Below are 57,671 nucleotides of genomic sequence, written 5' to 3' on the forward strand. Positions count from 1 at the left end.
CGACATCTTGGCTGTGGTAGTTGTCAAAGGGGTGCTGGTAATCGGTGATCCGGAAGACGTTCGGATAGCCGTATTTTTCCATGACGGAACGGGTTTTACCGGAGCCGGTCTTTCCGTAGATGTAGGTAACGTCCAGTTCCCGGAAGGTGTTTTTGTATTTTTCACTGGTGATGATCTGCCTTGCTTTTTCGATCTTGTCAATGTTCATAAGGAAAGCGGGGCTTTCTTCCATGATCTCAAAATCGCTGTAACCCTGTTTGATCATGTCATAGAGATCGGCCATATCGTTACGCTGGCCCTGTCTTTCCATGGGCATTTCACCCCACTCTTCGTGACTTTCCTTGATGTTGGTTTCTTCTTTTGAGGTATGGGCCCATTTGCCTTCCTTGTAAACATAATCCCGGTTTTGTTGGCTGGTGCCCTTAGCCATCTCAAAATGGGCTCCCTCAAAACGGTTCTTAACCGTGGAGAAGCGAACCGCGTTGGAACAGGCCATGTAAACATGGGTGTGAAAGGTTTCCTGTTCGCCGACTTCGTCACTCATGCACCAATAGACGCAGGACTTGAACTTTTCAAGCTGAGCCTTGATGAAATCATGGGTAAAACCCTTTTCCAGTGGGTTGTTGATGGTAATCTGCCATTTGCGTGTACGTGTATCTTTCATAATTTCCCCCTTTTGTCACATGCTTTTGGCACATGTCACACTTGTCACAAAGGTTGCGACTTTTTAAAAACGGCTAAAATTGGCCGTTTGATGGTTGTTTGTCACAGGTCACAGAAGTGTGCTAAGGGTAATACTAACCTTAGCACACCTCAATTTTTAAATATATTCAATGGCGCTGCGAAAATCCGGTAGCCAGATAAAAAGCAAAGCCAACAAAAATGCAAGACACATCATCAAAACAAAAGCAATTCTCATCACCTTTTCTGGGACAGAATTATTCTCACGGCCCAGGGCCAATGGGAACATAAACATAAAAGTCAAAAAGCCGGTCATGAAACAAGATACAAGCAACCGCATTAATAACACATAGTTCATTTTTAAATCTCGCTTTCTTTTGGTAATTAGGGCGCGCAGTCCGGTTCGGATTTTGGGCGCAAAAATAACAGCCCGCAGACATCAAAGGTTGCCCTTGTCCGGTTTTTCCGCGAACAGTGGTTACGCCTGGCGGCGTTTAGATTGGCAGGAATACCCCTGTTTTTAGATTGTATTAATGTTGCGTTTTTTGCGTTTTATTGATGCGTTCTGAAAGGTGTTGGGATAAGGCGAAGCGTAAAAACGCGGATACGGGGCATTTCGTGCATATTTTGACATATTGTACTTTTAATAAAACGAATAATTTTATTAATTATTGAATTTATATTTACTCAAAAATGAGTGTTTCTGCTGAATTTCGTCGTCTTCGTCCTCCTCAAAAAGTTCATGGACACGACTGGAAAAGTCGGGGTCTGCGGGCGGCTCAGCCGCGGCGGGTCCCCCTAAAGATTCCCCACCGCTAGCAGAACCCCCATCGCAGACCGCGACCATTTCCGTGTTGACTTGAACGGGCGGTAGAAGGTCTGAATCTATTGGACACAATGCGTCTGGTTCTTCCAGTCTAATTTCAGAAGCTAAAACGGCTTGTTTGACGGCTTCTTTTACCGTATCGTCTTCTCGATGGGTGAAGTCATAGAAAGTATCATAGAGCAGACCAATTTTGCGATTGTATAAGAACATCTCACTGCCGTTCTTCTGCTTGACGGTAATGTTCCGCTCAATGGCCACGAACAGCGGGAACGGCAGGAGCCGCCACAGGGAATAGTTATTCAATTTACGGTGAACGACTTCAATTTCACAGAGGTCTCTTATCTGCCGGTCGACTTGCTTGAGGGTCTGGGAAATGATCACGACCTCATAACCGTATTTGCGGTGCTGGGCGAAGAAGCCGCAGAACTCTAAACGGTCGGCCGCGTTAAAGGTGCGGGCGTTAAATTTCACAGAAGCTTCATCGACAATTAAAAGGGTCTGGTCTTCCATTTCTTCCTCATGAAACATGCGGGCAAAGGTGCGCAGATAGGCCACGGTCAAATCATCGTTCGGAATGTAGAAATACCGGCCTTTCATGTCGGGTACGTCTTTTACTTTTAACGGGAAGTTGGCAATCACGTTTTTTCCGGCCTGCAGATAGTGCACGATTAACTTGATGGAGTGCAGGGACTTTCCGGAACCGGGGGTACCGGTGTAGAATTTAATCATCGTCAAAACCTCGACTTTCTAGGAAGGAATGTTAAAACCAGAACCACCGTCAGCAGTATCAAACCACAGACTACAAAGTATGGGAAAATAGCAAACGCAGAATCAAAGGCCGATTCAAGTTGTGCAAGACGGGAAGCGGTGTCCGCGCTTACATTGGGATCCATTGGAACATAGTGAGCTTGGGGAATATGGAACATTTTTTCACCTCTCTAATCAACAATTTTAAAAACACGCAGGATAATGGACAACAGGAAGTAACCGATAATGGCGGCAATCCAGATATTAATGGTGGTCAGGATTAAACCAAAGGGAAAGATCCAGTTCATATATTCAATAAACTCTAGTGGCAGGGATAAGTCAATGGCTTCGGCGGCAATGGGGTCTTCGGGTAAAATGGCGATGATGCCGCCAAAAACGGAGCCGATCAGCCAGATTAGAAAGTTAATCACCATGATAAAAAGGTCTGCAATCAAGGGAACTCACCTACTTTACAAAAAGTTTTTTGGTCATCAGAATCAGGCCGAGCAGGAAAATAATATACAGAGACGTTTTGGCGATCTCGGCGCCAGTGTCCCACTCATGTAAGTCAATATGCCAGACAATGGGGGCTTCAAAGCCGAGCTTGGTCATGTCAAAGGTCATATCAAAGACCGGAGTTTTTCCCGGGGCGTTGACGGTCATTAAAAGGGTTTTAAAGGTATTCGGCAGGCTGAACGGGAACTTGTTGGCCATGTCAAAGTTGGCATCAGTCAGCGGGCTGGTATCAATGCTCATGGTGGGGATAAAAGCGGACTTTAAAAATTCCAAAAGGCCGGCAATAAACTCACCGATAGGATTGACCCAATGGGAGCCATCGTATTCGGGAGCCGTTGGCGTGGGGGTCGGTTCGGGTGTGGGCTCTGGGGTCGGTGTTGGTGTGGGTTCCTGATCGGGGGTGACGTCTTCGTAACCGGGGAGATCGGGCGGGTCATCGGTGACAGGGTTGTAGTTCTCCGGGAGGGTGGGGAGCTCATCGGCGGTGGGAGCGATGATTAAGTTCTCGGTCGAATTGTCGATGTAATTATTTATGTTGTTGATGACCGTTTGGGGCAGGCGGGTGGGAAGTTTTACTTTGTTGGCGGTTTTGGCGGTCATATTGGGAACTTTCATAGCACCTTTAGTCAAAGTAGAATCTTTAATAAAAAAGTTAATCGATGGCCCGATAAAAGAAAGCATTGCAGCATATTCAGACATGGAAGGTTGCCCGTAGTATATCCAGTTTTTACGATCTTCACCAACTTTAGTATAGTTATAAATAGGTACATCCGCCGAAGAACCTGCAGAGCCAACAGAAAGAATCATTCCACGACCACCATAAGAACGATCACAGGGTACAGCAGATATAGTAATGTTTTCATTTCCCGAATACTCACTTTTAATATAAACAGCATAGCTCGAATATGAGTAAGGATAAAAGTCGGAAGGTGTATTTTCTGATGTTGAAAAAACATCAAAGCCAAAAGCCGTACCAAGATAATATTGTCCGTCATATTCTGAACTTCCTTTATAAGGCCATACCACATCTTTCACCGCATTCAAAAACGAATACCACAGCTTACCGCTGTAATTGCCGGGGACAAAAATTTGACCGGAGGCAATGTCAAGGCCGAGCTGATCGACCTGGCGGAGGGCTTCGGCGTATTCCAGTTCAGTGCCAAAGTTTTCGTGTAGGTATTCGTCAGCTTTGTTGTAGATATTGGTTAGGTTTTCGGGGGTTAGGGTGGTGTCGGAGATGAAGCCGACCGCCTGAAGCCCCATCAATATTTCTACAGTAGCATAGGTAAAGGCTTTAACTTTATCAAAGGTGCTTGCTTTAACTGTTTTATATTGAAAGATAGGCATAATAGCAAGGTTAAGACATAAAAGAAAGACTAATGCTTTCAATATTATATTCTGATTAATTTTCATCATTGATTACCTCTCAAAAACGTGATAATATAAACAAAAAGGAGTTTATATTATGAATAATCTTACAAAATTTTGGATATGTATAATAATCATGGTTTTAGATGGTATCTTTTATTTTTATTCAAAACGAAAAGATAAACAAAACAAAAATAATAAATTGTCAAATATATGCTTTGCTTTAAATATTCTTCTCATTATTGGAATAATTATTTTATAATAAAAACCAATTGGCTAAATTAAACGGAAAGGGCCGGATTCGAACCGACAATCCCTGTATTCATTGTTGTTATACGCGCGTCAGACTTTACCACTTAAGCTACCTTTCCACGTGTAATAAGAAAGCCCGTCCACCAACCTAAACAGGAAGGCCGACAGGCTTAAATAAGGGGGAGCCTAACAGGGCAAAAGATGATCAGCAAAGATGATAAAGGCTATACCCTGTCGGGCTTGTGTCTAGTTGACAGAGGTGCTCAGTAAGCGCTTGCCCACGTTAAAGGCAAGAATCCCGATTGCAATTACAACACCAGCCGTCATGATGGGAATAAGCATATCCCCGATCTGTAGGGCCGCGTCTGTAAAGATTTTGATGATCGCAGTAGATGTCTCAGCAGCCATAATGCTCTCCTTTCTGTCCTTATTTTATTGAAGTCCGCAGCGCAACCCAGAGGGAACGCAAAGCGAAGCTTAATAACCATACACCAGTCCCAAAAGCGAGACCGATAAACATGCCTTGAATAAAGTAGATAAATAATTCGGGGTTCAATGTATCCGACTCCATTCGATCGCCACAATCATGGCGAGAATTCCACCAAAGATCAAACCAGCGATCACAAGTTCATACTGGATAATGATATCTCCGGTCATGATGGTTAGATGGCGGCGTTCTGGGACGCTTGAATTGAAACCAGATTGCCGCGTTCATCAAAGAATAACTGAACGGCTTTATCCACCAGATCGGTGATATTGAAGTCTAACTCATCAAGAAATTTCTGGGATAACCATTTATCAAGGGTCGCAAACCCGACCACATCTTTTTGTTTCTTCATAAAGTAGGCGTTCGCGCCTTTTACCGTCTTTCCGGTTTTCTTGCTTTCATATTCGACTTGTCGAATACCCACTAATACATAATCATTCATAATGTTTTCTCCTTTTTCGTTTTTTATTTATCTTTTGTATTATAATGATAGTGAATTTTCTGTCCGAGATAGACAGGCGGTTGACAGATAATGATACAATCTCCATCTGTACTGATATGAATCCAGGGAAGCATATCATTATATTCTTCCTGAAAGACCGCATCGTTATAGAGCTTTTTCAGTTCCTCGAGAGTTAAGGTCAAACAAGGCGGCGATTTTTCCTTTTTAAGTCGTCTCATGGGGGTCACCTTCATAAATCAAATTAACAAAGCTCAATAACTGGTCTAAATCATGTCGGTACAATTTATCATGATCAATTTGGGAAAATTTATCGGCACCACACTCAAAACCATAAAAGAAAGATGAAACGCTTAAAGAGCTGATATAATACAATAATTGGTCTTTTTGTTGTTCTGTCATTTTTTATTCTCCTCCTCAGCATCAAACGCATTATACAGAAAGTTAATAAAATCAAATTCCGGGTCAGACTGGCTGTAAAGAGATAGATCATTATCCAGAGCCGAAGCACGTCCCAGATCGTAGTTATAATGAAAAGCTTTTGTTGCAAGCTCCATCAGTTCGGAGCGTTGCGCATGTGTCATGCAAAAACCCCCTTAAAAAGTTCATTTGTTCTATGCGTTTTATTTTACAACTCAAGTTTTCTTCAGGTTTTAAAGAATTGACTTGATTTTCTTCAGAAAATTAGGTAAAATAGACTTCATGTATGAATATGAAAGGCAATGACGAGGACGCTGTGATCCCGTCGTTTTCCAGAGAGATAATCCGCGGGCTGAAAGATTATTAAAACAACGATCATGGAAATCACCTTTGAGCTGGGTTTCTGAGCCGTCGGGTTAGGAAACCACGGGAAACCGTTATCTTAAATAAAGTGGGCAGACCCCGCCAGAGGCGCAGTCTGTCAATTTGGGTGGTACCGCGGAGTTTTACAGCTTCGTCCCTGCGCGGCAGGGACGGGGCTTTTTTTAATGGGCCAGAGAGCGCGGCTGTTTCGGGCTTCAGGCTCCATTTATGCAATAAAGACAGACCTTTGAAATATAAATTCAGGAGGAGAAAATGGCAGTATTTAAAAACCTATCCAACACAAGTGTCAGTGAGACTGAAAATAAAATTGCCAGTCACTGGGAGGAGATGGACATCTTAGACAGAACCATCAAAAACCGTGACGACGCGGAAAACTTTGTATTCTATGAGGGGCCGCCGACCGCCAATGGTAAGCCCGGGATCCACCATGTGATCGCCCGTACCCTTAAAGACTCGGTCTGTAAGTACCAGACCATGAAGGGGTACCGCGTACTGCGTAAGGCCGGCTGGGATACCCACGGCCTACCGGTTGAGATCGAGGTTGAAAAACAGCTGGGCATCAGCAGCAAGCCGGAGATCGAAGCCTACGGCATCGCCGAGTTCAATAAAAAATGCAAGGATTCCGTTTTCAGCTATGAAAAGCAATGGCGTGAAATGAGCAAGCGCATGGGCTACTTCATCGACATGGAAAACCCCTACATCACGCTGGACAACAACTACATCGAATCCGTCTGGTGGATTTTAAATAAGTTCTTTAACGAGGGCTTTATTTACGAGGGACATAAAATTCTGCCCTACTGCCCGCGCTGCGGTACCGGCCTGGCGTCCCACGAGGTCGCCCAGGGCTACCAGGAAATCAAGACCAATACCGTTGTCGCGGCTTTCAAACGCGCCGACGCCGACGAGTACTTTCTGGTCTGGACCACCACCCCGTGGACTCTGGCCGCCAATGTGGCCCTGGCTGTCAATCCGGAGGCGGATTACATCCGGGCCAGGAGCAAGGGCGAGGTCTACATCTGCGCCAAGGTGCTGGCGCCCAAGCTGCTCGGCGATGACTATGAGGTCCTCGAGGAAATGAAGGGGAAAGCGCTGGAAAACATTCCCTACGAACGCCTTATGGACTTTGTGCCCGTGCCGCCGAATAAAAAGGCCTTTTTTGTTACCTGTGCCGACTATGTCACCACCGAGGACGGTACCGGCGTGGTTCATATCGCCCCGGCTTTTGGGGAGGATGATTATCAGGTTGGCCGCAAGTACAACCTGCCCGTGCTTCAGCCTGTGGGTGAGGACGGGAAATATACCGAAACCCCGTGGAAGGGCCGCTTTGTCATGGAAGAAGGCCTGGACATTGAGATCATCACCTGGCTCAAGGAAAACGGCAAGCTGTTTAAAAAGGAAAAGGTGCTTCACAACTATCCACACTGCTGGCGCTGTAAGACACCGCTTCTGTACTACGCAAAACCGAGCTGGTACATCGAGATGACCAAGATCAAGGACCGCCTCATCGAAAACAATAACGGGGTGGACTGGTATCCCGAATTTGTGGGCGAAAAACGTTTTGGCAACTGGCTCGAAAACCTCAATGACTGGGCCATCTCCAGAAGCCGCTACTGGGGGACACCGCTGCCCATCTGGCGCTGTGACGACGAAAACTGCGGCGAGCTGGCCTCTGTGGGCTCAAGGGTAGAGCTGGCGGAAAAAGCCATTGAGGACATCAGCGAGGACATTGAGCTTCACCGCCCCTATGTGGACGACGTTCACCTGCGCTGTCCAAAATGCGGCAAGCCCATGACCCGTGTCAAGGATGTGATCGACTGTTGGTTTGACTCTGGTTCCATGCCCTTTGCCCAGTATCACTACCCCTTTGAAAACAAGGAGCTGTGGGAAAGCCAGTTCCCGGCTGATTTCATCTGTGAGGGCATCGACCAGACCCGCGGCTGGTTCTACTCGCTGCTGGCCATTTCGTCCTTTGTCACCGGGAAATCCCCCTACAAAAAGGTGCTGGTCAACGACCTGATCCTCGACGCTGAGGGCCAGAAAATGTCCAAATCCAGAGGGAATACGGTCAACCCCTTTGAGTTGTTTGACCAGTACGGCGCCGACGCCCTGCGCTGGTACCTGCTCTACGTATCCCCGGCCTGGACGCCCACCCGTTTCGACGTCGAGGGCCTGAAGGAAGTACAGAGCAAATTCTTCAACACCCTGAAGAACACCTACAACTTTTTTACCCTGTATGCCAACACCGACGACGTGGACCCGAGAACCTTCTTTGTGGATTACGATAAGCGTCCGGAAATCGACCGCTGGATCCTGTCTAAATACAACCGCCTAGTGCAGGAGGTCCGCGGCGAGATGGAAATCTACGATCTCACCAAGGCGGTCCGCAAGATCCAGAACTTTGTCAATGAGGATTTATCCAACTGGTACATTCGCCGTAACCGCCGCCGTTTCTGGAGCAGTGAGCTGACCGAGGACAAGAAAGCCGTCTACAATACGACCTTCGAGGTACTGGAGGGACTGGCCCGCCTGGTGGCACCCTTCGCGCCCTACATCAGTGAGGAAATCTACACCAAGCTGACCGGTGCTGAATCCGTTCATCTGGCTGATTATCCGGCGGTCAACGAAGCCCTGATCGACGATGCCGTGGAAGAACCCATGGACCTGGTCCGCGACCTGGTAAGCCTGGGCCGCAGCGCCCGTGAGGAGGCGCAGATCAAGGTGCGCCAGCCGCTTTCCGAGATCATCATCGACGGCAAGTACAAAGATACTCTGGGTGACCTGACCAAGCTGATGGAGGAAGAACTGAACATCAAAAAGGTTGATTTTGAGGATAACCTGGGCGATTTCATGAACTATACCTTAAAGCCGAACTTTAAGGTGGCCGGCCCCATCCTGGGCAAAAATGTCAAGCTGCTGGGGAAAGCCCTGGCCGGCGTTAACCCGGCTGAGGTCGTCGCGAAGCTGGATGCCGGCGAGGTCTATCCGGTAGAAATTGAAGGCGAAACCATCGAGCTGACCAAGGATTTTGTGGATGTCCGCATCTCCGCCAAGGAAGGCTTTAACGTGCAGACCGCCAACAATAAGTTCATCATCCTGGATACCACGCTCAACGAGGACCTCATCAACGAGGGGTACGCCCGCGAATGTGTGTCCCGTATCCAGCAGCTGCGTAAAAACAGCGGCTTCGAGGTCAACGACCACATCGACATCACCTACCAGGCCGACGCAGAAGTCTGCGCCGCCATCGAGGCCTACGCGGATTTCATCAAAAAAGAAACCCTGGCCGAGTCCATCAAAAAGGGCGAGGGCAATCTGGAAGGCTGTACCCTCAACGGGCACGACGCCGCCTTTGGGGTTGAAAAAGTTCAATAAGCGTTTGGAGCCAGCGCGCCGTAGCACAACGGCACGCTGGCTTTTTATTTTGGCAAGAAAGCCTTTTCTTAAATGGACCGTGTTTTACATTTTTGATAAAAGCCATAAAAACCGGTGAATTGCCGAAAAGGAAAGCCGGAAAAGGGTGCTGTGTCGTTTAAAATTGAGCGCTGTCGAAAATGATAACCTTTACTTTTCGTAAACAGCATGCTATAATATTAAATTAGGATCAAACGGATGAGGAGGTGGAAATGTGTTGAATGATAAGAAAAAAGGGATCGAAAACTCCGGATGGAGCTGGTTTTTTAAAACCTCTGTGATCTGGATTCTGTCCATTCTGTTTTTTACCTTTCTGATTTACCGGTACGCCGGAGGGATGCTGCCGCCCGAGGGTCAGGCCGCCTTTAACGAAATCCTGCTTAAAATATCGGTGCTCACCATCATCATCGGCCTTTTTCTCAATTTCTTTATTCTGCAGAATTATTATATCGCCATCTCACGCATTGTGGGCATTCTGGATGAAAACACCAGCGCCCCCGTGGACGACTACTATGCAACCCAAAATCCCGCGGGCCATATTTTTCAGCTGTTTGACCAGTTTCATCAGGAATACGACACCTATAAGAGCATGGTCGAGCAGCAGCAGGACATTTTGTTTGAAAACTTCCTGGTCCGCCTGCTGAAGGGACACATTCAGAATGAAGCCGTCCACTACCAGCTGATGGAGGACTATGACTTTGATATCCGCAACAATGAGTTTGTTCTGGTGCTCTTTGATATCGTGACAGAAGATGACCAGATCGAGGACGATAAGCTGCGGTATATTTATGCCTTTATCAAGGAGAACTTCTCCTCCTACATGAAACGCATTTACCAGAGCTACGGCACCGAGGTGGACGGCCGGATAGCGTTCTTTATCCTGTCGGATGTGGCGTCGCTGGACACCACCGTGTCCGCTGTCGAGATTGAACGGATGGTCAAGCTCATGCGTGAAAACATCTGGAGCCGCTTCAGTTATGACCTGTGGGTCTGTGTGAGCAGTGTGAACCGCGGCATACCCGGCTGCAAGACCGCCTATTTCCAAACCGTTGAGACCTTGCAGAAGGCCCGCCTTACCGGCAGCGCGGATCATGTGCTTTTCTATTCGGACTATGCGACGGATAAGCCCTACAGGGGGAATGAGCAGCTGTGGTTTAAATACGAGCACCATTTTATCAATGCCATCAATGCCGGGGACTACGAGGAGGCCTCAAAGATTTTTAATAAGCTTCTGAAAAATGACTATATCACCAGCGCCTCGTCGCTGAACCTGGCCCGGTTTCGGCTGTTCGGCCTGCTGAATTCCATGATCAACGCCCTGGGAGAGGTTCGTCTCTCCATGAATGTTGAATTTTTTGACGAGCTGGACGCCCAGCGGCTCCTGCTGGAATGTAAATCCCTGCCTGAGCTGGAGGCTGTGTCCCAGAGCATTTTTGAAAAGATTAACCAGTATTCAGCCGTCGGCCAGGTGTCCGCATCAGACAGTAAAATGCAGCGGGTCAGCGAGTACCTGAAAGACCACTACAGCGACTGTAACCTCAACGCTGTGGCCGTGGCCGAAGAATTTAACATGAACCCCTCCTATTTCTCCAGAAGCTTTAAAAAGGCAGTGGGAACCGGGTTCAGCGATTACCTGTCGCGCCTCAGGATTCAGGAGGCCTGCCGGCTTTTAAAGGAAAGCGACAGGACCATTTCCGACATTGCCGAGGAGATCGGGTACAACAATGCCCTGACGCTGTCCCGCGCCTTTAAAAAGATTGAGGGCACCACCCCGGGCCAGTACCGGCAGAGCCGTCACAGGTAAGAAGGAGGACGATTATGAAAAAAGATCACCTCATTGGCTATAAACAGAATATTATAAGGTGCAATCTGGGTTTCCGGTACGCGCTCATTTGCGGCGTATGCTGGGGGATGGCCTATATCCTGATCACCTCGGTGATGAAAGCCCATCAGGGAGACAGCTATTCCATGACCATGCTGCCCGTGGTGCTGGCCACCTCCACCACCTTTATCGTGACCCTCATCAGCGGCGGCTGGCTGGTGCTGCGGCGAAAGTTCCGGGAATTTGTCCGGACGCTTCACGCGCCGGCGGTGGTGGGAAAGCTGGTTCTGGCCGCGGTTATGGGGGGCATCGCGGCTTTCTGCACCTATATCCTGGCGCTTTCCGACACGATCTTTTCCACCATCGCGGTTTTGTTTTATCCGGTGCTTACAGCCGTCATTGCCCGCAAATGGTATAAGGAGATCATCAGCTGGCAGTGTGCCCTGGGCATTGGCGTTATTCTGGTATGCTCGGGCCTGGTCTACCTGCCGAACCTTTTTGCCGAAAGCGGCGGCTCGCTGCTGCTGTCCCTGTTTGGTCTGGCGGCCGGCATCGGCTGGGGCGTGGAGGCCGCCATTGTGGGTAAGGTCTGTGAGACGGCGGACTCCGACGTCTGCCTGTGTATCCGCTTCTGTTTTGAGAGCCTGCTGTGGCTTTTGATCTGTCTGGCGCTGGTTTTTACGGGCAGCCCGCTCCTGTCCTCCTTTCAGCAGTATTTCCAGGGCCAGACCATGTGGATGATCCCCGCGATCGCTGTTTTTCTGGCGGTCAATTACAACAACTGGTACCGCAGCATTGTCTTTATTGGCGCGTGCAGGGGACCGGCGGTCAGCAACCTGTCCGGTTTTATCCTGTTGGTGCTCAGTATGGTTTTCTATCGGAACAATCCGGACTGGTTTACCATCCTGTCGGCCTCCGGGTCCCTGATCGGCGTTGTCATCATCTATATGGACTGCGCGAATTCGGACGGCCTGCCCCTGCTGCGGCAGAAAGGGGCCGTGAGCGTCAGATGGAAAAGAACCCGGCCCGGACGGCGCAGGCCGGTGGAGCCGCCCGCCAAGGCGGCGATCCTGGAGCGTTTGGAGGACACTCAGAAGCTCTGGGATTATGAGATTGCAGACTATATCGAGGCCTGTGAAAAGGACTATACCACCGAGTTCAGAGAGCTGGTGCGCGAATGGACGGTTGAGATGCGGGTTATGGGCCTGATCGAAATCGTTCAGGAGACCATTGACAGCGGCGAGCATTTTCAGCGGGGAAAACGCCTCTGCCAGTATCGGCTGGCGAAAACAGAAGGTTAAATAAAAAAAGGACGGCCACACCACGTGCGGCTATCCTTTTATTTTTTTGCTTTCAGCCGAGGGTCTTCCGGAAGGCGTCCTCGTTGTCCTCCAGCCATTTCAGGCAGGCGACAAAGTGCTGGGTGTAGAACAGGTACTCGTAGGGGTCCAGAGTGCTGTCGTAGACACAGGCGGAGCTGCACCAGCCTAGGTCGTAGAGCGCGCCCTGTACGGTCACCTCGTACAGATATTTCTTTTCGGTATCGGTCAGCGGCTCGATGCCGCCGGCTTTACGCAGCTCCTCATCGTAGGTTTTAACAAACAGGGCGGCGCGTTCCAGATTGATGATGCCGTTAGTGTCAGACAGCCAGGAGGAGAAGCAGTAGTGGATGGCCAGCCCCAGCTCAAACAAACGGGAGTCGATTTTGGCCATATCGTAGTCAAAGCTGCCGCAGACTTCACCGTTGTCCAGGTATTTAAAGTTGCCTGGGTGGAAGTCGCAGTGGCACACATTGGACACCATGGTCTGGTAGTCGGCGTCCGGGATCACGGAGCATTCGCACATTTTGGCAAAGTAGTCATAGTTGGCGTCGTAGTATTCTGTAAAGACATTTTCAAAGCCGGACTCCGCGTAGCTTTTGCGGTATTCCTTCAGGGTTTTCGGGAATTTGCGGATAATTTCGTTGACGGTGATGTCCTCATTGTCCATGATATTATCCCCGTGCCGCCCCTCAGGGTCGAAGCCGCGGGTCGAGTTGTGGAACTCGGCCAGGGATTTTGCCGCCGAGGTCACAGTAAGGTCGGCCACACCCGCGTTGGCCCAGTTGGGAATCCAGTCGTAATGGGCCTTACCGCCCACAAAGTTGAAAACGGCAAAATAGCTTTTGGTTTCGCCCTCGGTGGTGATTTCCGTGACCTCGTGATAGGTTTTTCCGTCCTTTGCCGGAATCGGAATCGCGCCGTAGGTAAAGCCGTTTTCCTTGGCGTGCTTTAGCATGCTGTGTTCAAAGAGCAGGGATTCCAGTTCCTTGCCGTTTTTGTACTTTCTGACAAACCAGGTCTGCTTCTCACCGTTCTTTTCGGTATAGATACCAAACGAGGTGTTGATGTATCCGCCGAAGATCTGATACACCTCCACCAGCTTTCCGATGTCATAGGCGTTTTCCACCAGGTCCCGCAGCTGTGTGTATAGATAGGACTCCCGCGTCTTTGCCAGGACGTCGTCCAGGTACGCCTGCATGCCGGAGGCCGCGTTAAAGATGTTTAACAGCGCCTGTGCGTTTGCCGGTGGATAATTCTTCATAATTTCGGTCTGCATTTCAATAAATTTTCCGTCTACCATTTTTGTATTCCCCTTTTTATTTATTGGGCCGCGCCATTTACCGGGCGGTCCTGATCTGTTTTCAGGATAGCACAGTTTTTTTGAAAACGAAATCAGCAGTTTTTGTGATGACAATCGCCCGGTGCAGAATGTCAAAATTTGATTGATCTGGAAATTTTTGAAGCTATTGGGAGGGTTTGCCCTCGTTTTTTGCCCCGGAACCATAAAAAATTGAAGGGTATATCAAAATTTGATTTTGACGGAAAGTGCATGCCAATGTCAGAACCTGCGCGTTGTCAGCAGAGAAAAAACAGGCTATGATAGAGCCATGAAAACGAACGGGCCGTTCAGAAAGCAAAAAATTCAGGAGGAGTAATAAACATGATGAATTCAAAAATTGAAGTGTTGAGTCCGGCAGCAATGGACCGCATACACGAAGCCAGTATGGAGATCCTGGCGAAAAAAGGGGTCATTTTTGAAAGTGAAAAGGCGCGCAGCCTGTTAAAAAAGGCCGGCTGCAAGGTAGAAGGCGAGATTGTGTTTTTCCCGAGAGCGCTGGTTGAGGCTTCTGTTAAACAATGCCCCTCAACCTTTAAGCTCCAGGCAATGGACGACGCCAAAAGCGTTAACTGCGGCGCGCAGCTGTCGGTTCATCCGGCAGGGGGCGAGGTTTTTGTTTCCGATTTAAAGCAGGGACGGCGCGCTCCTCTGTTAAAGGATTTTGCCAATATGCAGAAGGTATACCAGGCCTGTGAAAATATTCCCATTGCCGGTTATCAGCCCATGAGCCCCAGCGACGTCCCCCAGCGTTATAAAGGAATGTACATGACGTACGAATCCTTTAAACACAGCGACAAGCCGCTTCTGGCACCCATGGAGCTGGATTCCATCGCCGAAAAGGAAGAAAACCTGCGGCTGTACGAGGTGGCCTTTGGGAAAGAGGGCTACTGTCAGGACCACTATGTAACCTGGCATGCGGTCTGCCCGAACTCACCGCTGTACTATTCCGAGTTTGCCTGCGAGGGCATTGAGGTCTACGCGGCCTGGAACCAGCCGGTATCCATTGTGTCTGCGCCCATGTCTGGCATCACCTCGCCGGTATTTCTGTACTCGACCGTGGCGCTCCAGAACGCCGAGCAGATGGCCGGACTGGTCTACGCCCAGCTGATCAAACCGGGAGTGCCGGTTATCCTGTCCGCGTCCTTAACCTACGGCAACCTCAAATACGCCTCCTGGGAATGTGCCGCGCCGGACACCGCCCTCATGCTCATTGCCGCTACCCAGATGTATAAGGACTATTACCATCTGCCGGCCAGAGCCCAGACCGGTGTCACCAGTTCAAAGGCCATCGACTACCAAGCCGGCATGGAAACCATGCAGAGCTTTATCCTCACCGCCCTGGCCGGGGTTACCCTGACCAGTCAGTCCGTGGGCACCCTGGAAAACCTGATGTGTACCTCCTTTGAAAAAACCGTGCTCGACGATGAACTCATCGGCCGCGTACAGCACATACTGAAAGGGATGGAAACCACCGAGGAAACCCTGGCACTGGATGAAATCTACGAGGCGGATTTCCGCGGCGATTTCATGACCAATGACAGCACGCTGGACTACTGCCACGATGACTGGCAGCCCACCGTCTCGGACTGGGAAAGCTACGAACAGTGGGAAAAGAACGGCAGCCCGGATCTCATCGAGCAGGCCAGCAAGCGCGTTCAGAAAATTTTGGACGAAGCGCCGGAAATGGTGGTCGATCCCGCCGTCGAGGACGAAATGAAAAAATACATGAAGATGGTGGAGGAACGCTAAACCCCATCCCCCAAGAGAGGTAAATTATGTCAGCGAACAAGAAAAAGGGAATCCTGTTCGGGGTAGCCTCCGGGCTGTCCTGGGGATTTTACACCGTGCTTCTGTACAATGTTTTAAACCTGTACGCAGGAAGTACCGGAACCGTCGATAACTTTCAGGGCTGGATTCTCATCATCACCACGGCGCTGGTCATCGGTCTCTGCGACAGCGTTTTCGGACTGATCTTTGAATGCTGCTATCTGATAAAAATCGGCGAGTTTAAGGATTACCTGAAAATTTTATTCAGCAAAAGCTCCTTTGGCATTATACCGGCAGCTCTGTTTTCCGGGCTGCTGGGGGCCATTCCGTACTCCATCGCCAGCAGCTACTCCACCTCGGTGGCGGGCACCATATCGGCGGCTTTTCCGGCCATCGGGGCCATCGTGGCAGCCGTCTGGTTCAAGGAAAAACTGACCAAGCTTAAATTTTTCGGCATTATCCTGTGTATTGTGGGAACCGGCGTTATGTACGGTCTGTCCGGCGCGGGCGTTCCGATCTTTGTGTACGGCATCGCCTTTATCTGCGCGGTCGGGTACGCCATGGAGGGCTGTTTCGGCTATAACATGATGCGTGGGGACGTGTCCTCAACCGTATCAACCACCCTGAGAAGAACTTTCCTGCTGCTGTTATACCTGATTTTGATCATTGTGATCTCAACGGCGACCAATAATTTCGGTTATGTGCTCAGTCTGGTACAGTCCTTTGACATGAACGTGGCCATCCCGGCCTTCGCGGGGCTTGGTGGCGCTAAGATCGCAGTGTGGATCATTCTGTTTATCGGCTCCTGCCTGGGTGGGGTGTCCTACATCACCTGGTACTACAGCATGGAATACAGCGGCGTCGCAACCGCCCAGGTGCTCAACATCACCTACGGCATCTGGATCGTCATTATCCTGATGTTCCCGCCGTTTATGGAAATGCCGGGAATCGGCACCATTCTGGGCGCGCTGGTACTCTTTGGCGGTGCGGCCTTAGTCAGTAAGGAAAGTTAAATTTTAGAAAAGAGAGAGGAAAACGGATGATTATCATAGGAGAAAAAATCAATGGTTCCATTCCCGCTGTGGGAGAAGCCATCAAGAAACAGGATGCGGAAGAAATCAGGCGCCGGGCCAGAATACAGGCCGAGGCCAACGCCACCTTTATCGACTGCTGCGCCTCGGTGGCGGAGGCGAAGGAGGCCGAAACCCTGAAATGGATGATCGGCCTTATTCAGGAAGTGACTGAGGTCCCCGTCTGTGTGGACAGCCCCAGCCCCCGGGCCTGCATCGAGGGCATGAAATACTGCAGCCGGCCGGGGCTCATCAACTCAGTGTCCATGGAAGGCGATAAGATCGACACGGTCTTTCCCGTCATCGCGGACAGCGACTGGGAGTGTGTGGCGCTTCTCTGCGACGACCGGGGCATTCCAGACACCACCGGACGCCGTATGGAGGTCTTTCACAACATCATGGACAAGGCAGAGGAATACCACATCGCCCCGTCCAGGCTGCACATCGACCCTCTGGTGGTCACGCTTTCCACCAGTGAGGACGCTTTGACCACCTTTGCCCAGTGCTGCCGTCAGATTAAGTCCGAATACCCGGAAATCCATATCACCAGCGGCCTCAGCAATATTTCCTTTGGCCTGCCGGGAAGAAAGTACGTGAACCAGGCGTTTATGGTACTGGCCATGGAGGCCGGTATGGACAGCGCCATCGTGGACCCCACCAACCGGGATATGATGGCCATGATCTACGCGGCCGACGCGTTACTTGAAAATGACGAGTACTGCCTGGAATACATCGACGCCTTCAGAGAGGGCATCATCGGCTAAGTTTCAGAAAAAAAATACAGATAAATTGATGATAAAAAGGGAGAATAAAAAATGAACGAAAACATTCAGAAAGTATCAGAAGCCATTGCAAAGGGAAAAAGAAAGTTAATCCAGGGAATTGTACAGGAAGCGCTGGACGCGGGATGCGATCCCATGGAAATTCTGAACACGGGCATGATCGGGGCCATGGACGAAATCGGCGAACGCTTTAAAACCGGCGAGGTCTACGTGCCCGAAATGCTGGTGGCCGCCAAGGCCATGAAGCTGGGCGTCGAGGTTTTAAAACCGCATCTGGCCAGCGGGGACTCCGCCAGCGGCGGAAAGGTGCTGATCTGTACCGTCCACGGCGATTTACACGACATCGGCAAAAACCTGGTGTCCATGATGATCGAGAGCGCAGGTTTTGAGGTCACCGATCTCGGCGTCGACGTTACCAAGGAAAAAATCATCAAAACCCTCCAGGACAACCCGGACATAAAGGTAGTTGCCCTGTCCGCCCTCCTGACCACCACGATGCCGTCCCTCGAGGAAACCGTGGCGGCCATCCGGTCCGACGGCGGCGTCAGCCATGTAAAAATTCTGATCGGCGGCGCCCCCATCACGGCCGATTTCGGCGAAGCCATCGGCGCCGACGCCTACGCTTCCGACGCGGCCTCAGCGGTGACGTCGGTCAAAGCACTGGTCGCCTGACAAAATGTGTCCAATCATAATCCTTTCATAATCCTGAGAGCACCCGCGGTTTTCCAATCTGCGCCGCGGGTGCTTTCTTTTTGTGTGCCGAAAATGTATAATAAGAGCAGACGGCTGAAAAGCCTGATTGTGATAAGAACAGAGGAGCGATTATTTTGGAAAACAACGCGATGAATAAGCAAAACACCTTTTTTAAAAAGAAATCCAACACCATGCTCACGGCCATCCTCTGCACCTTTCTGTGGGGCAGCGCTTTTCCGGTGCTCAAGATCGGCTACCAGTGGTTTCAGATTCCGACGGAGGACATCTGGTCCAAGATGGTGTTCGCCGGACTGCGCTTTTTTCTGGCCGGCTTTGTGGTGCTGGCCCTCAACCGGCTTTTTAACCGGGACGACCGGGTGCGCTGGTATCCTGAGTACGGCAAGTGGATCGTGGCGCTGGCCCTTTTGGGCACCACGGTGCAGTATTTCTTTTTCTATATCGGGGTGGGCAACACCACCGGGGTCAAGGGCAGTATTGCCGCCACGGCCGGCACCTTTCTGGTGGTGCTGCTGGCGCCCCTGTTTTTTAAGAACGACCGCCTGAACCGCAACAAGGTCCTCGGGATGGCGCTCGGTTTTGCCGGCATTTTGCTGACCGCCCTCAACGCTGGCACCGAGGGGCTGAACTTTAATTTCACCCTGATGGGCGAGGGCTTTTTAATCATCGCCGGACTGGGGGACGCCGGGGGCATTTTGGTGGCTAAATACCTGTCGGATAAGATTAATCCCTTTCATTTTTCCTTCTTCCAGATGGTTTTGGGTGCGCTGGTGCTCCTGGCACTGGGCGTTGGCTTCGGGATGGCCGGGGGCGGGCTGCACCTGGTCTTTACCCTCAGGGGCATTCTGCTGCTGATCTATGCCGCCATTATTTCCGGCGTGGCCTTTTCGCTGTGGAACGTGCTGCTGCGGTATAATGACGCCAGCGCGGTCACCGCCTTTAAGTTTCTGATTCCCGTTTTTGGCAGCCTGCTGTCCATCCTGTTATTACCCGGGGAATCTTTTACGCTTTTCATTCTGCTGGGACTGATGGCGGCGTCTTTGGGCATTTATCTGGTCAACCGGAAGATTAGGAAATAAAAGCGGTACAAAACACCTGAATGTATACGGCCAGTGAGGGCAGGGAAAGGAAAGTAATGGGCATTAATTATCGCAAGCTGAGTATCAGCGATCTGGATATCTTTATTGAAATGCGGCTTCAACAGCTTCAAGAGGAGGGGGCAGAGCCCACGCTGAATTTGGCTTTACCGCTGCGGCGCTATTACACAGAGCATCTGGCAGACCAGACCTTTGCTGGCTGGCTGGCCGTGGATGGCGAAAGCATCGTGGGCACATGCGGGGTGTCGGTGGTCGAGAAGCCCCCCTATTACGCGAACCCTGCCGGAAAAATCGGCCTGCTGTCCAGTATGTACACCCTCAAGAGCCACCGCAGAAGAGGAATCGGCCGCAGACTGCTTGACCATGTGATGGCAGAGGCCAGCCGCTGTGGCTGCGGCGTGGTACAGATCACAGCGTCGGATATGGGCAGGCTGCTGTACGTCAGCTATGGCTTTAAGCAGAACGAAAACTTTATGCAGTTTACGTTTTGAAGCTGACGCCGCTGCGCGTACACCCTTAATAAAATTTGACAAGACTTACAAAATCATATATACTTGAACCCAAATTGACCGTCCTCTGTGCAGCGGCGGGTTAAACGGTTTGGGAGGACGAAAAATGGCGGCTAAGACGAAAAACAAAAAAATACTGACGCTTTTGCTGGCCATTTTTTTTGTCCTGTTCTTTTTTCTGAGTACGGCCTTTATGACCGAGGAGGCTCACCACGACTGTGTGGGGGACGGCTGCCCTATCTGTATGCAGTTGTCGGCCCTGCAAAATTTTTTCAAACAGCTGGATACCGGGAATGCCCTTGCGGCAGCGGTACTGGTCATACATTTGATTTTCTTCTGTGCTATCCTGAAACGGGACGCACATTTTCTGCCGGTTTCTCCGGTAAGCCTTAAGGTGCGTATGAACAACTGAAAAAACCAAAGGGATCGCTTACGCTTATAAACGCGTGGTATCCCTGTTTCTTTATGCCTAAAATAAAAGAAAATGGAGGTTTTTTCATGATAAAACAGCGAATTCTATGGTTTTCAACCATTATTTTACTGGCCGGCATGCTCGTATTGGGGGCGGCCGGCTGCCAGAAGGCGGCGCCAAAGACAGCGGCCACAGGGGATGTGGTCAAGGTGGTGACCACCAATTTTCCACCCTATGATTTTGCAAAACAGGTTGGCGGCGAAAATGCTGAAGTCACCATGCTGGTGCCCCCGGGGGCCGAGAGTCATTCCTACGAGCCTACGCCGCAGGATATTCTTAAGATTCAGGACTGCGATCTCTTTATCTACGGCGGCGGGGATTCCGACGCCTGGATCGACGGGATTCTCAGCTCCATTGACAACCCGAAAATGAAAAAGGTCGCCATGATGGACTGCGTGAAGCCTGTGGTCGAGGAGACTGTGGCGGGAATGGAGGACAAGAATAATGACGGGAATGATAGCGCAGACAGCAATAAGGATACGGTGGAATACGACGAGCATGTGTGGCTGAACCCCAAAAACGCCGAGGCCATTGTCGATCAGATCCGGAATGAACTGGACGCCATCGCGCCGGACAACGCAGCCGCTTACGACCAGAACGCCATCGAATACACCCACCAGCTGGACGACCTGGACAAACGGTTTAAGGAAATGGTTGACGGCTCAGTCCGCAAAACTATTGTGGTGGGGGATCGGTTCCCGTTCCGTTATCTGACAGACGCCTACGGCCTTAAGTACTACGCCGCTTTCCCGGGCTGCTCCACCGAGACCGAGCCCAGCGCGGCCACCGTGGCTTTTCTGATCGATGAGGTGAAAAAAGAAAAAATTCCGGTTGTGTTCCATACTGAGCTGTCCAATGAAAAGATGGCGGACACCATCGTCGAGAGCACCGGTGCGGGGAAACGGCAGTTGAACGCCTGCCACAACGTGACCCAGGACGACTTTAACAGCGGCAAGACCTATCTGGACTACATGAACGAGAACGTGGACGCTCTGCGGGAGGCCTTGTACTAAAATGGCACTGTTTACCTGTAAAGACGTATCCTTTGCCTACGACGGCGTGACCGCCGTGGAGGGCCTGAACTTTGAGATCAACGCCGGGGACTACCTGGGAATCGTGGGGGAAAACGGTGCGGGTAAAAGTACGCTGATCGCCGGACTGCTGGGGCTTAAAAGCCCTGGCTCCGGTCAGATTATGCGAGGAGACGGCCTTGAGAAGAATGAAATCGGCTATCTGCCCCAGAAAAGCAATGTTCAGCGTGATTTTCCCGCCAGCGTGTACGAGGTGGTGCTCTCCGGACGGCTTAACCGTCAGGGGTTCCGCCCCTTTTATCATAAAGCGGATAAAAAGGCTGTACAGGTCAATCTGAGGCGGCTGGGCATTGCGCCCCTGAAAAAACGCTGCTTCCGGGAGCTGTCCGGCGGCCAGCAGCAGCGGGTGCTTCTGGCCAGGGCGCTCTGCGCCACAGAGAAGCTTTTGCTGCTGGACGAACCAGCCGCGGGACTGGATCCCATGGCTACCCGCAGGCTTTATGAGCTGGTGTACCAGATCAATAAAAAGCTGGGCATCTCGGTGGTGATGGTATCCCATGACATCGAGAGTGTTATGCGCTATAACAGCCATGTCCTGCACCTGGGCGGACGCCAGCTCTTTTACGGCACAGTGGACGCCTACCGGGGCAGCGCCATTGGCTGGAAGTTCCTGGGAGGTGAAGCGCATGTTTGATTTGATCCGTGAGATGCTTTCCTACCCTTTTTTGGTGCGGTCCATGATCGTGGGCATCCTGGTCTCCCTCTGCGCGGCGCTGCTGGGCGTGAGCCTGGTGCTTAAGCGTTATTCCATGATCGGCGACGGCCTGTCCCACGTAGGCTTTGCGGCCCTGGCCATCGCCATGGCCTTTAATCTGGCGCCGCTGTCTGTGGCCATTCCGGTGGTGGTGGTTTCTGCCTTTTTCCTGCTGCGTATCAGTGAAAACAGCAAGATCAAGGGCGACGCGGCCATCGCCCTTCTGTCCACCAGTGCGCTGGCCGTCGGGGTGGTGGTCATCTCTCTGACAACTGGCATGAACACTGACGTCTGCAACTATCTTTTCGGCAGTATTCTGGCCATGAGTGTGAGCGACGTCCGGCTCAGCATTATCCTGTCCATTGTGGTGCTGGTGCTCTTTGTGATTTTTTACCATAAGATCTTTGCCATCACCTTTGACGAAAACTTCGCCAGGGCCACCGGCGTAAAGACCGAGCTGTACAATATGCTGGTCGCGATCCTGACGGCGGTCACCATTGTGCTGGGCATGCGTATGATGGGCACCCTGCTGATCACGAGCCTGATCATCTTCCCGGCGCTTTACTCAATGCGCCTCTGCAAAACCTTCCGGTCAGTTCTGATCTGCGCGTCGGTGATGTCGCTGGTCTGTTTTCTTATTGGCCTGGGCTTCTCCTATATCCGGGCCACCCCCACGGGCGCCAGCATTGTTATCGTACATATTGCGGCGTTCGGGGTGTTCTGCCTCATTGATTTTGTGAAAGGGAGGGTCATTCGATGAAAAGAAGCATACTGACACTGCTGCTGATGGCCTTTGTTCTGCTGCTGGCCGGGTGCTCCGCGCAGGATGGGGGAGACGGCGGTACCGTGCCGTCCGCGGCCCAGGCCTCCGGAGATTCAGCTAAGGGCGCGGAGGAGATCGCCGTGGACGTGGACATTACTGAGAAGATGTTTGTGGCTCAGATCAACGATATTTACCTGAACCCGCAGAACTATCTGGGTAAAACCATCCGGCTGGAGGGAATGTTCAAGAGTACGGCCAACCTGTCAACAGGAAGCAGCTACCGGTTTGTATACCGCAACGGTCCGGGCTGCTGCGGTACCGACACCATGCCGGGCTTCGAGGTAACAGGTGATGGCAATTACCCTGAGGACAACGCCTGGGTGCGGGCCACCGGCGTATTGGAGGAATACGAGGAGGACGGTCAGCCCTACTTCCAGCTGCGGCTCAAGGAGCTGGAGGTATTGGACAAACGCGGTCAGGAAACGGTAGCGCAATAAAGAGGGATAAAGACTAACTATAAGGCGAAAAGGGCGCAATGTCTGTTCGAGAGAGCAGGGATTGCGCCCTTTTTCTGTGTACCGGGAAGAAACAATAAGGTGAGATTTTCTCGACGGATTGTTTAAGGAAAAATTAATATTAGTGAAGTAAATGGTTAAGAACCAAATTTAGAGGGTACATTTATGTACAACAAACAGTAAACAATCAAACATTTAATGAAAGAGAATGGTAATTGATTACTCAGAAAGGAGAAAAACAATGAATAAACTCGAACGTATCCTGTTATTTATTGTATCGCTGTTAGGGTTGGCAACGGCCTTCGTAATGTTTGCGCTGCTGTTCCCGGTACCCTACGTGTCCGATACTGTAGCAGCGTATCTGGTCTTTGAAAACTGGCTCGGCTACTATTTAATTGGGTTCAGCGTTGTCCTCATGATTGCATTCCTGGTGTTATTCTTCATTTCAATACTGGCGCCGGCTTCTTCCCATTATCTGACCATTAACAAAGCAAAAGGGAAGATTAAGATTTCCAAAGAAGCCATTGAGTCCACGGCCCGTTATGCGGTCTCCGACCTCATCGGCAACAATGCCATTAACGTCAGGGCCAAACTGAACAAACGCTCCCATGAGCCAAAGATTCAGGCCGATGTCTATGTGGACGACGCGGACGACATCACCGGGCTCGCAAATAATATTCAGCAGAACATTTATCAGACTGTTGGCAGCACCATTAACCAACCTGTTAAATCGGTAAAAGTAAAGGTGCATGAAATGGATGCCCGAAGCAAAGGAGCCCACAGACAGGTGCTCTAAGAAGGAGGGACACACATGAATAACCAAATGCAGAATCAAATGCAAAACAGCATGAACGTCCGTCAGCAGGCAGCGCCCCAAACGCCTCAGGCTGTAGAACAGCCGCCGAAGGAAAGCCGGCTCAGCCGGTTTTATACCTGGGCAAAGCCTTACTCGGGAAGGATTATCTGGATTCTCGCGGGAATCATCACCGCCGTTCTGTTTTTGACTATCGGGTTTTGGCGTACCATCCTGATCGTCATTTTAGCACTGATCGGGTATGCCATCGGTGTATATAAAGATAACCCCATGCGGTTTATGCGCTGGCTGAACGTCCTTAAGCGGTTCAGCCGATAAAGATGCCAATAACCGTCCAAAATAAGGGCGGTTGATATAGATAAAAATAAAAATTATAAATGAATGAAAGGTGGTTTTAATTATGGCAGCAGAAGCAACAATGCACACAATGAACAATAATCAGCAAAAGGGAGGTAACGCTCAGCAGCAGAATATGCAGCAGAAAACCTCATTAACCTATGACGACAAGGTCGTCAAGAAGATCGCAGGCCTGGTAGCCCAGGATGTCCCTGGCATTTTGGCCATGAGCGGCGGCTTGATCAGTAATATCACTGAAAAGATTACAGACAATGAAAACATCACAAAGGGAATCGGCGCAGAAGTCGGCAAAAAACAGGTAGCCCTGGACTTAGACGTTATCTGCGAATACAACCGCAATATCCCACAGATTTTCAAGGATACGATTGATAAAGTCACCAAGACCGTCAAAGATATGACGGGCCTGGACGTCATTGAAATCAACATGCACGTGGACGATGTGATGACTAAAAAAGAATACGAAGAACAACAGAATAACAACAACAGTAACTCCCGTGTCGATAACGATGATAACAACAACGGCGGCTTCATGGGTATGGGCGGCAACACACGCGTTCAGTAATCCCTTAGATAAAAAACACCCGGATCTCAGTGATCCGGGTGTTTTTGCGTTGTCAGCAGGTGGTATTTTTCCTGAAACGCCCCGAGCGGTATGGGCTTTGAAAAGTAATAGCCCTGTCCGATGGCGCAGTGGATGGTTTTCAGGAATTCGGCGTGTTCCAGCGTCTCAACGCCCTCGCAGACCACGACCATGTTCAGCGAGTGGGCCATCTCCACAACGGATTTGACAATGGCGTAGGCCTTTTCGACGCGGATACTCTCCTGAAGAAAAATCCGGTCGATCTTTAAGACGTCGATGGGCAGCTCGCGCAGAAGGTTCAGGGAGGAATACCCCGAGCCAAAATCGTCCATGGAGATACTGAAGCCATAGCTCCGCAGCTGGGAAAGAATCTGCTCGACCATGCTGGAATCAAAGATAAAGACATTTTCTGTGATCTCGATCTCAAGGTACTCCGGCGGCACCTCATAGCGCTCTGCCATCTGCACAAAACGCTTGATAAAGTCGTTCTGGAAAAGGGTGACTCTGGAAACATTGACCGAGAGCACAATGGTGCGATCGGGCGCGGTGCTCAGCGACTGCTTCAGAATACGGCAGGTCTCCTCCAGCACATAGAAGTCCAGCTCCACGATGAACCCGTTTTTCTCAAACAGGGGAATAAACTCGTCCGGCGGCAGAAAGCCAAAAGGCTCGGAGTTCCAGCGGACCAGGACCTCGGCCCCGGTGACCTTTGACTGCTCAAGGTTGACCTTGGACTGCAGATAGAGTTGAAATTCATTTTCTGAGAGGCCCTGGCGCATCCAACGGGTCATTTTGTTTTCATTGGTGATCTTGTCCAGCAGGTGCTGGTCGTAATAGGCGACGCTGCGCCGGCTGCTGCGGCCCTCCTTCAGGGCGACATTTGCCTTACTGAGACAGGACGCAATGGCCTCATCCGGGTCGGGAATCGTGTAAATGCCGTAGTCGCAGGTCAGGATATCCGACAGATTTAAGTCACGTTCGTTTTCGATGGATTCCAAAATGGCGGTTTGCAGGTCCTCGATGACATGTTCGCGCTTTTTAAGCAGAATGGCGAAATGGTCGGCATGGAGGTGAGCGCAGATTTCACTGCTGTTGCAGAACCGTTTCAGTGTTGCGGAAAATGACAGCAGGAGTTTATCCCCGGCGGTATAGCCGTAGGAGTCGTTGACAAATTTAAAGTTATTCAGGTTGAGGTACACCATGAGGTAAGCGCCAGGTGACGCCGCCCTCAGTTTTTCCGCAGCATTGATCTCAAAGGAGGCCTGGTTGGGCAGCGCGGTCAGCGGATCGGTGTAGAAGACCCGTTCCAGCTCCTGCTGGCTCCGGCGTTCCAGTGTGTACATGATCAGGGAAACCGCGAGGATCATGATCACACTCAGGATAATGCTGTTTCGCAGCTCGTTCTCCGCCCGGTACTGGGCGGCGTAGACCATTTTATTGGCCAGATCAAAGTGCTGCTCGCTTAAATTGAGAAAATGCTCACGTAGCTCTATGGTAGAGGTGGCCCGGATGTCGGGGATTTCCGCCTTGATCTCACCCCATTTGGACTTGACCGCGGCCAGGTTTTCCTGGTAGGCGGCAGAGTCGCGGGAGGTGTAAAAGCTTTTGCTCTCGGTGGCTTCCAGCTTTTGGATCAGCTCGTCCAGGTAAGTGACCAGCTCGTCGTTGGGTTCATTGTTCAGCTCCAGCTTCACTGACCGCTGGGTACCGCCGCGGATAATACCCGCGTCATTGATGATATTGGCGTAACCCTGCATCTGAATGAGTGAAAACAGTAAAAAACCCATGACAAAGATGCAGATCAAGATAAAAATATAGGTGTTCCTTTGTTTATGCATAAGCTCCGGCGCTTTTCGGAACCGTGACGAAAAACGCATCTACCCCTTTGCCAGTGTTAAGGATAAACGAAATACGATTCTGAGAGATACAGTATCATTATACCTTAAGCTGTTATCCATTTCAATGATTAATACTTTACCGGCCCAGATTTAGGGCCACGCTATGGGAAGCGGCACGACTCGAGACGGCAGCAGCCGGACACTGGGGCGACAGTGCATCAATTTTGGCGGAGAAGCTGCAAGGGTGAAAGCAGCACACGTAAAAGACCTCCCGGAGCAGCAAACCGGGAGGTCGTTTATTCGTTAGGTGCCGATGCCCTCAAAGGGCGGGTTTAAAAGCATCTGCTCAAAGGCCCTTTGCGGAACAGGCTTTGAGTAGTAGAAGCCCTGGGCGTAGATGCAGTCGAGACGGGTCAGGATATCGGCCTGCTGGCGGGTTTCCACACCCTCGCAGACAATCTGCATGCCAAGGTCGTGGGCCAGGTTCACAATGTTGGCGATCACTGTCTGCTCCCGTTCGTCGAGCATTCCGCGCTGGACAAAGCTCCGGTCCAGCTTGAGGACCCGGGCGGCCATCTGTTCCAGCTGTCCCAGGGAGGAGTAACCTGAGCCAAAATCGTCGATGGCGGTCATAAAGCCTTTTTCCCGGAGGGAGGCGATCTGTCCGGCCACCCGTTTCGGGTGCGTCACGATAATGCTCTCGGTGATTTCCAGCTCCAGCAGGCTGTGGGGAACGCCGTAACGGTCGGCGAGGGCGGCGACCCGGTCGGTAAAGCCTTCGCGGTCAAAATGGATACTGGAAAAATTACAGGACACCGGGTATACCGGCAGGCCCTGTTCCATCCAGCTCTGGAGCGCCCGGCAGACCGCTTCGTAAATGTACCAGTCGATGTCGACAATGCTGCCGTTTTCCTCAAAGACAGGGATAAAGATGCCGGGAGCCAAAAGACCGTGTTCCGGATGGTTCCACCGCACCAGCGCCTCACTGCCGATGATCTCACCCGTGATCATGTTGACCTTTGGCTGAAAGTAGGGCACAAATTCGTGCGCGCTGAGAGCCGTGGAGAGGTGGTCGGTGAGCTCCTTGCGCAGCAGGGCGTTCTGCCGCATCTGGCTGTCGTACAGTACAATGGTGTTTTGAGAGGTGTTTTTCGCGTTCCGGCGCGCGTAGTTTGCCAGGTCGAGCATCAGCTGGACGTCCTGATTTTCAGCCTTGTCTACCAGGTAAACGCCAAAGGCGGCGATCACCGGCGCGGGAAAGCCTGTGCGCTGTATCCAGCGGTCTGTAGCTTCCTGAATACCAGTAAGGCGGGAGCACAGGGCTTCCCATTCGGTGTACCGCAGCAGCAGGACAAAATTGTCGGAGGAAACCCGGGCGCAGCGCTCGCCGTCCCGGAGGGCTTCCTGTATAATCTGGGCGTATGCCCGGAGAAGCTGGTCGCCCGCGGTAAAGCCGTAGCGGTCATTGATGGTTTTAAACTGGTTGATATCGCTGTAGATGAGGGCGTAGCCGCCATCGGGCGAGGCCTTCAGCAGGCTGCCGCACTCGGCGAGGAATTTGTCCAGGTTGTCAAGGCCCGTGAGGGTGTCGCGGTAGAGCAGATTCTGAATCTGCCGGTTGCTCTTGGACTTGCTGCGCAGGCTGTAGACCAGCAGCAGGATGACCAGCCCCGAAACAGCAACGGTGATGGCGATCAGCGACAGCGCGTTCTGCGATAAAAACTCGCGCACGGTCATGGCCTCCGGCTTGATGCTGTTTTCCATGACAATGGCGTTGATGCTCTCCTCGGAGGTGTACTGGATGCACTTGTCAAGGATGGAAAACAGCCGGGGATCGGCGGCGTTTGAAACGCCGATGGACAGCTCGATGGTGTAATTGCTGAGGGTGGAGGTGTTCAGCCCGGTATAGGGCGCCTCAGACAGCAGGTAATCCGCAACCTGTGAGTTGGCGAACACGGCGTTCACCTTGTTCTCCAGCAGAGCATTCAGGCACGCTTCGGTATTGCTGTAATAATAAATCTCCGCGTTGGGGTAATCGCTGGTAATGGACTCTGACGCGCCGTAATCCTGGGGCATGGCGATTTTATTCAGCGGCAGCGAGGTATTTTTACGGATCAAAACAGTTGGGGAACGCAGATAGTAACGGGTGGTGTTGAGGTTGTTTCGGGATTCCCAGAGGTAATCGCCGGCGACACTGCAGATCACGTCTGCCCGGCCGGTCTTAACCTTTTGAAGCCCGAGGGAGTAAACCTCCGGGCTGAACTCGAAGCTCAGGCCGCTGCTTTCCGCTATCTCCTCAAACAGGTCGGCCACAATGCCGGAAAAGCCCCCGGTATCCGGGTTGGTATAGGTAAAAGGCGGCGCTTTCAGGTCGTACACGGCCGATACGGTTTTCTTGCCGGCGATGTAGTCCAGCTCAGACTTGGTAAAAACAGGCTTCTGGGCATTGGAAACGGAAAAATATTTGTTGTAAAGGTTCATGGTGTAGTTGGGGTTGCGCAGAAGGATGGTGCTGACGGCGCTGTTGACCGCTTCGGCCAAATCGGGCCGGCTTTTTGAGATGGCGATGTAAAGGGGTGACGGCGCAAACTGGGCGACACTGCGGAAGGTGCTGTTACGGCCCAGATGGGTGATGGCGACGCCGTCCAGGGTGCCATCGTCCAGGGCGTTTAAAAGATCCTGGGTTTCGGAATAGGGAATCACGGTGAGCGCGATGTTGTTCTGGGCGCAGTAGCTTTTGAAGTTTTCCCCGTCTACACTGTCCTTGATGATCCCGACAGTCATGCCCTGAAAAGCGGCAAAGTCCTCGTAGCTGTAGCGGGTGTCATCGGTCCGGACATTGAGGGTGGTGTAAATATTGCACATCGGCTGCTCAGAAAACAGACATTCCTGCTCCCGTTCCTCGTTTTTGTAGACAGCGGGCAGGAGGTCGATCTTGCCCTCCTTTAAAAGCTGGTAAGTGTTTTCCCAGCTGACGCCGTCGACAATATCGTAGCGGAGATCGCTGAATTTTGAGATTTCCTGTAAAAATTCAAAATCATAGCCGATGTACTCGCCCGCGGCGTTGCGGTACATGTAGTCGCCATCCTCATAATAGCCCACCCGGACAGTGGTAGTGCTCTCTTCGGCATAGGCCGGAAAACATAAAAATAAACCGCACAGGCATAGGACTGCCAGTGCGGAGATAAACCAATATCGATGTGCCGCCGCGTTTTTTATCATCTATCTGACCTCGTTGTTTGGATCAATGTACTCATTTAATTTTAGTACATTTTGGAAAAATAGTCCATAAAAATGTCAAAAAATCTAATTATCTTTATAGATTCCCAGAAAATGGAAGCCCTCGGTCTTTGAGATGACCTCCTCCATAACCGCGTTGAGAGGGGTGCCGTCAATGTTGCCGATAAAATCGATGAAGAAAAGGTATTCCCAGTTGTGGTCACGGATGGGGCGCGATTCGATCTTGCACAGGTTCAGGGCGTTGGCGTCAAAGACGGAGAGCGCCTGGAACAGGGAGCCGGCCACGTGCGGCAGGTGAAAGGCGATGCTGATTTTATCGCAGCCGGGACAGAGCTCCATGCGGCTCGCCACGATCACAAAGCGGGTGACATTGGTCTCGGACAGGTTAATGTCCTCTGCCAGGATGCTGAGGCCGTGGATGGCCGCGGCCCGGCGGCTGGCGATGGCGGCGAACGCAGGGTTGCTGCTTTTGGCGACGTGCTCGGCAGCCACCGCGGTGTTGTAGTAGGTCAGGCATTTCCAGTCCGGATAGCTGGCCAGGAACTCGCCGGACTGCTCAAAGCCCTGGGCGTGGGAGTAGACCTCGCGGATGTCCGAAAGACGGCTGCCGGGAACGCCCAGCAGGCAGTGTTCAATCTTAACCTTGGTTTCCCCGACGATGTAGCAGTTGTATTTGGCTAAAAGGTCGTAAACCGCGGCGATGGAGCCCGTGGTGCTGTTCTCGATGGGCAGAACGCCATAATCCGCCCCCTGGCTGGTGATGCTTTTAAAAACATCCTCAGACAGGCGGTGGGATACACGGCGGCAGTCCTCGCCGAAAAAGTCGATGGCGGCCTGCTCGGTGTAGGACCCCAGTGTGCCAAAGTAGGCCACGGTGGGATTTTTGACCGGCGGGCGTGTGTGCGCCATGGCGGACTGGTAGGCCCGGAGGCTTTCCTGCTGCTCGGGTGTGAATGATAAGGGAGTCATGGCGGTTTCCGGATCAGGCGCCAAGCTTTTTGCCCATGAGCTCCGACATCGGCTTGATCTTGTCGGCCATCAACGTGTCGAACTGATCCGGTGTTAAGGACTGGGGACCATCGCACAGGGCGTTGGCCGGATCATTGTGGACTTCGATGATGAGGCCGTCAGCACCGGCGGCCAGAGCGGCCAGAGACATGGGCTCAACCAGCTCGGCTTTGCCGCAGCCGTGGCTCGGGTCCACGATCACAGGCAGGTGGGTCAGCTTTTTCAGCACTGGCACAGCGGAGATGTCTAGGGTGTTGCGGGTGGCGGTCTCAAAGGTACGGATACCGCGTTCGCACAGGATGATGTTGTTATTGCCGCCGGCCATGATGTATTCCGCGCTCATCAAAAGCTCCTCGATGGTGTTGGCCAGCCCGCGCTTTAGGAGAATGGGCTTTTTACTACGGCCCAGAGCCTTGAGTAAATCGAAGTTCTGCATGTTGCGCGCCCCGACCTGGAGAATGTCCACATCGGCGAAAAGATCCAGCAGCGCAATGTTCATGATTTCGGAGACAATGGGCAGCCCGGTTTCGCGTTTGGCCTCCAGCATCAGCTCAATACCGTCAGCCGCCATGCCCTGGAAAGCGTAGGGGGAGGTTCTGGGCTTGAAGGCCCCGCCGCGCAGGACGGTAGCGCCAGCGGCCTTTACACGGTTTGCCACCTCGGTGATCTGTTCCTTGCTCTCGACCGAACAGGGACCGGAGAAAACGTGGAAGTTGCCTTCACCGAAGTGAATATCACCGATGTTGATGATGGTGTCCTCGGCCTTATACTTGCGGTTGGCCTTTTTGTAGGGTTCCTTGATTTTCATTAATTCTTCCATTTCGGGATCGTTGAAGGGTGTCATTTGTTTTTCCTCGTTTCTGTAATTTTTGTTTGGTGCTTAAAAATCGAAAAAGGGTCTGCCTCTGTTACCAGAGACAGACCCTTGATTGATCATATGGTGAGTACAATCCGATCAGGCTGTTCGCTCGTGGCAACTAAATTTTGGACACCAAAAGAAGCTAAAGCTAAAAAAGCTAAAGCTGCTAAAAAAGGTATTCATTTTTTTAACACTGTTTAAAGCTGTTAAAGTTACCATGAGATTACTCCTGTTTACAAATTGATTGGATTCATTGTACGCTACCCGCAAATTATTGTCAAGTTTATTTTTTGGTGCAATATTAATAACCGCACGCCTCGCCGATCAAAATAACCTTAATACGCCCTGGAATGGGGTTGTTGCGGGTGATGACGATATTGCTGCAGATGCAGTCCGCGCTGTGGCAGTCGCCGCAGACACCAGTGGTCAGGCAGGGCGTCTGGCGGTTCAGGCGCACACAGTTGATGGGCGCCGCTTCGTTGCGGGCACGGTCGATCGCGCTTTCAAGGCTTCCGGCCACCTTGTTCATTCCGGCCATCACAATGACCTGGTCCGGCCCGTAGGCCAGCAGCGCGATCCGGTTGCCGAAGCCGTCGATATTGACAAGCTCGCCGTCGCGGCTGATGGCGTTGGCGCTCATCAGAAAGGTATGGGCCATCATGCCCTTGGCAATGGCCTCGCGTTTTTCGTCCGGTGTGGTGGCAATACTGCGGTCAATATAGTTGTAAACCCCCTGCTTAACCGCGTCAACCAGGCCGATTTCCTCAATGGTCATGCAGCCGCCGTGCGTCACCGCCGCGCCGTCGGGGATGAATGAGAGCGCCAGGAGCAGCGCTTCTTTTTTGGTTGCGCAGTAGTGCGCTTCAAAGTGGCGTTTTTTCATCTTGGCCATCAGCGTTTTAGCCAGTGCCGCGTAGTGATCGGTGCGAAATGACATAATGATACCTCCAGTTGTTAAAAAAGTATATTTACATATATTATACCCTGTAACTTCTATAAAGAATAGTAAAAATTAGAATATATTTATGTTATAATAGGAGTAACCTAAAACCCCGGAACCCTTTCGGGGTAAAAAAATTCGGAGGCGAATCATCATGACAACTGCGAAAGAACTGTTCAAACCCCGCTACAGCGGAATTATCTTTGATTTAGACGGGACCCTAATCAATTCCCTCGAAGACCTGATCGACGCGTGCAACCAGGTAATGCTTCACTACGGGCTGGAGCTGAAAACCTACCAGGAGGGCAAGAATCTGATCGGCCGGGGCTTAAGAAACCTGATCAAACGCGCTGTAACCCCTGAGATGGCCAAGGACGAAAACCTGGTGGACGAAGGGGTCGCGCTGATGAAGGCCGAATACGCCAAACGCTATACCCATAAGACCGTACCCTATGACGGCATCAAGGATTTGCTGCGTTACCTCCATGTGCACAAGATCCCCTTTGCCGTGTGCACCAACAAGCCTGACGGTGCGGCCAAGACCATTGTGGACGCCCTGTTTGACATCGGCGAGTTTGTGGACGTGGTGGGCCAGAACGACGATAAGCCCCGAAAGCCAGACCCGACACAGACCCTGGAGGTCGCGGCTAAAATGGGCGTGGCCCCGGAGGACTGCATCTATATGGGGGACAGCTCCGTGGATTACGAGACCGCTAAAAACGCCGGTATGCTGCCGGTTCTCTGCACCTGGGGCTTTACCGACCCCGAAAAGCTCATGCAGTACGACGACGCCATCTGGATCAAGAATCCTCTGCGCGCCATCGACGCCCTGAAATACGGCGACCAGATGTATGAGATCTTTAATGAGAAGAAGCAGGACGAGCTGAAGGAAGAAGAATAGAAATGAGGATAGGAAGAGGTACGGTCCGAGACTGCGCCTTTTATCCAGATAAGAAAAAAGGTCCAGGCGCTGCGGTAAACGACCAAGTATCGTGCCACTTTACCGCAATAGCCGGACACTGGAGAGATAAAGCATCAACATTAATGAAGAAGATATCGGTGTAAAGACAATGCCCGCAGGACGCTTTTTCTTTCTTAGGTAAAAGGCTTCGTCTCTCGGATTTTTGACACTCAAAGGAACCCGCTGCGCGGGTTCTTTTTTTATGCCCGGATAAAGGCCCAGAACCTTAAGGACAGCGGAAGGGAAGTGCCCCGAGGGCTGAAATATGCTATAATACAGTGATGCATCAAACTTCTTTGCGATAAAAATGAAATTTTTTTCAATAATATTTTCAAATAGAGGCTTAAAAGACAAAATAAAAAGATAAAACAATTTTAATAGTATAATTTCCGGTTAAGAATGAACATATTCTCAAATAAATTTAATGTATAATATTTTTTCAAAATAATTCTGTTGCACAATATATAGATGATATAACAACATAATACGGCTATATATTGATAAAAAATATGAAAAATAAAGTTTTTAACAATGAAAATAAAGGTATAGAAAGCGTTGAACGTGTTTTCCGCTATTGCTTTTTGAACTGGAACGCTATATAATGAGGTTGAACAAATGATTATAAAACTTTGAATTCAAAATTATGTTCAATTCATGTTCAGGATTCCGAGCGCTCAGAGAAATTTCAGTAAGGAGTAAAAGCATATGGCAGATAACGTGTCTTTTAAAGGTGTAATGACGGAACTGATTACGCCATTTACAGAAGACGGACAGGTGGATTACCCTCTGTTAAGGGGGGAGGTGGCGTATCAGCTTCAAAACGGCATAAAAGCACTGTTTACCAATGGGATCGCCAGTGAATCCCTGTCACTTACGGCAGAGGAGCTGGTTGAGACCACCAGGGCAGTGGTGGAGGCGGCTGGGGGCCGGGCGCTGGTAATGGGGAACCTTGCCTGCCAGACGCTCCCGGAGGCCATGCAGGTTTTAAGGGGGTATGAGGCCGCCGGCGTGGACGCGGTCTGTATCCAGCAGCCCTGCGTTTACAGCATTCCCCAGGAGGAGCTGGTGGCCTACTTTGACGCCATCGCTTCCGCCACGGCCCTGCCAGCGGGCATCTACAACGCGCCGCAGACAGGGAACACGCTGTCGCCGGCGTCGGTGGCGGCCATCTTCAGGCATAATGACAATATGCGGTTCTACAAGGAGAGTACCATCGATTTTGTGCACATTCAGAACACCATGCGCCTCATCGGACCGGACTGCCCCATAGAATTTTTAAACGGCAGCGATGCGACCACCTTTTCGGTGATGCAGCTCGGCGGAGCCGGCGTGGTATCCCTGATATCCGCGGTCTTTCCAAAGGCGGTCCTGAAGCTGGTAAACGCCATGGAGGCAGGAGACATTGCCGGTGGGCGCGCCGCGCAGAATGAAATTCTGCTCATCCGGGAAGCCCTGAAGACCGGGCCTTTTGTGGCAGGCTACAAGTACGCCGCCGGGCTGATGGGTGTGCCGCTGGGGTATATGCGCAGGCCGCTGGCAGAGGTGAGTGAGGACGAAAAGGAAAAGATCAGGACCAGCCTTGAAAGGCTTCAGCTGGTCTGAGTGACCGATTAGAATAACGAAACGAGGTTATAGTATGGATAAAAAACAATTAGCCGGTATGATGGACCACACGTTGCTCAAGGCGGTGGCCACACCGGAGCAGATTGCGAAAATTTGTGAGGAAGCCAGGGAAATCGGCGCAGCGTCTGTCTGCGTGAATCCCTGCAATGTAAGACAGGCGGCAGAGCTGTTAAAGGGCTCAGAGGTGAAGGTATGCACAGTGATCGGGTTCCCGCTGGGGGCCAACACACCGGGCACCAAAGCCTTTGAGACAAAGGACGCCATCGCGGGCGGCGCCCGGGAGGTGGACATGGTTATTAATGTCGGCGCCTTGAAGGCGGGTGACCAGGATACCGTGTACAGAGACATCAAGGCTGTCGTGGATGCCGCGGACGGCACCCTGGTCAAGGTGATCATTGAGACCTGCTACCTGACCGATGCGGAAAAAATCACCGCCTGCCAGATGGCCGCAAAGGCGGGGGCCGATTTTGTCAAGACCTCCACAGGCTTTGGCACTGGCGGCGCCAACCCGCACGATGTAGCGCTGATGAAGGCCAACATTCCAGACACCATGCAGGTAAAAGCATCTGGGGGGATGCATGTATGGGCGGATGCTAAGGCCAATATCGAAGCTGGCGCCGACCGTCTGGGCGTGTCGGCCAGCCTGGCGATACTCGACAGCTTTGATGAATAGTATGTTTTAAGGGGACCATTTGAGAGGAGATATATGATGAAGCATCAAAAGAATACCATGTCCGAAAAACCAGTCATCGCCGTCACCGGCGGCGGCCAGGGGATAGGACGGGCCATTTTACTCTACTTTACCGAGCGCGGCTACAATGCCGCCGTACTGGACATGAACCTGGAGACAGCCGCCGCTGTGGCCGGGGAATGCAAGGCTAATGGCGCTGACGCCATCGCAGTCGAGTGCAATGTCACAGACTCTGCGAGCGTCAACGCCGCCTATGAAAAGATCAGTGATTACTTTGGCGGCCGCCTGGACGTCCAGGTCAACAACGCCGGCGTTTTCCGCAGAGAGCGCGTTGAGGACGCCACCGACGACGTGACCGGCCTGCTCATCGACGTCAACCTCCGGGGGCCGGTGTACACCAGCCGGGCAGCCATTAAAATCATGAAGGAGCAGGGGCACGGCAGTATCATCAACGCCCATTCCGTTCTGGGGCAGTTCCCGGATTTCGGACTTGGGGTTTACAGCGCCACCAAGGCCGGGCTCTTTGCCCTGACCCGTGTGCTGGCAGCGGAGTGCGCGCCCTACGGCATCCGTGTGAACGGCTACGCGCCGTCCGTCACCGATACGCCCATGGTGCACCACATCATTGAGGAACGCCCTGAGGCCAAGCTGGACCAGATCCCCATGCGCGAATTCGGCACGCCGGACCAGATCGCCAAGATCTGCTGGTTCTTCGCGTCGGATCTCTGCGAGTACACCACCGGGATCAATGTGCCCTGCGACGGCGGTACCTGGGATGTCCAGAGGCCTTTCATGGCCTGGAAGGCAGCTGGCAAGCTTTAAGCTGAGTGATTTTACAGGAGAGAGATAGGAGAGTAATACGATGAAAACTGGTTATATCATTGGAATTGATTCGGGGACATCGATGGTAAAGGCCGCTTTGTTTGATATGCAGGGGAATGAAATCTGCGTCGCCTCGCGGTCGACCCCTGTGGAGGAGCCGCACTTTGGCTGGTCGGAATTCGACATGGACGTGGACTGGAAGGAGGTCGCCGGCGTTATCAGTGACCTCATGGGAAAATGCGGTGTGGACAAGAAGGAAGTGCTGGCCATTGGGCTCGGCGGAAAGGGTGTGGGTGTCTGCTTCCTGGATCAGGACAACCGTCCGGCCCGCAAGGGGATTCTCTGGAACGACGCCCGCTGCGCCGGCATGACCCGGGAATGGATCGAGAGCGGCAAGATGGAGCAGATTTTTGGCGCGACGGCCAACTGGCTGATGACCGGCGATGTAGGCATTCTGCTGCCCTGGATGAAGGCGCATGAGCCCGAGGTGCTGGAACGGACAGCCCACTTCTGCCTGAATACCAACTGGATGTGCTACAACCTGACCGGCGAATTCGGCTCAAACGCCACAGATTTTTACTCACAGATCGATGAGACCCGCACCTACAGTGACAAAGTCATGGAGCTTGAGGGGATCCTCGACCTGAAGGATAAATTCCTGCCCCTGCAGGAGCCCTGGGAAATCTGCGGCCACGTCACCGAAAAGGCCGCGCAGCAGACCGGGCTGGCAGCCGGCACGCCGGTGGCCTCCATTGGCTGGGATGTTGTCTGCTGCAGCGCCGGCGTCGGCGCGGTGGACGACGGACAGGCCAATATTATTCTGGGCACCTCTGGCGTCATCATGCTGACCATGCCGAAGTTCGCCCACTCCCCCATGCTGGGCTGTCAGACCATCCACAACATACCGGGTAAATGGCAGCAGCTCATCGCGCCGCTGACCGGCACGCCGAACAGCGACTGGTTTGTGAACAATTTTACCTGTGCGGATAAGCTGCAGGCCGAAAAGGAAGGCCGCAGCGTCTACGCCCTCTTTGACGAGGTGATTGACAAGGTGAACCCGGGCTGTGACGGCGTCATCTACCATCCTTATATGAACGCGGCGGGAGAACGCGCGCCCTTTACCAATACCAGCGCCAGAGGTAACTTCTTTGGGCTGAACCTCCACAGCGACCGCCACGTCATGCAGCGCGCCGTGTACGAGGGCATGGCTTTCGCCAACAAGCACTGCCTGGACGCCTACACCTATCCGGTGAGCGATATCCGCCTGTCCGGCGGCGGCTCCAAGAGCCCGGTATGGTGCCAGATTTTCGCGGACATCTGCAACGCGCCCATCAGCCTGCCCGGTGGCACCGAGTTCGGCGCCAAGGGCGTCGCCTGGAACGCGGCACTGGCAGCCGGATACTTCGGCAGCTGGCAGGAAGCCTCCGAGGCCTTCTGCAAGGTGGAACGCGTCTACGAGCCCATCGCGAAGAACGTAAGCATCTACGCCGACCTGTACGAGGTCTACAAGGCGATCCCTTACGCGCTGTTCCCGGCCTGGGAAGCCCGGACCGAGTTCCTCAAAAAACACGGCTTCCAGGGATAATCCCGGGACCGTAACCCTCTATAACGTATAAGAGAAACCGGCTTTTCCCAAAGCCGGTTTTTTACTCAGAAAGGAGCACACAATGCATTTTCTATGTCTGGCAAGGTGCCAGCTGGGGTTTCTGCTGCGGCAGTTTGAGCTGTTTGGCCTTTCCGCCGAGCAGCAGAATGACATTTTGAGAAAGGAAGTGGCCCTGGTGAGCGGCCAGAGCATTGACATTCACGCCGGTATTTCCGGCTCGCGTATGTTTCGGCTTCTCTGTGAGGCTCTGGGAGACCCGGACCCGCTAAAGGGCGCGAGAGAGAGCCAGAACGCGCAGATGCTGGCCCTCCTGCCCGCTGTGCGGGAGGCTGTGAGAGCAGGGGAGAACCCGCTGTACTGCGCCCTGAAGGCAGCTGCCAGCGGCAATATTGTGGACGTGTCCTTTGCCGATGACTTTGACGTGGCCGGCGCCCTTGAAAAAAGCATGGAGGCGCCCTTTGCCATCGATGACTTCGGGCTTTTCACCCGGCGGCTGGCAGTGGCCAGAACCCTGACGCTGGCGGCAGACAACGCGGGGGAGATTGTGCTCGACCGCCTGCTGCTGGAGGAAATACAGCGCTGGCGGCAGAAAAAGGGCCTGCCCGGGGTCAGGGCCACCGTACTGGTAAAAGGCGGCCCCATTTACAACGACGCTTTGAGGCAGGACGCCCTGACGGCCGGGCTGGACCGCGAGGCTGAGATTCTGGACACCGGGTCCGATACCATCGGCATTCACGCCGCCTGTCTGTCGGAAAGCGCCCTTGAGAACCTGCGGGCCGCGGATATGATTATCTCAAAGGGGCTGGCAAATTACGAGAGCGATTTTGGCAGCGAGGCTTTCCCAGAGAAGATTTTTTACTTGTTCCGGTCCAAGTGCGAGGTGCTTTCAGGCCAGCTGGGCATTCCGCTGGGGAGCGGCGTGCTCATGGCCCATCATAGAGAACAAGGAGGAAAAAATGCCCTATATTAAGATCAGTCTTTCTAAGAAGATAACCTGCGAGGAAAAGCAGGCGCTGGCCGCAGAAATCGCGGCCGTTATTCCACTGCTGCCAGATAAGCCCGGAGACCGGGCCATGGTTGAGATTCACGATGGCTGCGATTTGTACCGCGGCGGCCAGCCCGCCGGCTGCGCCTTTATGGAGACGCGCCTGTACCAGGAAACGCCCAAGCCTTTTTTAACCCAGTATACCGAAGCGCTGTTCGAGGTGTTTGAGCGGCGGCTGGGATACAGTAAGGCCCAGATCTATTTCAATATTCTGGAGCTGGACCACTGGGGCTCAAAGGGAACCCTGCGGTGAGCGCGCATTAAAAAAGAACGGCCCCAAGGAGCCGTTCTTTTCTGTTTACAGCACGCCCTCGCGCCGCGCCAGGTCAATGACCCGCGCAGCGGTCAGGGAATCGGTGACCAGGACGTCGATCCAGCCGGCTTTCAGGGCATAGTAAACCGCTCTGGCCTTTTGGCTGCCGACGATGCAGGCCAGCACACACTCGGCGTTTTTAATGGCGTCCAGGGAGACGCCGACCGTGCGCTTATCCAGCTCGGGATCACAGATATTGCCGTCTTTATCAAAGAAACGGCTGCAGATACTGCCAACGGCCTCCACGTCTTTCAGCCGGGCAATGTCCGCATCGTTCAGGTAGCCGGCCTGGTAGAGGCAGGAATCCTCATCCGGGGTCGCGATGTTGACAAAGAGCTTGTTACAGTCCTCCACCCGTTCCAGCAGGCTGCGGACCTTAGCATCGTGCAGGAGGATATCGAGGATAATCGGGCTTTCCACCAGCGCCGGGCAGGGCAGGCAGAAGGCGCTTTCCGCGCCCAGCTTCTGGGACAGGTTGCTGATGATCTCGTGGGCGAAGCTGCGGCAGTTGGCGTTGTCAACCGCCCCGGAGAGCTGGACCAGGGAGCAGTCCGGCAGGGCAAAGGCCGGAAATTCCTTGGAGAGCTCAAAGAGGGTCCAGCCCCAGTTCACGCCGATGTGGTCGCCCGGGTCCAGAAAGGTCGGAAGAAACTGTGCGCCCAGACGGGCTGTCAACTGGATAGCCAGCTCCACGTCGTCCTCGGGCACAGAGGCCACGCGGGCCCCCTTGAGGTGGAAAGCAGTTAAGAGCTGCTGCTCCATCTCGCTGATCTCGTCGATGGCGTCGTCGATGAAAATCTTGACGATGCCGCGTTCCCGGGCTTCCGCCAGCTTTCGCGACACCTTGGGCCGCGAAATGCTGAACTGGGTGGCGATTTCGGACTGGGTCCGCCCCTCTTCGTAATAGAGCTTGGCAATTGCCTGTAATAAGCGGTGATCTGTGTTCATTGTCGTTATCTCCAATGCGTTTTTTCATGGTGACCGTCTGTTCAAGCCTTAGACGGTGAACAAAAAGTGTCCTGTACCCTCTATTATAGATGAAAAAGTATCTTTTTACAAGTAAAGTTGACCTGAAAATGAAATTTTGTTCAAAAATCAAAAAATAGGAATATAGTTTTTAAACTAAAGCGGAAAATCCCTTTGGCGCGTAAGATGAAAAATATGCATAAAAATATTTGCGGTAAAAGGCGCGGGATGGGCTCCGGGGGATTTCTATATCCGGTTAAATTGTAAAACCATTACACAACATATAGAAGCGAATGTAAACGAGAAACATTTTGAAAATAAAAAGTGCATTTACATATTGACAATGATAATTAAGACTGCTATAATTATACTTTACTTTTTGGAAGAATCGTGTTATAATGACTAAGATGTAAATCCACAAACGAGGTGAAGTTCATGCAGAAACAAAAAGCGACAATTATGGACGTCAAGCGTGAGGTTGAAAACTATCGTGGAAAAAGAGTAAAACTGGAAGCCCATAAGAGCAAGAAAAAGCTCTATCAAAAAGAAGGCGTTATTGAAGGGACTTACCCAAGCATCTTTACCGTTAGCGTAAAGGAAGATAAACGGCCGACTCAAAGATTATCCTTCTCATATTCCGATGTTCTCACAAAAAGCGTTAAAATTGCATTAGTAGACGAAGTCGAAGGCGCTTTTAGCTACTAAGAATCCCACTGACATTTTGATTAAACCCGCATAAACTCAAACGAAGGGGAAGAATCGCGTATTCTTCTTTTTTGATGCCAAATTTTGGCAGCTGAAAGCCTGAAAACGGCGCTCCCGCAGGCGGATGTTAAATTTTATGACATCCATCTGCGAGGGCGCCGTTTTATTTATTCTACCTTTAAGCCAAAAAGGGTATAATCATTTAATAGGCAGTTTGAGACAGAACGACGGATGGCATGGGCCGTCCAGATAAAGATTGGAGAACAAGTGAATGGAAGAAAAGCTACTGAATATACAGTCGGAGATTGGAAAGCTGGACGCGGTCCTTTTACACCGGCCGGGTAAGGAGCTCGAGCGCATTGTGCCCAACGTGCTCAAGGAGGTTCTTTTTGAGGATATCCCCTGGCTGCGGCGCATGCAGGAGGAGCACGACGCCTTTGCGAAGGTGCTCACCGGGCGCGGCATCCATGTGTATTACGTGGAGCAGCTGCTGACCGATATTCTGGCAGACGCGGAGGTGCGCAGGTGCCTGGTGCACGATGTCATCGAGCAGAACCCCTCCTCGGGCAACTACATCGACGGCTTTTTGCAGGAATACCTGCTTTCCATGGAGGACTGCAAGCTGGCAGAATCGCTGATCGCCGGGGTGCTCCAGAAGGAGCTGGACCACGTAGAGCGGGAGCGGGTGCTCTCGGACTACATTAACGAGTCCGAGCCCTACGCCTTTTACATGAACCCGCTGCCCAACCTGTATTTTATGCGCGACCCGGCGGTCACCATCGGCGACGGCATGAGCATCAGCTCCATGGCCACCGAGGTGCGCAAGCGGGAAAGCCTGTATATGCACTACATCTATAAAAACCACCCCCTGTTCGCCTCCTGCGGTGGAAAGACCTATTACGAGTACGACAAGTTCTTTTCCGTGGAGGGCGGCGATATCCTGATCCTGAGCCCCACCGTGGTGGCGGTGGGCTGCAGTGAGCGCACCCAGGTGCAGGGCGTTGAGGAGCTGGCGAAACGCCTGTTTGAGGACAAGCCCGAGCTTGAGGGCGTGCTGGCGGTCAAGATTCCAAAGGACCGGGCTTTCATGCATCTGGACACGGTCTTTACCATGGTGGACTACGACAAGTTTACCGTGTATCCCGGCATTCTGGACCGTGTGGAAACTGTGATGATCCGCCGGGGCAGCGGAGGGCACCTGCGTTACGAGCATATTGACAGCTTGAACGACGCCCTGAAACGCGCTCTGGGGCTGACGGGCATTAAGCTGATCGAGAGCGGCGGGGGCAACCCGGTGGCCGCTGCCAGAGAGCAGTGGAACGACAGCACCAATACCCTGGCCATCGCGCCGGGGGTCATCGTAGCCTATGGCCGCAACGAGCGCTCCAACGAGGTGCTGGCCCAGAACGGCATCGACGTGATCAGCATCGAGGCCTCCGAGCTGGTGCGTGGCCGCGGGGGCCCGAGGTGCATGACCATGCCCCTTAACCGTAATAAATGGTAAAAATCAGTAAAAACCGCAGATATCAGTTACTGCGGTTTTTTCTTTTGTGAAACCGGTAGTCATAAAGCATTATCTGTTATATAATAGGGACAGGTATGGAGGGAGGATTGTAAACAAGGAGAGATAAAGAGTGAAAAAGAAGAAAATTATCAGCATCCTGCTGGGCGTGCTTTTAGCGGTATCCTTTACGGCCTGCGCGCAGTCGGACAAGACGACGGAAACGGCCAGTGAGGGTAGTGTGGACGGTGTTCTCAAAAGCTATGCCAGCGGCACCCTGGTGATGACCCGCGGCGACCAGACAGAGCTGAGCTTTGACCTTTCAAAGGCGACCGTAAGCTGTAAGAACATGCTGTCCGGCGACAGCATCACCATCCTGTACGACGGAACCATTGACGGCACCGACACCAGCGGCGTTACAGTGACCGAAATCAAGGACAACGGCTCCCCGGCCCCGAAGGAGCAGACCCTGGTGGGAACCGTTATGAACCTGACCCAGCATTCGCTGACCCTTAAGGAGCCGGATGGGACGGAGTATACCTTTACCACCGCCGGAGCCCGGCAGGTTTACAAGAACGGCATTGAAAATGGCAATTGGGTGCAGGTGAAATACGTGGGCGAGCTGAACGGAAACGATGCCGCCGGCGTTAAGGTGCTCGAGATTGTGGACAATGACGAGAACATCAAGAAAGCCCAGGAGCCGGACAAGGTAGCGATCAAGGCTGCGGACGAAAAGGTATGGGCGACCGACACCGTACACGTGCGGGAATCCTACACCACGGATTCCAACGTGCTGGGCGACCTGGCCCCAGGCAATGAGCTCACCCGCACCGGCGTGTGCGATAACGGCTGGTCCAGAGTCAACTACAACGGAAAGGACGCCTTTGTCTATTCCCAGTATCTGACGACCACACAGCCTGCCAGTCCAAGTCAGCCCGCTCCGGCCCAGCCGCAGCCGAGCCCGAGCCAGCCGGCCCAGCCGAGCGCGCAGCCGACGCCAAAGCCGACGCCCGCCCCGACATCAGCGCCAGCCCCCGACCCCACAGCGGCACCGACACCGGAACCCACGCCGGAACCGACACCAGAACCAGCGCCCGACCCAACACCGGAGCCCACGCCAGAGCCCACACCAGCGCCTGAGGTCAAGACCCTCACCGGCTATGTGGTGAGCTACGCGGACGGCGAGCTGGTTATTTTTGCCAACGGCGCAGATTATCCGCTGAACGTGACCGATGCCCAGCACAGCTACGCCAACGGTATTCTGACCGGCAATGAGGTCACTGTTACCTATACCGGCGACCTTCAGGCTTATGAAACCGTGGTGGTGCTGAGTGTGAGCGATTCCGAGCTGAATACCGGCGACCGGTCGGTGATCACGGGTGTGATCGCGTCAGCCTCCATGAACACCCTGGATCTGACCACAGACGATAACACAGAGATTACCTTTGAAACCATGAACGCGGAGGTCAACAGCCAGAATTATCAGGTTGGGGCCCGCGTCAGCGTGACATTGGACCTGTCCCAGACCGTGGACACCTCCAACATTTTTCACGCCTTAAAGGTGGATGACGCGCAATAGCGTTTTTAAAGAGGACGTATGAAGCGTTCTCCTAACCTGGCAAAGAAGAGGCGCGGCCAAGACTGCGCCTTTTATCCAGATAAGAAAAAAGGTCCAGGCGCTGCGGTAAACGGCCATGAATCGTGCCGTGTTTCCGGAACAGCCGGACACTGGAGAGAGCAAGCATCAGCTTTAGAGATGAAGAGACAGGTGTGGGGGCAGAGCCCGCAGGCCGCTTTTTTCTTCCTTAGGTAAAAGGCTTCGTCTCTCGAGGCTTTTTGACGCATTAAGAGGACGTATAAAGCGTTCTCCTAACTTGGCAAAGAAGAGGCGAGGCCGAGACTGCGCCTTTTATCCAGATAAGAAAAAAGGTCCATGCGCTGCGGTAAACGGCCATGAATCGTGCCACGTAACCGGAACAGCCGGACACTGGAGAGAGCAAGCATCAGCTTTAGAGAAGAAGAGACAGGTGTGGGGGCAGTGCCCGCAGGCCGCTTTTTTCTTCCTTAAGGTAAAAGGCTTTGTCTCTCGAGGCTTTTTGACACATAAAGAGGACGTATGGAGCCGTCCTCTTTTTTGTGTCTGAAATTCTTGAAGCTTTCTTGAATTATTATTTTTAACAGGCATGTTAAAATAGAATAAAATTCATAAAGCTTTTCCTGAATAAGGGAAAGATATGGGAGGTAAAGATGAAAAAGAAATTCAGAGAGCGTTTGCGACGTATCCTGTCCGCAGTGGTTATTCCGGCGGCGCTGGTCTGCTCAAGCGTTCCGGCCCTTGCGGAAGCAGCCCCTGCCGCGGCGGCGGAGGAGCCGGCGGCCAGCCAGAATACGGAAGCGGTACCAGCCGCGCGAACGGCTGATTCCGCTGTGCCAAACGCGGACAGCGCCCTGGCACAGAGTGTGGAGGACGCTTTAAAAGGAGCCGACGAGTCCGAAGCCCCGGCAGCGGCAGCCACGCCGGAGAGCGAAGAGGCTCAGGCGGCGGGAACGCCGGTGTGCGCTGTGGCCACCGGGGCCCAGAGCCGACAGGCGGGCGCGGAGGTCACCTACGATACCCTGGAGGAAGCCTTTGCTGCCATAACAGCCGGGCAGACCGCCACCATTACCCTGACCGGGGACGCGGTGGTAGAGAATACCATTGTGGTTCATGGCAAGGTGACCCTGACGGCAAGCGGCGACTATACGGTCAGACAAAGCCTGGAGACGGCGTCGCGGAGTTTGTTTACCATCATGGAGGATAACCAGCTGACGGTTGACGGCGGCGGCCATAATATTACACTGGCAGCCCCGGAAGAGATCGGAGGAGGGGTTATTAATGTCTGGAACAACAGTGTCTTAAACCTGAAAGCCGGCGTCACCGTTGAAAACTGCGATATTAACGTGAAAAATGACGCCAGCCTGAACGTGACCGGCGCGGTGATCACCGAGACATCAGACAAGGAGAATCCGGCGGTTGTGGGCATTTCGGACAACGCAGCCCTGAAAGCCACGGGCGCGGCCCTGCCAATTGTGGGTATTTTGGATGAGAACGCCGCTTCTTTTGACGGCTGCCAGGTATTTGCCATTGCGAACTGCAGCCCGAACGTGCAGATACACGGCTCGTCGGTCGGCACGATTGAAAACCACGGTACGGATCTGCGGATCAGCGACTCGTCGGTCGATAACCTGTTAAACATCGTACTTACCGCCCAGTTTACCCTGTCTGGGAAAACCGATATTGCGTACATCATGCTGGCAAAAAACCCCATCATACTCGCTGAGGATTTCAGCAGCAGCGTGGTCAGCAGGGTTTACGCGGCCTATCCTTTAATATTTGACAACCCGGCCGTGTTGGCCGAGGCGGTATCGGGCGCGCTGAGTCCGGAGGCGGCCAACTGCTTTTGTTATCAGCTGGAGGGGAATAGGGACGCACAAACCTACACGCCCTATCTGAAGAACGGCAGGCTGGAAACCGCCAGCGTGACAAACACCAATGTGTCGGTCAGGGTCGAGCATAATAATTACCCTTACACCGGCAGAGACCCCCAGGCCGAGGGCGGGCTCGGCAAGGTTACCATCACAGTGACGGACGAGGACGGCAAGGTGGTTACACCGGCTGCCGACAAGCTGACCACGACCTACACCCACTATTCGGATGTGCTTGAGACGCCGCCGACTATTCCGGGGGATTACTCGCTCAACGTGAGCTACGCCGGCGAGGAAAACCGCGATACCCAGACACTCACCCGCGGCAGCTCAGACGCAGCCGCCTTCATCATCACAAGAGCTGAGCTGAAAGGCGCTTTCGTGAGCTTCCCATCTGAGATTTCCGTCTCCCAGGGCAGTGTGTCCGCGGAGTTCAAATCCGCAGAGGGCATTGACGCCGCTCTGCTGAAGCTGAGCTACACCTGGACCCTCACCGATAAAGACGGGACAGCCGCCGCCGTCAACGGCGATACCCTGGAGCTGACCAAGGCGGATATCGGCAAGACCGTTCAGGTCACTGTCGAAGATACCAGCGGTTTCTACTATGATGCGGTCACCAGCAGCTCCTTTACCATCGGCGGGGTGGCTACCAGTGTCCGGATCGACGGGCTGAGCAATGATCCGGGTTCCAATTACTTTGAGTCCAACGACGCCCTGCAGGCTCTGCTGGCAAAGGACCGGGCCGTCCTCGTGACCTACCTGGACCCGGACGGCTATCAGAACATCGCCTGGGACAAGGACGAGATCAGCCTGGAGTATTACAGCACCGAGGATGACAGGCGGCTGGAGCAGGCGCCCACCGAGCCGGGAACCTACAGCCTGAGTGTGGCCTTCACCCCGAACGCCGCCCATGAGGCTGAGGACCTCCGGGGCACCCGCGTCTCGTACACCTATACCCTGATGATGCCCACCACCACCGAGATCAAGGCTTCAGCCCTGAGGGACAGCTACGACGTGTCGGATACCCAGGGCCTGGAAAAAGACCTGCAAAAAGCCACCACCGTCAGGGATAAGGACGGCCGGATCCTCAAGGTTGACCAGGACAGCGGCCTGCTGAGCTTTGAAGCTTACAGCGATGCAGAGGGAAAAAACACCGCCCAGACTCCCGCGGCGGGCACTTACTACGTGCGCGCATTCTACAACCGGGATGGCCAGGAAAAAGCCCATATCGCGAGCAGCAGCGGGCTGGTGAAAATCACGCTGACCCAGAGCGGCGCCGGCGGAGACACCACCAGTACCACTACGGGTACTAACACGGGCGCCGCCGCCGCTAACCCGGTGACCGGCACACCCGCAGGCGCAGGCATGTCCCTGCTGCTGTTGGCGGTGCTGGCCGGCGGGTCCGTACTGGTCCTTAAAAAACGCAGCTAAACAATGAAAAAACCCCCTGTGGCGTGCGCCGCAGCGGGTTTTTTTAATCCGGGAGGAAAACAGATTAGGACATGGGCAGGGAATCCCGGTTCAGCTTCGCGCCGTAAATGTACAGGCCCGGGACCACCAGGCCGAGCAGGGCGTAGAACACTGCGGAGGCGGTAAAGCCCGCTCCGGCCATGTTCACGATGGCGGCCAGGATGGAAATAATTAAGACAACAATACCAATTTTAAAGCATCCGTCCGCTTTGCCTGCTTTGTTACAGTTCTTAATCCCCATTACGCCCGCGATCAGCTGGATAATGGAGGCGATGAGGTACATGACCGCGATGGCGGTCACAGAAATGGCGCCAGCGCCGCTTCCCTGATCAAAAGCAGCAACGCCCATCAGCAGTGAGAGCAGTCCGTAGCTCACAACGCCGAGCAGGCCCCCGATGACCAGCAGAATGCCTGTGACCTTTAAATAATTCTTTCCTTTCATTTTGTTTCTCCTTTTTTTGATTTTAATGATATTTACTCTAAAGCAATATATAATTTATTATAGTATAATGAATCATTCAGAACAATGTTTTTACCATAAACGTTTGTTTTTTACCGGATTAAAGGACGCTGTCCGGCCCTAAACACCTGCAAACGATAAAACATTGCTTAAAAACAGGGATTAGGGTAAAATAAAATCAAATGATACGAAAATGAGGAGGAATTCCGATGGGGATCAATTTAAAAGGCCGTAATTTCCTGACACTCAAGGATTTTACGCCAGAAGAAATAAACTTTTTGTTAGACTACGCGGCCGCGCTGAAAAAGAAGAAAAAAGAAGGCCGCGCGGGCCGGCTGCTGGCCGGAAAGAACATTGTGCTGCTGTTTGAGAAAACATCTACCCGTACCCGCTGCGCCTTTGAGGTCGCCGGGTTTGACGAGGGCGCCTGCGTCACCTTTCTGACCAACAGCCAGATGGGCAAAAAGGAATCCATCGAGGACACCGCCAAAGTGCTGGGCCGCTTTTACGACGGCATCGAGTTCCGCGGCTTTAAGCAGGAAACCGTGGAGGCTCTGGCCGAGTTCTCCGGCGTGCCGGTCTGGAACGGCCTGACCGACACCTACCACCCGACCCAGATTCTGGCCGATATGCTCACCATTCAGGAAAACTTCGGCGGGCTGGCGGGCCGCCGCCTGGTTTATGTGGGTGACGCCCGCAACAACATGGGCAACTCCCTGATGATCGGCTGCGCCAAGCTGGGCATGCACTTTGTGGCTGTCGCGCCAAAGGTGCTGTTTCCGGAAGAAGCTCTGGTCGAAGAAATGCGCGCTATCTGTGAGGAAACCGGCGGCAGCATCACCCTGACCGACGACATTCAGGAGGGCGTTAAGGGCGCGGACGCCATCTACACCGACGTATGGGTCTCCATGGGCGAGGAGGATCAGATGGCTGAGCGTATCGAGCTCTTAAAGCCCTATCAGGTCAACGCCGAGATGATGAAAGCCACCGGCAACCCGGACGCCATCTTCCTGCACTGCCTGCCCTCCTTCCACGACCTGAACACTGATGTGGCAAAGGACGTGCACGAGCGCTTTGGCCTGACCGAGCAGGAGGTCACCGACGAGGTGTTCAGAAGCCCGGCCTCAAAGGTTTTTGACGAAGCCGAGAACCGCATGCACACCATCAAGGCCGTCATGTGCGCCACCCTGGCCACCAACCAGGTGGACGCGGACGGAAAGCCCATCGTAGACTGACGAAATCAGCCGGCGGTCTTAGAGGATCGTTTAGAAAAACAAAGCAACCAGTTCTTAACACATAAAACGGAGGGAATTATGGAAATACAAAACATTACCAAGCTTCAGAACGGCTCGGATATCCGCGGGATTGCCATGGAAGGGGTCGAGGACGAGCACATCACCCTGACGCAGGACATGGCCATGAAGATCGCCTATTCTTTCAGTAAATGGCTGAAGGCCAGAACCGGAAAGGACAGCCTGAGCGTGGCGGTAGGGCGGGACAGCCGCCTGACCGGCCCGAACCTGGCCCAGGCAGTCTGCCTGGGGCTGGTTTCGGACGGCGGCCATGTGTACGACTGCGGCATCGCCACCACACCAGCCATGTTCATGACCACCCTGGACCCGGAGATGGACTGTGACGGCGCGGTCATGATCACGGCCAGCCACCTGCCCTTTAACCGCAACGGCATCAAGCTCTTTACCAGGGACGGCGGCCTGAACAAGGAAGACATCGCCGAGATTCTGGAGCAGGCAGAGACCATCGTCACGGAGTTCGCTGTTGGCGGCAGGCGTGAGGACTACGCCTTTATTCCGAAATACGCGGCCAATATCGTGCAGATCATCCGCGAGGCCACCAGGGAGGAAACACCCCTGTCGGGTGCACGCATCATCGTGGACGCGGGCAACGGCGCAGGCGGCTTTTTCGCGGAGGGTGTGCTGGCGCCGCTGGGCGCGGACACCCGGGGCAGCCAGTTTCTGGAGCCGGACGGCCACTTCCCCAACCATATCCCCAATCCGGAGGATCCGGACGCCATCGACGCGATCCGGAAAGCTGTGGTCGACAACCAGGCCGACATGGGCATTATCTTTGACACCGACGTGGACCGCTCTGCGGTCATCGACGAAAAGGGCGACGCCATCAACCGCAACGGCTTTATCGCGTTTATTGCCAGCATGCTGCTGGAACAATATCCCGGCAGCACCATCGTGACCGACTCCGTGACCTCCACGGGCCTCACCGAGTACATCGAGGGCCTTGGCGGGCACCACCACCGCTTTAAGCGCGGCTACAAGAATGTCATCAACGAGGCAGTCCGCCTGAACGAGCACGGCGTGGAAACCCACCTGGCCATGGAAACCAGCGGCCACGGGGCCATCCGGGAAAACTACTTCCTGGACGACGGCGCTTACCTGGTCACCATGGCGCTCATCAAGTTTGCCCAGCTGCACAAGGCAGGCAAGCCCTTATCGGTTTTCCTGAAAGACTTGAAGGAGCCCGCGGAGGCGAAGGAATACCGGTTCAAGATCGGGGCTGAGGACTTTAAGGCCTACGGCCAGGAAGTGCTGGACGGCTTCCGACAGTTTGCCGAGGACCAGCCTGGCTGGAGCATTGTGGAGCCCAACTTTGAGGGGATCCGCGTCAACTGCGGCCAGGACGCCGGCAATGGCTGGTGCCTGATGCGCATGTCTCTCCACGACCCCATTATCCCGCTGAACATCGAATCTGACGAGGTGGGCGGCTGTGAAAAGATCAAGGCCGCCATCGACACTTTCTTAAAAGACTACACAGAGCTGAAATAGTAAAAAGCCTGCCCGGTTATAGGGGCAGGCTTTTTTATGTCGGAAAAGTGGCACAGGGCGGGACTGCGCCTTTTATCCAGACAAGAAAAAGTGACCCGGCGCTATTGTTAACGGCCAGGAATCGAGCCGGTTTACCGGGACAGCCGGACATGAGTGAGAGAGGGGATAAACTTTAGTGAAGAAGATATAAGCGGATGGCAGTGCCCACAGGCCGACTTTTTCTTGCTTAGGTAAAAGGCTCCGTCCCTCGGAAAAGTGGCACAGGGCGGGACTGCACCTTTTATCCAGACAAGAAAAAATGACCCGGCGCTGTTGTTAACGGCCAGGAATCGAGCTGGTTTACGGGGACAGCCGGACATGAGTGAGAGAGGGGATAAACTTTAGTGAAGAAAATATAAGCGGATGGGCAGTGCCCGCAGGACGACTTTTTCTTGCTTAGGTAAAAGGCTCCGTCCCTCGCGGGTTTTTAAAGTTTAAGCCTGCCCGGTTATGGGGCAGGCTTTTTTAGTGGATTAGACGGCTTAACGGGCGCGTTTTTTCTGGATCAGGGCGGCGGACAGGAGCAGGGCCAGCAGGATGGCGCACGCGGCTGCGGGGCCCTGACTGGATAGGATACCGGTGCCGGCGTTTGACGGAGCCGGCGCTTCAGGTGTCGGGCTGTCCGGGGCGGGGTTGTCTGTGGGAATGGGGTTTTCTCCGGCCTGGGGGATGGTTTCCACCGCGGTGGAGCGGAAGATCATCTCATTCTGTGTGGTCGGCGAGCTGCCGAGCACATAGAACTGCCCGTTGTAGGCTGTGCCGGCCAGCTCGAGTACCAGATCCCCGGCCATGCGCTTGGGGGCGGGGATAAAGCCTTGGGTGCCTGAAAAGCTCAGCTTCCAGGTGTCGTAAAGCTTTTGGTCGACCTTTCCCTGGGCGCCGGCCAGCAGGACACCGTCCTTGACTGTGCCGGCGGTGTACACGGGCTTATCGGTGCCGGCCGGCGGCATAATATCCTGACGCAGAACCGTCGCGGCTCCGTTATTCAGGGCCTCGAGGGTCGTGTTGGTCACCATGTTCTGGGCGGTCTTATCCCAGGTAAAGCCACCGGTCAGGTAGACGGTGCCATCCTCGCTGTAGGCCGCTTTGCCAAAGGCACGTCCGCTTTCCAGGGTCCCGGTTTTTTTAAACTGTCCTTTATCGGGACGGATGCTGTAGATGTTGCGGGTGAACAGCTTGTCAAAATCAATGCCGGCAGCGTCCACACTGGTACCGCCGATGGTTTCATTCACGCGCTGGATAAGGGCTTCGGGGCTCTGGGCCGCCGGGCTTCTGAGCGCGCTGACCGTGCTGGCCGGCAGGGTGTCGGTCAGGCTGCTGAAGTCCATGCCGCCCGCCAGCACAAGGGTGTCGCCGCTGCAGGCGATGACCGGGCTCAGCAGGGGATTGAGGGCGTCGTGCTCAAAGAGCTCCCAGCGGTTGGTTTCGGGCGTATAAAGGGCCAGACAGAAATGGTTGTTGTCACTGCGCAGCGCTGTGGTCACCAGCTTGCCGTTCCAGGTGCAGGTTGAATCGGACAGGATAAAAGCGCCGCTGTTTTGGGTCGACAGCTTTTCCCAGGTTTTGGACTGGAGATCGTAACGCCAGACCAGGTTCTGCTGGGAATCACTCGTGACGCCCAGGTAGTACAGCTTTCCGTTCAGGGCGGTCAGGCTCTGGCCGGTCATGGTGTAAAAGTCATGCTGGTCTTTGACATCTGGCAGGGGCAGGCTGTTCTCGTAAAAGAGGCCGCTGTCAAACAGCTCAAAGACCTGGTGGCCGGAGAGGCCCCCGGCAGCGTGCGCCTGTGTCACCGTCACGGCTTTCTCGCCGCCGGCAAAGCCCTGGGGCAGCCGGATGCGCAGCAACGTGTCGCGCCATTCGAGAATATCCTCCGCGGTGACCGGGGTGTTTTCAATGGTGACGGTGCCGGGCTGGCTGCCAAAAAAGTACCCGTCGATGACCAGCTCGTTTTCGGACTCACCCGGCAGGGCACGGTTGAGCACCGGGGCGGGGCTGGCGGTGTTCTTCAGGCTGGCATAGCCGCCGGAAACCGAGGTGCCGCTCAGGTTTGTGGAGGGCTCGGCGCTGCCGATGACCCGTGCGGCCCGTTTGGCAGCGGAATCCTCAGGGTAGCGGGCCGCCAGAAGGGCGACCTCACCGGTGACGGCCGGAGCGGCCATGGAGGTGCCGGAGCTGTCCGCGTAGGGCACGCTCTGGCTTCCGGCGCCGATGGCGTCCAGGTAAACAAGGGCGGGCAGGGTGACGGGGTTTTCCGGGCTGGCCATGTCAAGGACATTGACCTCAACCTGAATTGTAAAGTTTGCCCAGTCGGTGTTTTCAGGCAGAATAAAGGTGTTGTCGGTCCAGAGGCCGGCCATGTCCTGGGCCAGGGGCTGGTCGGGCTGCGCCGCGTTGTACAGGGGCACGAACTCGCCAGTGGTGCTCTGAACAGAGGCGCTGACAGCCAGGATCACCGCGTCCGGCGAATGGCCTGCCGGAATATCGGTAAAGGCCGGGACGGACAGGTAAGCCGGCTTCTGGCCAAGGCCTGAAAGGTCCTCAGGCTCACTTTTGATACCGGCCACGTCGAGGGTTTTATCGCCCACGGCCACGGTGGTGGTCCCCAGCCTGAGGCTGGACACCCCATCCCGGGCATAGCTGTCCCGCACGACCTCGGTGGTCTGGTCCGGGTAGAGCGGCTCAAAGTGGAAGCTTGGGGTCTCCTGGACCTCAAAGCCGTTGTAGAGGGCGTTGTCGTCTGCCAGGCGGGTTTTATAGCGCGCCATGGACATGGGGTAGGTGGACAGAATGTTGACGCCCGGGGCGGCGATGTCGGTGCTTCGGGCCCCGTAGTTGCTGAAATAGGCCATTTTGCCGCGGTTGTCCAGGGCATTGACGGCAATGACGTAGGGGTTGCTCTTAAGCCCCCAGACGGTGGTGCTGTTTTCATCGCAGTTGGTGGTCTCGTTGCCTGAGGCGAACACGCTCACCACGCCCAGCTCGCCCAGGGCCGTGATGGCCTCGTTGAGGGCGATGCCGCTGTACTGGCCGCCCCAGGAGTTATTGACCGCAGCCACCTTGACCCCGGCCCGGCAGGCGGACTGGATATAGCCAAAGCCCTTCAGGATACTGGCCGAGGAAAAAGCCCCGGCGTCGTTGCCGGATTTCACGGCCATCAGCCGTGTTTTGGCCGACGCGCCGCTGGTACCGTGGCCGTTCCAGCCCGCGGCGATGATCCCGGCGCAGTGGGTGCCGTGGCTCATGTCGTCCATGGGGTCGGTCTCATCGTAGGGATCGCCCGCGGTGTTGGTGCCTGCGGCGTTGTAGCCGTAGGTTCCGCCGCCGATGTCCATGCCCGCCGGCCTTGTCCACATGCTGGCGGCCAGATCGGGATGGGTATAGTCGATTCCGGTGTCCAGCACCGCGACGACGGTTTCTGCGCCGCTGGCTTCCGGGGTCTCATTCCAGCCCTCAATGCCCATATCCATGCCCGCGGCGCCGCCCAGGGTACCGGTGTTTTTATAAGCCCACTGGTAGGGGGTCATATCCAGGTACTCCTCGATGGCCGTGGCCGCCGGAGCTTCGGACACGCTGAACGAATAGTTTGGCTCGGCGTAGAGCACCGTGCCGCTGCTTTCCAGCGCGTCGATCAGCGCGTTGGTGGAAAGCGTTTCGGACCGCACCAGGGCAATGGCGGCGCCTGCCGCTGAGGCCTGGTAATCTCTGCTGTCAGCGTTTTCAGCTTTGGGCGTGGTATTCAGGTCCATGAGCAGGTCCATATCCGAGAGCAGCGGCGACGCCATATCGCGGCGCAGGCTTTCCGGCTTCAGGCAGACAATGGCCTCTCCCTCGGCATAGTCTGCCGGGGCCTGTCCCTGGGCGCTGACGGGCGGCATGGCGCCCAAAAGCAGCAGGGCTGTGAGTAAGCAGGATATCAGTTTTTTCATTTTCGTCTCCTTGTATCCATCAGAAATTTTAATCATTATATCATGCCGTAATATTTTTTTCAATTATAATATAAAAAAAGCAGGAGGTGAAAATTCGCTCCTGCTTTTATTAGTGTGTTTACTGATACAGTTGACAGCGGTTTTTTCCCTTTGCCTTGGCCTCATAGAGGGCCACGTCGGCGTTTTTATAGAGGGTGTAGAAATCCTGTCCGGCTTCGGGGCACAGGGCCACGCCGATGCTGGCGGAAACCGGCACGGTTTTGTCGCCGTCCTGGTGCTGAAACCGGAGGGCAGACACCAGCGCCTCGGCCTTTTTCCGGACCATGCTGCCCGTGGCGGCCGGAATAAAGACCAGGAACTCGTCGCCGCCGATGCGCCCGACCACGTCGCCGGGGCGGAACTGGGCTTTCAGGGCCTCGGCGAAGCGGGAGATCACCACGTCGCCGATGGCGTGGCCAAAGGTATCGTTGACCTGCTTGAAGTCGTCAATATCCACAATGAAGAGGGCACCGGCGGCGTCCGGGTGCCCGGTCAGCCACTGGCTGACCTGCTCCTGGGCCGCGACCTTATTATAGAGGCCGGTGAGGGCGTCGCGCTTCATCTTGTCGGACATGTATTTTTCGTGCTGCTTTTCGTCGTCGATGTTCTGCCGGTACACAAACATGCGCACAGACTGGTCTTCCTCCCAAAGGAAAATCTGGGCGGTGATGCGCATCCAGTAATAGCTTTTTCCGCCGTCCTTGGTGATCATGAGCTCATAACGCAGCTTTTCGAGGCCGTCATGGTAGGCTCTCAGCACCTGCTCGGGCCCGAAGGTGGACAGGTAGCCCTCGCGGTATTCGGCCTTGATCTGCTTTTCGGCAATGATGGTGAGGGCTGTGGCGTAGGAGGCGGTATCCCTCGGGACGCCCAGGCTCTCAAAGTAATCCTGGGTGGCGTCGCTGGCGGCGCGGTCATGGGTGATGTCGATCTCGTAGATGTTTTCGTAGATTTTCTGGGTTTCCTCTTTAAAGATGGCGGTGTGCTTCTTTTCCCGCTCCAGGGTCAGGCTGACGATCCGGGCGTTGTAGCGGCGGATGATGCGGGTGGTGAGGAGGAGCACCAGGCCGATGACCAGCAGCACCACCAGCATGCCGACCACCAGCTGGAGACGCATCTGGGACCGGAGCGGGGTGATGTTATTGTCGATGATGAGGGTCCAGTTCATGTTGGGAATGTAGCGGGAGACAATGTATCCCTCCCGCGTGGGCGAATTGTACCAGAAATTCCGTTCGCTCTGGCTGTCCAGGGCGAGGTCGTCCCGCAGGCCGCCGTAGCCGTCCTGGGAAAACAGGTTGACGGCCTCGTAGCCGGTCTGGTCGGTCGAGAGCTGGATGGTGCCGGCGGAATCGACCAGAAAGGCCTTGACGGCGTAGTCGTTCTCGTATTCTCCAAAGATTGCCTGTAAATAGTTGACCTTGAAGCCAACGCCCACCACGCCCATGACCTGGCCGTCCGCGTCCTTGATCTTGCCGTTGATAAACACCGTGACCTCGTTCTGGGCGGCCTCGTCGTTATCGACGTTGGGGGAGCAGTCGTCCGGTCCGTTTAAAAAGCTGTAGTACCAGACGTTTTCCGGATTGTCCGGGGCCAGGGTCCGGTCGACGCCGTCGAAGTGGTAGTAATGGTTGGTCTTGGTTGAGACCAGAAAGACCGAGTCGTACTGGTAGGTCTGCTGGTAGGCGCTCAGGTAGTCGCGCATGGTCTGCACAAAGGCATCGTCGCCGGTCTTTTCGGTTTCCTGAGCCAGAAAGTCCTTGAGCAGGCTGTCGTTGGCCATGGTCAGGGAGATATTGATGGGCTTGGCGAAAATCGAGTCGATGTTGTGGTAGATGCCCTCAGAGGTCAGCGATGAGATCTGCTCCACGTCTTTTTTGAAAATGCCGTTGTTGGAGCGGTAGCTCACAACCGCGACGGCGATAAAGCCCAGGATGATGATGACGCAGATAAAGCAGTTTGTTTTGAGTAAGGTATCTTTTTTCATAGTATAGCTCTTTTCTGAAAATCGGATGCTGTCTAGGTGCAGAACACCATGCCGTCCCGTCCCCGGTGTTTGGCCTCGTACAGAGCGCTGTCGGCCTTTTCGTATAAGGTCT

50 protein-coding genes, 1 tRNA gene, 1 pseudogene and 1 other annotated feature (2 of these 53 running past the window's edge) are annotated in these 57,671 nt (G+C 53.6%); of the genes and pseudogenes, 30 read left to right on the top strand and 22 right to left on the bottom strand.

Annotated features, from left to right (window positions below):
* From I2B62_RS05900 to I2B62_RS05950, 11 genes are all read right to left on the bottom strand, one after another.
* Positions 1 to 664, bottom strand: partial view of a replication protein gene (locus tag I2B62_RS05900; protein ID WP_195268069.1) — the 5' portion only. 284 nt of this gene lie to the left of the window's left edge; the window shows 664 of its 948 coding nt (coding positions 1-664); it begins with the start codon at positions 662 to 664; the stop codon falls past the left edge of the window.
* Positions 665 to 820: 156 nt separating this feature from the next.
* A complete protein-coding gene (locus I2B62_RS05905) occupies positions 821 to 1,039 on the bottom strand; it encodes a hypothetical protein (protein WP_195268070.1) in 219 nt (72 codons plus the stop codon).
* A gap of 306 nt (positions 1,040 to 1,345) precedes the next feature.
* The gene (locus I2B62_RS05910) at positions 1,346 to 2,236 is read right to left on the bottom strand and encodes a zonular occludens toxin domain-containing protein (protein ID WP_195268071.1); all 891 of its coding nucleotides are present in this window, start codon (positions 2,234 to 2,236) and stop codon (positions 1,346 to 1,348) included.
* Between the two features lie 209 nt (positions 2,237 to 2,445).
* Positions 2,446 to 2,709, bottom strand: coding sequence for a hypothetical protein (locus I2B62_RS05915; protein ID WP_195268072.1), 264 nt, complete (start codon positions 2,707 to 2,709; stop codon positions 2,446 to 2,448).
* Between the two features lie 10 nt (positions 2,710 to 2,719).
* Positions 2,720 to 4,186 carry a hypothetical protein gene (locus tag I2B62_RS05920; RefSeq protein WP_195268073.1) on the bottom strand — a complete coding sequence of 489 codons (1,467 nt, stop codon included), beginning with the start codon at positions 4,184 to 4,186 and terminating at the stop codon, positions 2,720 to 2,722.
* Positions 4,187 to 4,424: 238 nt separating this feature from the next.
* Positions 4,425 to 4,509: transfer RNA gene (locus tag I2B62_RS05925), tRNA-His, on the bottom strand.
* Between the two features lie 127 nt (positions 4,510 to 4,636).
* Positions 4,637 to 4,798, bottom strand: a complete 162-nt coding sequence (locus I2B62_RS05930; protein WP_195268074.1) for a hypothetical protein — start codon at positions 4,796 to 4,798, stop codon at positions 4,637 to 4,639.
* A gap of 254 nt (positions 4,799 to 5,052) precedes the next feature.
* Entirely contained in the window at positions 5,053 to 5,319 is a 267-nt protein-coding gene (locus I2B62_RS05935) for a hypothetical protein (RefSeq protein WP_195268075.1), read from the bottom strand.
* 23 nt (positions 5,320 to 5,342) lie between these two features.
* Positions 5,343 to 5,558, bottom strand: coding sequence for a hypothetical protein (locus tag I2B62_RS05940; protein ID WP_195268076.1), 216 nt, complete (start codon positions 5,556 to 5,558; stop codon positions 5,343 to 5,345).
* Entirely contained in the window at positions 5,545 to 5,739 is a 195-nt protein-coding gene (locus I2B62_RS05945; protein ID WP_195268077.1) for a hypothetical protein, read from the bottom strand. Before I2B62_RS05945 ends, I2B62_RS05940 begins: the two co-directional genes overlap by 14 nt.
* Entirely contained in the window at positions 5,736 to 5,921 is a 186-nt protein-coding gene (locus I2B62_RS05950) for a hypothetical protein (RefSeq protein WP_195268078.1), read from the bottom strand. The genes I2B62_RS05945 and I2B62_RS05950 overlap by 4 nt, the downstream gene beginning before the upstream one ends.
* A gap of 129 nt (positions 5,922 to 6,050) precedes the next feature.
* Positions 6,051 to 6,282 (top strand) — a binding site (T-box leader).
* A 111-nt stretch (positions 6,283 to 6,393) separates the two neighbouring features.
* On the opposite strand from I2B62_RS05950, the gene ileS reads away from it, so the two are divergent.
* The 3 genes from ileS to I2B62_RS05965 all read left to right on the top strand — a co-directional run bounded on the left by ileS (position 6,394) and on the right by I2B62_RS05965 (position 12,675).
* Entirely contained in the window at positions 6,394 to 9,513 is a 3,120-nt protein-coding gene (ileS, locus tag I2B62_RS05955; RefSeq protein WP_195268079.1) for an isoleucine--tRNA ligase, read from the top strand.
* Positions 9,514 to 9,769: 256 nt separating this feature from the next.
* The gene (locus I2B62_RS05960; protein WP_195268080.1) at positions 9,770 to 11,356 is read left to right on the top strand and encodes a helix-turn-helix domain-containing protein; all 1,587 of its coding nucleotides are present in this window, start codon (positions 9,770 to 9,772) and stop codon (positions 11,354 to 11,356) included.
* Between the two features lie 14 nt (positions 11,357 to 11,370).
* A complete protein-coding gene (locus I2B62_RS05965; RefSeq protein WP_195268081.1) occupies positions 11,371 to 12,675 on the top strand; it encodes a DMT family transporter in 1,305 nt (434 codons plus the stop codon).
* A 52-nt stretch (positions 12,676 to 12,727) separates the two neighbouring features.
* Here the strand turns inward: I2B62_RS05965 and I2B62_RS05970 are convergent, their stop codons facing one another.
* Positions 12,728 to 13,996, bottom strand: coding sequence for a phosphotransferase (locus tag I2B62_RS05970; RefSeq protein ID WP_195268082.1), 1,269 nt, complete (start codon positions 13,994 to 13,996; stop codon positions 12,728 to 12,730).
* Positions 13,997 to 14,320: 324 nt separating this feature from the next.
* Between I2B62_RS05970 and I2B62_RS05975 the strand changes: the two are divergent.
* The 14 genes and pseudogenes from I2B62_RS05975 to I2B62_RS06040 all read left to right on the top strand — a co-directional run.
* A pseudogene (locus I2B62_RS05975) lies at positions 14,321 to 15,784 on the top strand (trimethylamine methyltransferase family protein); the annotation flags it as partial.
* 26 nt (positions 15,785 to 15,810) lie between these two features.
* The gene (locus I2B62_RS05980) at positions 15,811 to 16,815 is read left to right on the top strand and encodes a hypothetical protein (protein ID WP_195268083.1); all 1,005 of its coding nucleotides are present in this window, start codon (positions 15,811 to 15,813) and stop codon (positions 16,813 to 16,815) included.
* 26 nt (positions 16,816 to 16,841) lie between these two features.
* A complete protein-coding gene (locus I2B62_RS05985) occupies positions 16,842 to 17,636 on the top strand; it encodes a methyltetrahydrofolate cobalamin methyltransferase (protein WP_195268084.1) in 795 nt (264 codons plus the stop codon).
* Between the two features lie 51 nt (positions 17,637 to 17,687).
* Positions 17,688 to 18,326, top strand: coding sequence for a cobalamin-dependent protein (locus I2B62_RS05990; protein WP_195268085.1), 639 nt, complete (start codon positions 17,688 to 17,690; stop codon positions 18,324 to 18,326).
* A gap of 155 nt (positions 18,327 to 18,481) precedes the next feature.
* Positions 18,482 to 19,444 carry a DMT family transporter gene (locus I2B62_RS05995; RefSeq protein ID WP_195268086.1) on the top strand — a complete coding sequence of 321 codons (963 nt, stop codon included), beginning with the start codon at positions 18,482 to 18,484 and terminating at the stop codon, positions 19,442 to 19,444.
* 56 nt (positions 19,445 to 19,500) lie between these two features.
* Positions 19,501 to 19,953, top strand: a complete 453-nt coding sequence (locus I2B62_RS06000) for a GNAT family N-acetyltransferase (RefSeq protein WP_195268087.1) — start codon at positions 19,501 to 19,503, stop codon at positions 19,951 to 19,953.
* A 124-nt stretch (positions 19,954 to 20,077) separates the two neighbouring features.
* Positions 20,078 to 20,383 carry a hypothetical protein gene (locus I2B62_RS06005; protein ID WP_195268088.1) on the top strand — a complete coding sequence of 102 codons (306 nt, stop codon included), beginning with the start codon at positions 20,078 to 20,080 and terminating at the stop codon, positions 20,381 to 20,383.
* A gap of 86 nt (positions 20,384 to 20,469) precedes the next feature.
* Positions 20,470 to 21,456, top strand: coding sequence for a metal ABC transporter substrate-binding protein (locus tag I2B62_RS06010; protein WP_195268089.1), 987 nt, complete (start codon positions 20,470 to 20,472; stop codon positions 21,454 to 21,456).
* Position 21,457: 1 nt separating this feature from the next.
* Positions 21,458 to 22,168: an ABC transporter ATP-binding protein gene (locus tag I2B62_RS06015; protein WP_195268090.1), complete on the top strand. Its 711-nt coding sequence runs from the start codon at positions 21,458 to 21,460 to the stop codon at positions 22,166 to 22,168.
* Complete coding sequence (locus I2B62_RS06020; protein WP_195268091.1) at positions 22,161 to 22,988, top strand: metal ABC transporter permease; 828 nt, start codon at positions 22,161 to 22,163, stop codon at positions 22,986 to 22,988. The genes I2B62_RS06015 and I2B62_RS06020 overlap by 8 nt, the downstream gene beginning before the upstream one ends.
* Positions 22,985 to 23,488, top strand: coding sequence for a hypothetical protein (locus I2B62_RS06025; protein WP_195268092.1), 504 nt, complete (start codon positions 22,985 to 22,987; stop codon positions 23,486 to 23,488). Before I2B62_RS06020 ends, I2B62_RS06025 begins: the two co-directional genes overlap by 4 nt.
* A gap of 259 nt (positions 23,489 to 23,747) precedes the next feature.
* The gene (gene amaP / locus I2B62_RS06030) at positions 23,748 to 24,302 is read left to right on the top strand and encodes an alkaline shock response membrane anchor protein AmaP (protein ID WP_195268093.1); all 555 of its coding nucleotides are present in this window, start codon (positions 23,748 to 23,750) and stop codon (positions 24,300 to 24,302) included.
* A gap of 15 nt (positions 24,303 to 24,317) precedes the next feature.
* On the top strand, positions 24,318 to 24,638 hold the full coding sequence (locus I2B62_RS20620; RefSeq protein WP_347707794.1) for a DUF2273 domain-containing protein: 321 nt from the start codon (positions 24,318 to 24,320) through the stop codon (positions 24,636 to 24,638).
* Between the two features lie 82 nt (positions 24,639 to 24,720).
* Positions 24,721 to 25,239 (top strand): Asp23/Gls24 family envelope stress response protein, encoded by a 519-nt coding sequence (locus I2B62_RS06040; RefSeq protein WP_195268094.1) that lies wholly within the window; start codon positions 24,721 to 24,723, stop codon positions 25,237 to 25,239.
* Between the two features lie 26 nt (positions 25,240 to 25,265).
* On the opposite strand, the gene I2B62_RS06045 is transcribed toward I2B62_RS06040, so the two are convergent.
* The 5 genes from I2B62_RS06045 to I2B62_RS06065 form a co-directional block, all read right to left on the bottom strand.
* Entirely contained in the window at positions 25,266 to 27,095 is a 1,830-nt protein-coding gene (locus tag I2B62_RS06045; RefSeq protein ID WP_195268095.1) for a bifunctional diguanylate cyclase/phosphodiesterase, read from the bottom strand.
* A gap of 303 nt (positions 27,096 to 27,398) precedes the next feature.
* A complete protein-coding gene (locus I2B62_RS06050; protein WP_195268096.1) occupies positions 27,399 to 30,317 on the bottom strand; it encodes an EAL domain-containing protein in 2,919 nt (972 codons plus the stop codon).
* An 84-nt stretch (positions 30,318 to 30,401) separates the two neighbouring features.
* Entirely contained in the window at positions 30,402 to 31,304 is a 903-nt protein-coding gene (gene pheA, locus I2B62_RS06055; RefSeq protein WP_195268097.1) for a prephenate dehydratase, read from the bottom strand.
* Between the two features lie 13 nt (positions 31,305 to 31,317).
* Positions 31,318 to 32,187 (bottom strand): 3-deoxy-7-phosphoheptulonate synthase, encoded by an 870-nt coding sequence (gene aroF, locus I2B62_RS06060; protein ID WP_195268098.1) that lies wholly within the window; start codon positions 32,185 to 32,187, stop codon positions 31,318 to 31,320.
* A 316-nt stretch (positions 32,188 to 32,503) separates the two neighbouring features.
* Positions 32,504 to 33,139, bottom strand: a complete 636-nt coding sequence (locus I2B62_RS06065) for a lactate utilization protein (protein ID WP_195268099.1) — start codon at positions 33,137 to 33,139, stop codon at positions 32,504 to 32,506.
* Positions 33,140 to 33,296: 157 nt separating this feature from the next.
* Between I2B62_RS06065 and I2B62_RS06070 the strand changes: the two genes are divergently transcribed.
* The 7 genes from I2B62_RS06070 to I2B62_RS06100 all read left to right on the top strand — a co-directional run bounded on the left by I2B62_RS06070 (position 33,297) and on the right by I2B62_RS06100 (position 40,143).
* The gene (locus tag I2B62_RS06070; RefSeq protein WP_195268100.1) at positions 33,297 to 34,043 is read left to right on the top strand and encodes an HAD-IA family hydrolase; all 747 of its coding nucleotides are present in this window, start codon (positions 33,297 to 33,299) and stop codon (positions 34,041 to 34,043) included.
* A gap of 765 nt (positions 34,044 to 34,808) precedes the next feature.
* On the top strand, positions 34,809 to 35,705 hold the full coding sequence (locus I2B62_RS06075; RefSeq protein WP_195268101.1) for a dihydrodipicolinate synthase family protein: 897 nt from the start codon (positions 34,809 to 34,811) through the stop codon (positions 35,703 to 35,705).
* Between the two features lie 34 nt (positions 35,706 to 35,739).
* Positions 35,740 to 36,399: a deoxyribose-phosphate aldolase gene (deoC, locus tag I2B62_RS06080; protein ID WP_195268102.1), complete on the top strand. Its 660-nt coding sequence runs from the start codon at positions 35,740 to 35,742 to the stop codon at positions 36,397 to 36,399.
* 33 nt (positions 36,400 to 36,432) lie between these two features.
* Positions 36,433 to 37,239: an SDR family oxidoreductase gene (locus I2B62_RS06085; protein ID WP_207735959.1), complete on the top strand. Its 807-nt coding sequence runs from the start codon at positions 36,433 to 36,435 to the stop codon at positions 37,237 to 37,239.
* 40 nt (positions 37,240 to 37,279) lie between these two features.
* Complete coding sequence (locus I2B62_RS06090; protein WP_195268104.1) at positions 37,280 to 38,824, top strand: FGGY-family carbohydrate kinase; 1,545 nt, start codon at positions 37,280 to 37,282, stop codon at positions 38,822 to 38,824.
* An 82-nt stretch (positions 38,825 to 38,906) separates the two neighbouring features.
* Positions 38,907 to 39,815, top strand: coding sequence for an ARMT1-like domain-containing protein (locus I2B62_RS06095; RefSeq protein ID WP_195268105.1), 909 nt, complete (start codon positions 38,907 to 38,909; stop codon positions 39,813 to 39,815).
* Entirely contained in the window at positions 39,802 to 40,143 is a 342-nt protein-coding gene (locus I2B62_RS06100) for a hypothetical protein (RefSeq protein ID WP_195268106.1), read from the top strand. The genes I2B62_RS06095 and I2B62_RS06100 overlap by 14 nt, the downstream gene beginning before the upstream one ends.
* 45 nt (positions 40,144 to 40,188) lie before the next feature.
* Here I2B62_RS06100 and I2B62_RS06105 read toward each other — a convergent pair whose 3' ends face one another.
* Positions 40,189 to 41,151 (bottom strand): sugar-binding transcriptional regulator, encoded by a 963-nt coding sequence (locus I2B62_RS06105; protein ID WP_195268107.1) that lies wholly within the window; start codon positions 41,149 to 41,151, stop codon positions 40,189 to 40,191.
* Positions 41,152 to 41,604: 453 nt separating this feature from the next.
* Here I2B62_RS06105 and I2B62_RS06110 point away from each other — a divergent pair, with 453 nt between their 5' ends.
* The 4 genes from I2B62_RS06110 to I2B62_RS06125 all read left to right on the top strand — a co-directional run bounded on the left by I2B62_RS06110 (position 41,605) and on the right by I2B62_RS06125 (position 48,271).
* A complete protein-coding gene (locus I2B62_RS06110; RefSeq protein ID WP_013378925.1) occupies positions 41,605 to 41,874 on the top strand; it encodes a Veg family protein in 270 nt (89 codons plus the stop codon).
* 271 nt (positions 41,875 to 42,145) lie between these two features.
* The gene (locus I2B62_RS06115; RefSeq protein ID WP_195268108.1) at positions 42,146 to 43,378 is read left to right on the top strand and encodes an arginine deiminase; all 1,233 of its coding nucleotides are present in this window, start codon (positions 42,146 to 42,148) and stop codon (positions 43,376 to 43,378) included.
* Positions 43,379 to 43,508: 130 nt separating this feature from the next.
* Positions 43,509 to 44,954, top strand: coding sequence for an SH3 domain-containing protein (locus I2B62_RS06120; protein ID WP_195268109.1), 1,446 nt, complete (start codon positions 43,509 to 43,511; stop codon positions 44,952 to 44,954).
* A 668-nt stretch (positions 44,955 to 45,622) separates the two neighbouring features.
* Complete coding sequence (locus tag I2B62_RS06125; protein WP_195268110.1) at positions 45,623 to 48,271, top strand: hypothetical protein; 2,649 nt, start codon at positions 45,623 to 45,625, stop codon at positions 48,269 to 48,271.
* Positions 48,272 to 48,335: 64 nt separating this feature from the next.
* Here the strand turns inward: I2B62_RS06125 and I2B62_RS06130 are convergent, their stop codons facing one another.
* Positions 48,336 to 48,752 (bottom strand): hypothetical protein, encoded by a 417-nt coding sequence (locus tag I2B62_RS06130; RefSeq protein ID WP_195268111.1) that lies wholly within the window; start codon positions 48,750 to 48,752, stop codon positions 48,336 to 48,338.
* Between the two features lie 227 nt (positions 48,753 to 48,979).
* On the opposite strand from I2B62_RS06130, the gene argF reads away from it, so the two are divergent.
* Positions 48,980 to 50,005 carry an ornithine carbamoyltransferase gene (gene argF / locus I2B62_RS06135; RefSeq protein WP_195268112.1) on the top strand — a complete coding sequence of 342 codons (1,026 nt, stop codon included), beginning with the start codon at positions 48,980 to 48,982 and terminating at the stop codon, positions 50,003 to 50,005.
* Between the two features lie 78 nt (positions 50,006 to 50,083).
* On the top strand, positions 50,084 to 51,568 hold the full coding sequence (locus tag I2B62_RS06140) for a phosphomannomutase/phosphoglucomutase (RefSeq protein WP_195268113.1): 1,485 nt from the start codon (positions 50,084 to 50,086) through the stop codon (positions 51,566 to 51,568).
* A 521-nt stretch (positions 51,569 to 52,089) separates the two neighbouring features.
* Here the strand turns inward: I2B62_RS06140 and I2B62_RS06145 are convergent.
* From I2B62_RS06145 to I2B62_RS06155, 3 genes are all read right to left on the bottom strand, one after another.
* Positions 52,090 to 55,536 carry a S8 family serine peptidase gene (locus I2B62_RS06145; RefSeq protein ID WP_195268114.1) on the bottom strand — a complete coding sequence of 1,149 codons (3,447 nt, stop codon included), beginning with the start codon at positions 55,534 to 55,536 and terminating at the stop codon, positions 52,090 to 52,092.
* Between the two features lie 118 nt (positions 55,537 to 55,654).
* The gene (locus I2B62_RS06150; protein ID WP_195268115.1) at positions 55,655 to 57,559 is read right to left on the bottom strand and encodes a sensor domain-containing diguanylate cyclase; all 1,905 of its coding nucleotides are present in this window, start codon (positions 57,557 to 57,559) and stop codon (positions 55,655 to 55,657) included.
* A gap of 32 nt (positions 57,560 to 57,591) precedes the next feature.
* Positions 57,592 to 57,671, bottom strand: the 3' portion of a protein-coding gene (locus I2B62_RS06155; protein WP_195268116.1) for a sensor domain-containing diguanylate cyclase. Its footprint extends 1,936 nt past the window's final position; 80 of the gene's 2,016 nt are visible here — the last part of the coding sequence; the start codon falls outside the window, past its right edge; the stop codon is at positions 57,592 to 57,594.

Source organism: Eubacterium sp. 1001713B170207_170306_E7 (assembly GCF_015547515.1).
GTDB lineage: Bacteria > Bacillota > Clostridia > Eubacteriales > Eubacteriaceae > Eubacterium.

Bases quoted from the DNA above. Each gene is read 5' to 3' on its own strand.
- I2B62_RS05905 (WP_195268070.1), bottom strand. From the start codon at position 1,039: ATGAACTATGTGTTATTAATGCGGTTGCTTGTATCTTGTTTCATGACC.
- I2B62_RS05910 (WP_195268071.1), bottom strand. From the start codon at position 2,236: ATGATTAAATTCTACACCGGTACCCCCGGTTCCGGAAAGTCCCTGCAC.
- I2B62_RS05920 (WP_195268073.1), bottom strand. From the start codon at position 4,186: ATGATGAAAATTAATCAGAATATAATATTGAAAGCATTAGTCTTTCTT.
- I2B62_RS05930 (WP_195268074.1), bottom strand. From the start codon at position 4,798: ATGGCTGCTGAGACATCTACTGCGATCATCAAAATCTTTACAGACGCG.
- I2B62_RS05935 (WP_195268075.1), bottom strand. From the start codon at position 5,319: ATGAATGATTATGTATTAGTGGGTATTCGACAAGTCGAATATGAAAGC.
- I2B62_RS05940 (WP_195268076.1), bottom strand. From the start codon at position 5,558: ATGAGACGACTTAAAAAGGAAAAATCGCCGCCTTGTTTGACCTTAACT.
- I2B62_RS05945 (WP_195268077.1), bottom strand. From the start codon at position 5,739: ATGACAGAACAACAAAAAGACCAATTATTGTATTATATCAGCTCTTTA.
- I2B62_RS05950 (WP_195268078.1), bottom strand. From the start codon at position 5,921: ATGACACATGCGCAACGCTCCGAACTGATGGAGCTTGCAACAAAAGCT.
- ileS (WP_195268079.1), top strand. From the start codon at position 6,394: ATGGCAGTATTTAAAAACCTATCCAACACAAGTGTCAGTGAGACTGAA.
- I2B62_RS05965 (WP_195268081.1), top strand. From the start codon at position 11,371: ATGAAAAAAGATCACCTCATTGGCTATAAACAGAATATTATAAGGTGC.
- I2B62_RS05970 (WP_195268082.1), bottom strand. From the start codon at position 13,996: ATGGTAGACGGAAAATTTATTGAAATGCAGACCGAAATTATGAAGAAT.
- I2B62_RS05980 (WP_195268083.1), top strand. From the start codon at position 15,811: ATGTCAGCGAACAAGAAAAAGGGAATCCTGTTCGGGGTAGCCTCCGGG.
- I2B62_RS05985 (WP_195268084.1), top strand. From the start codon at position 16,842: ATGATTATCATAGGAGAAAAAATCAATGGTTCCATTCCCGCTGTGGGA.
- I2B62_RS05990 (WP_195268085.1), top strand. From the start codon at position 17,688: ATGAACGAAAACATTCAGAAAGTATCAGAAGCCATTGCAAAGGGAAAA.
- I2B62_RS06000 (WP_195268087.1), top strand. From the start codon at position 19,501: ATGGGCATTAATTATCGCAAGCTGAGTATCAGCGATCTGGATATCTTT.
- I2B62_RS06005 (WP_195268088.1), top strand. From the start codon at position 20,078: ATGGCGGCTAAGACGAAAAACAAAAAAATACTGACGCTTTTGCTGGCC.
- I2B62_RS06010 (WP_195268089.1), top strand. From the start codon at position 20,470: ATGATAAAACAGCGAATTCTATGGTTTTCAACCATTATTTTACTGGCC.
- I2B62_RS06015 (WP_195268090.1), top strand. From the start codon at position 21,458: ATGGCACTGTTTACCTGTAAAGACGTATCCTTTGCCTACGACGGCGTG.
- I2B62_RS06020 (WP_195268091.1), top strand. From the start codon at position 22,161: ATGTTTGATTTGATCCGTGAGATGCTTTCCTACCCTTTTTTGGTGCGG.
- I2B62_RS06025 (WP_195268092.1), top strand. From the start codon at position 22,985: ATGAAAAGAAGCATACTGACACTGCTGCTGATGGCCTTTGTTCTGCTG.
- amaP (WP_195268093.1), top strand. From the start codon at position 23,748: ATGAATAAACTCGAACGTATCCTGTTATTTATTGTATCGCTGTTAGGG.
- I2B62_RS20620 (WP_347707794.1), top strand. From the start codon at position 24,318: ATGAATAACCAAATGCAGAATCAAATGCAAAACAGCATGAACGTCCGT.
- I2B62_RS06040 (WP_195268094.1), top strand. From the start codon at position 24,721: ATGGCAGCAGAAGCAACAATGCACACAATGAACAATAATCAGCAAAAG.
- I2B62_RS06045 (WP_195268095.1), bottom strand. From the start codon at position 27,095: ATGCATAAACAAAGGAACACCTATATTTTTATCTTGATCTGCATCTTT.
- I2B62_RS06050 (WP_195268096.1), bottom strand. From the start codon at position 30,317: ATGATAAAAAACGCGGCGGCACATCGATATTGGTTTATCTCCGCACTG.
- pheA (WP_195268097.1), bottom strand. From the start codon at position 31,304: ATGACTCCCTTATCATTCACACCCGAGCAGCAGGAAAGCCTCCGGGCC.
- aroF (WP_195268098.1), bottom strand. From the start codon at position 32,187: ATGACACCCTTCAACGATCCCGAAATGGAAGAATTAATGAAAATCAAG.
- I2B62_RS06065 (WP_195268099.1), bottom strand. From the start codon at position 33,139: ATGTCATTTCGCACCGATCACTACGCGGCACTGGCTAAAACGCTGATG.
- I2B62_RS06070 (WP_195268100.1), top strand. From the start codon at position 33,297: ATGACAACTGCGAAAGAACTGTTCAAACCCCGCTACAGCGGAATTATC.
- I2B62_RS06075 (WP_195268101.1), top strand. From the start codon at position 34,809: ATGGCAGATAACGTGTCTTTTAAAGGTGTAATGACGGAACTGATTACG.
- deoC (WP_195268102.1), top strand. From the start codon at position 35,740: ATGGATAAAAAACAATTAGCCGGTATGATGGACCACACGTTGCTCAAG.
- I2B62_RS06085 (WP_207735959.1), top strand. From the start codon at position 36,433: ATGATGAAGCATCAAAAGAATACCATGTCCGAAAAACCAGTCATCGCC.
- I2B62_RS06090 (WP_195268104.1), top strand. From the start codon at position 37,280: ATGAAAACTGGTTATATCATTGGAATTGATTCGGGGACATCGATGGTA.
- I2B62_RS06095 (WP_195268105.1), top strand. From the start codon at position 38,907: ATGCATTTTCTATGTCTGGCAAGGTGCCAGCTGGGGTTTCTGCTGCGG.
- I2B62_RS06100 (WP_195268106.1), top strand. From the start codon at position 39,802: ATGCCCTATATTAAGATCAGTCTTTCTAAGAAGATAACCTGCGAGGAA.
- I2B62_RS06105 (WP_195268107.1), bottom strand. From the start codon at position 41,151: ATGAACACAGATCACCGCTTATTACAGGCAATTGCCAAGCTCTATTAC.
- I2B62_RS06110 (WP_013378925.1), top strand. From the start codon at position 41,605: ATGCAGAAACAAAAAGCGACAATTATGGACGTCAAGCGTGAGGTTGAA.
- I2B62_RS06115 (WP_195268108.1), top strand. From the start codon at position 42,146: ATGGAAGAAAAGCTACTGAATATACAGTCGGAGATTGGAAAGCTGGAC.
- I2B62_RS06125 (WP_195268110.1), top strand. From the start codon at position 45,623: ATGAAAAAGAAATTCAGAGAGCGTTTGCGACGTATCCTGTCCGCAGTG.
- I2B62_RS06130 (WP_195268111.1), bottom strand. From the start codon at position 48,752: ATGAAAGGAAAGAATTATTTAAAGGTCACAGGCATTCTGCTGGTCATC.
- argF (WP_195268112.1), top strand. From the start codon at position 48,980: ATGGGGATCAATTTAAAAGGCCGTAATTTCCTGACACTCAAGGATTTT.
- I2B62_RS06140 (WP_195268113.1), top strand. From the start codon at position 50,084: ATGGAAATACAAAACATTACCAAGCTTCAGAACGGCTCGGATATCCGC.
- I2B62_RS06145 (WP_195268114.1), bottom strand. From the start codon at position 55,536: ATGAAAAAACTGATATCCTGCTTACTCACAGCCCTGCTGCTTTTGGGC.
- I2B62_RS06150 (WP_195268115.1), bottom strand. From the start codon at position 57,559: ATGAAAAAAGATACCTTACTCAAAACAAACTGCTTTATCTGCGTCATC.